We start from the raw sequence: 57,671 nt of genomic DNA, 5'->3' as shown, positions 1-57,671 counted from the left end.
GTTCCAGAGTGATCGATGTGCCTCTGTCCAGCAGCACGTACAGAGCATGTCTGACGGTCCAGGCACCCTCGTAGCGGTTGCCGAACTTGTCCGTCTCGCCCCCCGGCCGCGGTGCCACCCTTACTCCCCTCCACGCCCCAGAAGGCTGCGTCAGACGCGCGCCTGCGCCGGACGGTACCGCAGATACCGCGCATTGCAGGGGGCATTGGGCGCACTCACCCTCCCCCTCTCGGGCCAGCCCCGAACCTCTCGCTCGATCCTGGTCAGCGACCGAGCGCAACGGCCAGGAAGGCCGCGGTGATCGCCGGTAGCAGCATGACAATGGCGTGCCGCACGCAGCGGTTCTTGGCTCGGGCGATCCTGCTGGTCTCCCTCAGCGCACGGAGTAGCCGGGGCTGTGGATCTGAGCCGTCCCGCCTGAGCCCAGCCGACAAGTCGGCGCGTGTCTCTGCACGCACCACGTCTTCGTAGTACGCGAGGAGGCCGTGCCTCTCGCCGGCTCTCGCCCCACGGCGCGGGGCGAGAGCCAGGAGCAGGAAGACCAACGCCCCGGTCGTGGTGGCCGCTGCCGTCCACCACAAAAGGACGGCCCACAAGACATCGAGGGGACGCCGTACGAGAAGGAGCCCGAAGAGTGTTCCCCCAGTAGCCAGAAGGATGGCTGCCTTGCCGTCAGCCCGGCCGATCTCCAGATAGTTCTGTGCGATGAGTTCTCGCGACAGAACCACCACGTGGTCCGCGTCCGAGACATGGTGTTCGGGCCGGGTTCTCAAATGGGCGAGGTGAGACGGTAGAGCCCACATCACGGAGCCCCTCCGTGGAAGCCGTTCATGCCGCTGTGCGGTACACCTGCGCCACCTATCCTGCGCAAGACCTCATCGCCCTGGGGTACGCCAGCTTCGCTGAGGAGGCGCGCCAGGTTCACCCCGACGAAACCCCGGTCCTCCTTCGTCAGTCCCTGAAGCGTTGCCGCCAGCGTCCGCTCCCATCCGTCCCGTTCGGTGAGCAGTTCACCATGTGCGACCGTCCAGTCGAGCACCTCCCTGGCTTGGTCGGGATGGTAGAGCAGCCACAGCGCCGCCAGACCGACCGGCCCGCCGGCCACCACCTCGCGGTAGAACCGGTACGCCTCGCGGTGGGTCTCGCCGAAGCCCGGCGGAAGGAGGAGCTCGGCAGGATGGCTTGCAGCCGGGAGGAGGCCGCCTGGAGGGTCCAGGAACCAGTAGGTCAGGCCCGCCCCGTCGATGTTCCGCGGCTGACCGGGGGGCTCGACCTGAGCGGTCCCGTACAGGGTCGGCGGCTGTCGAAAGGGATCGGAAGCACCCGGCAATCCGGCACTTCCATGGATGGCCTGGTCGATCAGCCGGCACGCGGCGTCCTCCGTCAGGCCGCTGCGTGCCGCGACCACCGGATTGCTGACGTTCCAGGCTACTTCGTAGCGTGCTCGCGAAGGCGTTGATGTCGCAGGACCCCGGCGTGGCACCTCCACCACGGTCCGGCGCTCTGCCAGCGAGACCCACCCGATCGAGTCGAACTCCCGTCGGAAGGCCGCCCCGATCGACGGTCGGGGGTATCCCCAGATGTCTCCGCCCCGCGGCGGCTCGACGCGGTCCGCTTCCTGATCCGAGAGGAAGACGAGCGCGCGATCCGAAGACGATCCGAACCGTTGCCGCAGCAGCTGCCGAACTGGTGAAGAACTGACCGACGTAAACAGTGGCCTGCTCATGACGCACTCCTCCTTCGCGATGTGTTCGTGTGATCTCGGTGGCGCCCCAGTAGGAAGCGGATGACTCCCCGACGATGGCGAGCGGTACGGGAGAGCTCGCGCACCACGAGGTCGAAGGCCGTCCTCTGGAACATATCGGGGTCGGCTTCGACCCGCCCAAGCCCTTGGGCCACCGCTTCGTACGTGGCCGGGTCGTCAAGACCCAGCACGACGAGGGCGATACCCTGCGCGGGGTGGCGCTCCAGCGTCCGGGCCAGGCTCATCCGGACCGCACCCGGTGCGCCCGGCTGGGGGAACGTCGAGAGGGACATGGAGTGGATCACGTGCACCGCCAGCGTGTGACGGGGCGTTCCCCGGCCGGCTTCCAGCCACCTCGTCACCGTCTCCAGGACCTCAATGTGGTTCGCCTCCTCGGTGAGGAGGGCGCCCAGCGCGAAGGAGACGGCGGAACGCAGTTTCGCGTCCAATTCCGGAGAGGAGCCGTCGAGGACGGTGTCCAGAAGTTTGAGGGCCGCGGCCGGCCGGGCGAGACCGTAGCTACCCGCACAGGTCTCGGCGACCGTGCAGCGGAGAACGGCAGATGACCGGCTCCACCGGCGCATCTGCTCCTTGACCGCACCGGACACCAGGGGGTGCTGGACGATCTCTCCCAGCGCGACTGCCACCAGACGTCGGCGCCAGCGGTCGCCCGAAGAGGCGAAGCGGTGCAGCTGAGTCAGCGCACCGGGGCCGGTGGCATGTGCGAGCACCCGGCCGATCGCCTCTCCGGCGGCCACATCCAAGCCCGGCTGATAGCGCAACTGCTCCAGCGCTCCCCACAGCGCGTCTGGCATGCCCTCGAAATCCAGCCACAGATGGCGCAGGAGTGTCACGGAGCGGTGCCTGCCGGAGAAGACGATCGGCTGCACGGGGTAGCGGTACCGGTCGGTGGGCGAACTACGCGGTGCCAGCGGGCGGGCGCCGATGGCTTCGAGCCGGTCCTCGAACGAGGGGCCGAGGACATCCGGCGACTGTTCCTCCGGCGCCTCGTTCTGTCCTGTCTTGGTAGCACGCACACCGAGCAAGGGGCGCATTGCTGTGGCGAACTGCTCGATCACCGTGCGGTCCTGTCCCGGGAGCAGAGCGACGGCCGCCATCAAGGAGACCGCGTCGGCGCTGTGCCGGGCCTTTGCGAGCGCGGACCGGGCAGCGTCCTCAGTGCCGGTCAGGAGTTCCTCGAGCACGGACCCTGTCGGTGCCGAGGTCTCCGCACAGTGCCGCAACCCGTCCGATAGGTCGACTGCGTCGCCCGGCAGCGGATGCGTCGAGAGGTACTCGGTGAACTCGGGGGAGGCCAGGTGCCCCAGTGCGGACTCCAGTTGTGAGCTGTCGAGCCTCCCTTCAGCGGCCACGAGCCGCAGTCGCCTCTCCGCGACCTCGTGCGGTCCGGGCGCGGCATGCACCTCTTCCCACCGGCTCGTGTCTGACGGCAACCGGGCATCCTGCGCCATGGTGACTATCAGGTGCGCCCCGGCACCCTGCAAGGCCTCGGCCAGGCCCGCCAGCCGCACGCCGTCGAGAGAGCGGGCGGATGCCGCCGGCAAACCCTGTAGGAGGTACCCGCGGCCAGCCTTCGGTCGCCACACCGACAGATCCGCCATCGCGTCCAGGCCCGTGACACCGCCCTCGCCGTGCCTTTCGGCGAGAAGGGCGAACGCCGCCGTACGGGCGCCCGTTCCGACCCTTGCCCTGAGCAGCACGATCCGGCTGTCCAGCGCCTTCCGGCAGCGTGCATACGACGGCGGTTCAACGAATCCGTACAAACGGCCGCGCACCTCTTCCGCCGGATAAGGTCCCTCGCGCAGGCGCGGCTTGAGGATTCGCTCGGTGGCTTCATCGGTCCACGCACTGATGTTCAAGTACGTGAAGTCGCCGCCGACGTTCCCCATCAACGCGACCCCATTGTCCACCCGTTGGTTGCCCTCACGGAGAGAACTGTGCTGACCGGCCCCCAGGCCAACCGACGGAGCAGGCTGGTCGGTGTTCGGCTGGACGTCCGGCTCGGCGGCCGGGCCGGGTCCGGCGTTCACCGGCGGTCCCCGTCGCCGGTCCGCTTGTCACCCGCAACGTTGTCTCCGCTGCCCCAGTGCTGGTTGGTACCGCGGTACGTGGTCGCGGGCGCGGTATAGGTGAAGTCACGACCGACGTTGCCCATCACCGCGGCTCCTTCCCCGACGTGCTGGGAGTTTCCGCTGTACTCCGTACCTGAACCCTTGTCCGATGCCACGGCGGGCGCCGTCGGCACCGCAGCTACGGGTTCCTCACGCGGCCGGATGCCCGCCCGCACGAGGTTCCCGGAGGGTGAAGGAACATACAGCCAGGCCCGCTGCGAGAAGTTCTTGCCTTCGACGGTGGCCGACACTTCGACACACCGGTCGGGGTGGAGCCCCGTGTAGGCGCCCAACACGACGTCTTCGTAGACCCGTTCCGAGACGATTGCGGCGAGGTGGGTCACCTCCTCGCTCGCCGCGGCGAGGATGGCCTTGACCGGACGCGAATCCAGGAGCCGGTGCATGTCGTTGCGGGCTGTGCCGTTGCCGTCCCCGGGCTCTTCCCCGTCGGGCAGCGGGCCGACGTGGACGCTGGCCCGGAGCCTGATCCGCGGACCGACGGCCTGCCGGTTGTACGAACCGAGCACGTCATCCAGAACGCCCAGGAACGGCCAGAGCACGAATGGCAGGTGCACCGGATCGAACCCGAAGACGACGCCGTCCCCCGTATTGGCGGGAAAACGCTGGGCATCGCGCAACTGGTGCAGGCTGGCCCGCTCCAGGGCCTGGTCCACCAGCTGGGGGATGAGCTGGCTGACCGGGCCGTGTTGAGCGGCCGGCAGGCCAGTGAAGTCCTTCGCGTCAACGGCGAACAGGGCGCGGTAGGGCGGGAGCGGTCGGCTTTCGGCGTACGGGACAGGCACGGGTACAGACATGCGAGGTCTCCTCACGGATGGTCCGGTAAGTAGCCGTAGTCGGGCTGCTTCGAGGTTCCATCCGCGCCACTCCGCCGAGTGCACAGCGCTGGGCGCACGGGGTGTGTCCCGGCTCACAGGCTGCCGTCCTCAGTCGGCCGCCGCCCAGCGCTGCAAGGCTTCCACGTCCCTGATGACGATCACCCGCCGCGCCGTTTCGACCAGCCCGACGGCCCGCAGCTGCCCCAACCCGCTGATGACCGCATTGCGTGTCACGCCGATCGCCTGCGCGACCTCTTCCTGGTTCAGCCCCGTCAGCCGGACGGCGTTGCTCTCCGCCTTTTGATCGGTGAGCACGGCCAGCCTCAGCAGCGTGCGCGCCAGTCGCACGACCAGGGGCAAGGTCTGCAATTCGGCTCGGTGGATGTCGGACTCACGCATCCTGGCGAGTGCCTGGCGCATCAGGTGCATGACCAGTCCGCGCTCCTCGACGAACTGGACGAAGCGCTGTGCGTCCAGAACGACTGCAGCGCAAGGGGTCAGGGCAACGACGTCCGCTGTCCGTGAGGTTCCGTTGAAGACGGAGACTTCTCCCAGGAGGTCCCCCGGCCCTCGAAACGCGAGCCACGTCCTGGCGCCATTCGGTTCTCGGCAAACCACCTTGGCCAAACCGGAGGTGAGAGCAAGGAGGTGCGTCCCCGGGGATCCCTGCCGCAGCATCACGCTGCGCTCGGAGTACATCCTGGTCATGCCTTGACTGCGCAGGTCGCGCCAGACTTCATCGGACAGCACGCGTCGCCTTCCCATCACGCCCACATCGGTACACGTCGGCTTCCGAGTTGTACGCCGATATGGCGGGAGGCATCAGCGCATGGGTGATGTTGACCGGAAGTGGTCGTGCCACTTCGACTCAGCGGCAACCAGCACCGAAACACACCCGCCTGGGTAAAGTTCGGGGCCATCGGTCCACGACGTCGTCGGGTGGTGGGGTGGGAGGGCGATTCCCACGGACCCGGCCATCCGCGCGATGGTCGTCGCGGAGCTGTACCGGCACAGGTCCGCCGAGGGTCGGCCGGTGTGGAAGCTCCGAGCAGTCGGGCAGGGTTGGGCCGACGGACTCGATGGCTTGGCCAGAGCACACGGAGTAGATGTGGGGTAGCCCATCGTGTCGACGCTCACCAAAGGTGGAAGCCTTCCGCGACTTTCCCCCAGCCGCAGCAGACGACGTACGTGAACGCTCCGTAGCGCTCCCTGCGGCCCATGTCGCCCCGCTGGCCAGCGGTGAACCACCTTCGGAGGCACCCTCTGCTGGGGAGAATTTGGGGAGAATGAAGCCGCGTTGGGGAGCGGCTGGGGAGGATCGGACGCACAAATGGGCAATGCGGCGAAGGGTCTAGAAAGACAGATCGCCGCAGATAAATGGCCCCCTCCGGGAGATTCCCGCAGGTCAGCGGCACGAGGGCGACGACTTCAAGAAGATCTCCTCCTGGGCCGCCATCCTCTTCGCCCCGACCCTCGTCGGCACGATTTACGGCATGAACTTCGACACCATGCCGGAACTCCACTGGGCAGGCGGCTACCCCTTCGCGATCCTGCTGATGGCAGTGGTCTGCGTGAGCCTGTACGTCATCTTCAAGAAGCGCGACTGGCTGTAGACCGCACACCAGCGCCGTTGATCAACTTAACTCTCGCGAACGCCTAAAAGTGGCCCGCAGGGCCCCTGGGGGAGAATCTGGGGAGAATCCTCAGGCCGCCCATGGCGGGCACTCCCCGGCACCTTGGGGCTGGCCCTCCCGTGCCACCAACCATCTTCGACTGAAGGCGGTTGCGGAGGGTAACGACAACGTGCTCCAGGGCCTTCGCCCGGTTCGACCCCCAGTACCAGTCTCCGGGCCGCCCCGTCAGCCGCGATACCATCGCCCACGCGATGACTGTCCTAACGGAAATGGCAGCCATATGGGAGCAGCGCGATCTCCCGTGAGCTCCACGCGCCTGACCCCATAGCGCCCTCTGGGGGCAACACCGAAACGCGTTGGCCCCCAGAGGTGTTGTGCCTCGCCGGGCCCGGTCACGCCCGGCTGCGTCGGTGACGACCCCGGTTTCCGGCAATCGACCTGCCATCCCGGCCGCACTCTGGTCGTTGCCCAGGCTGGCCGGGGTTGTCGCGGAGCTGATAGGAGTCCCAGACTCGTTCTTGGAGCTCCTCGATGCAGGGACCGCAGGCGTACATCGGTGCCTGGGCTCCGGCGACGCTGACCGGACCGATCCACAGAGCGCGGGTCCGGCGCCGTCCGCAGTACAGCCAGCAGGTGCCGTCGACCCAGTGGTTGCCGTCGTCGGTGGCCGGCGGGATCGGCAGGCCACCGCGCGCGAACTCGGCGATGCCGGGGATCACCGGTTCGCACGGCAGGCCCAAGCCGGGCAGCACCAGCTCACGTCTCCTGTCCGCTGTCAGCGCCAGGGGCGGCCAGGCCCTCCGGAGCTCCGTCAACGGTGCCCGGCTCCAGGGCGTCGATCGGTGTCCACTCGTGCTCCAGGATCGAGTACGTGATCGAGTCCCGCCAGGCTCCGTGAACGAAGACGTGATCGCGGATCCGCCCGTCCTCGGTCATGCCTGCTCGTAGGAGGGTGCGCGCGGATGCCTCGTTGAGTGGCGAACGCGCAGCCCAGATGCGGTGCAGGCCCAGGCCCTTGAAGCCGAGCGCGCACAGCAGGTGGACGGTCTCCGTGCCGAGGCCCTTGCCCCACTCCGCGGGATTCAAGGCGAAGCCGATGGTGGCCGCCTGCTGAGGTTCGGTCGCCAGGCGCGCGTAGCCGATCAGCCGGTGTTCGCCGAGCGGGGCGATGGCGAGGCAGTACTCGGTTCGCGGGGTGTCTTTCGCGGAGGTGATGGACCGGTCGACGATCTCCTGGGCCTGATCGCGGGTGCGGGGCTCGAAGCTGAGGTGCCGGGTGGCCTCGGGGTCCCCATAGATGGCCAGGAGGTCAGCGGTGTCCTCGGGTTCGACTTCGCGCAGGGCCAGGCGGGGGCCGGCCAGGTTGACTGGGGTCATGCCTTCGGAGCCTACCTGCGGGGTCATCGGACGAGGACCGATGTCGGGGTGGCCGTGAAGGCTTCGATCTCCTCGCGCAGGCTTGCCGCCACGCCTCGGTTTCGCCGGCCCTCGGCCTGCAGTGCGGTGTGGACCCGCTGGGCGCTGCTGGTGATGCCGAAGTTCCGCTGCTCGATGGGGAGGTCGAGCACGGGCTGCACCGCCTCGACGGCGCCCTCGATTTCGCCTCGGGCGATGCGGGCGAGGGCGAGGTCGGTCTGCGCGCCGGCCTCGTCGCCGAAGGCCCATTCGTCCTCCGTGGCGCTGCGGTACGCGGCGACGGCGGCCTCCGCTTGGCTCTCGCCGAGTGCGGGGTCCTCGCCGAGGTGCACGGTGGCCTCGGCGACGTAGTACAGCTGGCGGGGCACCGGGAAGGTCATGATGCCGCCGAAGGCATCGAGGTCGTCGGGTTCGAGAATCGTGCGGGCCTCCTCGGCCTGCCGAATGGCCACGCGGGTGGCCTCGCCGTCGCCGAGGAGCGCGTGGGCGCGGGCGGAGAGGCAGGCCAGCCAGACGCCGGTGGTGCCGCGGACGCTCCCGGCGGCGCTCTGGCCGAGGGTGGCGTAGTCGGCCGCCTCGGATGGGCGACCGGCCCAGTAGGAGATGAGGGACTGCAGGGAGCGGACCCAGGCGCGCATGGCGTGATGGTCGGCGTTGTCCGCGCACACAAACGCGGTGCGGGCCTGCATCATCGCGGCGCTCGGGTTGCCCAGGTCGTGGCTGGCTTTGGCGAGCATGCCCGAGGTGATCCCGGCGAGCAGGTAGAGCTCGCGGGCCTGTAGTGGCTTGACCCGGCCGTGTTCCAGCAGCCGGAAGGTGAGGTCCTGTACCTCGACCAGATCACCGAGCAAGGTCGGCAGCGCCAGCTTCGGGTACGCGACGGTCAGCCGTCGCACCTCGTCCTGGATCTGGCCCAGGGTCTCCGGTCCGACACTGCTGCCCTCCGCCATCGCGGTGAACCGGAGCGCACGACGAGCCGCCATCGCAACCTGCCTTTCCAATTCTGTGGTGCCCGCCTCGAAGCGGGTCTCGCTGCTGAACGGACCGCCGGCAGGCAGTACCTGTGCCTGCTCGGACGGGAGGAGGACAGATTTAAGCCGTGGCGGTGGGGCGACGAGTGAGGACTCGACCGGGGTCGTCGGTGAGGCGGCGGACGTGGGCGCAGGCGCAGGTGAGAGGAGGAGATCGACGCCGACGCCGAACATGGCCTCCAGTACCCGGCACTGGTCCGGGTACGGGCGGGTCTTCACCGCGCCGCCGTACCAGCGCTCGAACTGCCGCTTGGACACGGACAGACCACCAAGCGACGGGTCGTTCTCGTCCAGTGCCAAGCGGTGGGCCGCTTCCTCGAACCGGAGCAGAAAGGTCTTGTAGACCTGCCAGTGCCTCCGCAGCGTCAAGACCCGTAAAAGCGTGGGAGTTTCAGCCACCGCAGATCCCCTCCGGTCCCTGTTCGTCTGGTCTGACGATAGCCCCGGCCGATCGGCGGGAAACCCCTTCCGGCGGCTCACCGAGCAGATGACGGCAGCCATGACGGTGGTGATGACGCACCACGACGTGGACCGGGCTTCAGGGCGGGGATGAGGACGGCCTCGCGACGGCAGTGGCGTCGTATCCATGCGTTCCGGCGCGTCGCCATGCTGAGCGGCACTTCGCTTTCCGTGTACTGCCGACAGCGAAGCGTGAGACCGGGAGCGCGGCTACAGCGCCACCCGAGCAACCCCCCATCCAGCACCACGTGCCCGCCGGCCCACGACTCGGGGCCGGCAACGGGAGGGAACTGATGGACAACACCGTGACCGCTCTGGCCGGGCAGATCGCCCAGCTGGACTCCGTCGATCTCGCTCAACTGGAACGGATGCGCCACGAGGCCCTGACCGTCCGGGCCCCCTGGAAGGCGGAGTACGGCGCCTACCAGTCGGGCGGCTGGTGGACGACCTCGCTGATGAACGCCTCCGGCGATGCCGCCGACGTGACGATCGGCGACTGCGCCGCCAAACCGACCGGGCTGCTGGCCCAGATGCCGGCTACCTCCGCGCTCCTGAACGAACTGGGCCTGAACTACATGTGGGTGCGGCTCGCGCGGCTGGAGCCCAACGCGTTCCTGTGGGAGCACCGTGACTACGACGACCTCGACGAGATCGAGCGGCACCGGCTTCACATCCCGCTGCACACGAACACGTCCGCGTTCCTGGTCACCGGCGGCACCAAGGTGCACATGACTGGAGGGCGGATCTGGCGGCTGACGCCGACGTACGCCCACGGGGTGTGCAACCTGCTCGGTCCCGACCGCATCCATCTGATCGCCGACGTGTACGCGGACGACACCTACCGGCGGCTGGCTCGGCACCCCTCGCTCCACCCCGACACCGCCGAGCTGCTGCCCTCCGCGGACCACGCGGTCCTCGCCGAGCGGCTGCAGGCCGCGCGGAACATGGCCGAGCTCGGCTGCACGGAAGCCGCCGAGCGGATGCTGTTGAGGCTCTTCTACACCTACGCCCTGCCCGAGGGCGCGGCCTACGACCTGATCGCCGAGCTGCACACCTCGCTCGGCGACATGGAGGCAGCGACGCGATGGACGGCGGCCAAGCAGCGCCTCCTCGCCCTCACCGCCTGATCGGCCGCACGGCCCCGTAAGTCCACCCCGCCGGAATCCGAACGGAGGACGCGCATGCCCACCTTGCAACTGGCTGAACTCACCCATGCCAACCGACCGGCCCAGCTCCCGCTCCTGGCGAGCCTCGCCGACATCCTGGCGACCTCGCGGGCCGTCACCCACCTGATGGTCCGGGGCTCGCTGGCCCACGGCACCGCCGACCGCCTCTCGGACGTCGACTTCGTCGTCGGCGTCCACGACGCCCAGCTGCCCGCATTCGTGAAGGCCCTGGACGATCTGATGTCCATCGAGGCCGGCGCCTTACTGCCCGGCTGGCGCGACACGATCGTCGCCGACCTCGGCGGCATCGGGATGGTCTTCCTCATCCCGGACGATGGCAGGCTGCACCAGATCGACCTCTACCTCGTGCCCGCCACACACATCCCGCGCCTGCGGGCGACCGTGGCCACCGCCTCGATCCTCGACCGCGAGATGGCACCCGCAGGCCCTGAGGCGGCCCTGGCCGCCGAGCGTTTTGCCGGAGAGTTCCTCGCCCAGCCGCGTACCTGCACCGAGCTGCTGATCGAACACCTGGTGCTGGCCGTATTGCTCCACAAGCGCATCAAGCGGGGCCAGCGGTTCGTCGCCTACTCGGAGTGGCACCGGCTCCACACCGCGACGAAGGACCTCATCAAGGCCGCCCTGGCCCCGGCATCCCGGTTCTGGGGCTGGTACCAGCTGCGCGAGGAGATCGCCGTCACCCCGATCGGCAGGGCCTGCCTGGCCGACCTGGACGCGGCGATCAGCGGGCCCGCCGTGCCGACGGCCCCCGACGTCGTCGCGGCCATCGAGCGGATGCTCGCCCTCGTCGATCGGGCATGCCCCGAGGCCCTCGGCGGCCTGGGCGACGCCATCGCCGCCTACCGCACCTACCAGGAGCTGGTGTGAACGCACTCCACCTCGCGGGCCCGGCCACCAGCTGGGCCCGCGAGGGCCTGACCGCCGTCTTCTTCGGCGGCGTCGTCCCTGCCTCGGCTGAGGAGGAGAAGCTGGCCGAGGAGGCCGGACGGGCCCTGGCCCGGGCCGGGTACTCGCTCCTGCACGGCGGCTACAACGGGTTGATGGAGGCCGCCGCCCGCGGAGCGAGCTCCGAGGGAGCCATGGTCACGGCGGTCACCCTGATCGACAAGCACGACGAGTGGGGACCGTTCAACCCGCACGCCACCAGCTCGGTCCACCTGCCCGACCTCGGCGCACGGATCAACCACTACCTGGCGCACGCGGATCTGATCGTCGCGATGGGCGGCGGCGTCGGCACCCTGCACGAACTGACCGCTGCCCTGTACTACGCGACCACCATCCGGCCCGTACCGATCTTCCTGGCGGGGTCGGCTGCCCTGCGCCTACTCGCGTTCCTGCGGCAGGAGAAGTGGCTGCACGAGACCCCGACGCGCCCACTCGGCTACCTCACCTCAGTCGAGTCCGCCGACGCCTTCCACGCCTGCCTCGCCACGCTCGACACAGCCCCGATCGGAGGAGCATGACCACCAGCCCGTCGCTGGCCGGCCTCACTGCCCGGCTCGCCGAAACCGCTTGCGTCACCGCCCCGTTCAGCCTTGCCGACGGTGTCCGGCTGGACGCCTACTTCGACGAGTACCGTCTGGCCGCCGACCCCGCGCTCCTGCACGACACCGCCGCCGCCCTGCCTGCCTCGTGCCCGGCGACGCCCGGCTGCTCGCGGGGATCGAGCTCGGCGGCGTCCCCCTCGTCGTCGCCCTGTCCGCTGCCACCGGCCTGCCCGCAGTGTTCCTGCGCCGCCGGCCCAAGGGCTACGGCTCCCACCGGCAGATCGAGGGCGCCCCACTCAACGGCCGCCGTACCATCCTGGTCGACGACGTGGTCCGCTCCGGTGGCCAGCTGCTCAAGATGGCCCGCACCTTGCGGATCGCCGGAGCTCCCGTCAGCCACGCGTTGTGTGTACTGGAGCGCCCGCTCGGAGGCCGCATGCTCTTGGCAGAGCACCGCGTCGCCCTGCACTCCCTACTCACCGAGGCCGACCTGCCGCCCACGCGGGGCGGTGATGCCGCGTGAAGCGGGCCGTACTCTTCGACCTCGACGGGGTCCTCCTCGACAGCCGCGCCGCCCAACTCGCCACCCTGGCGGGCTTCGCGACCTCTGCTCTCGACCATCGCGTCACCGCCGCCGACCTCCCCGCCGGAGCCCTGACCAGGCCACGCGCACAGGTACTCGCCGAACTCGGCCTGAGCGGGGTGATCAACGAGGACGGCTGGGATGCGGCCACCGCAACGGCCGGTCTCCACACCGAGGCCTTCCCGTTCGTCGGCGAGACCCTCACGGCCCTTCGGGCCGCCGGCGTCGCCACGGCCATCGTGACCCTGCGAAGCCGCCGCCGGGTCGGCTGGCTCCTGCCCCCGGAGACCCTCGACCTGATCGACACCATCGTCTGCTTCGAGGACGCGGCTCCCAAGCCCGCACCCGACGGGCTGCTGCTCGCCCTGCGACGGCTCGACGTCGTACCGAAGGACGCCGTGTTCGTCGGCGACACGGACATCGACATCCACGCCGCCCGAGCGGCAGGCATCAGGGTAGTCGGCGCCGGCTGGGGCTTCGCCGGCCCCGATGTCCTCACCCGGGCAGGCGCCGATCTCGTCCTGCCACACGCCGCGGCGCTCGCCGACGTACTCCTCCTCCTTCTGGCAGGAGCAGAGCCTTCTCACCAGAAGTCCAAGCGATCTTGATGCCGGACCCGCTACTCTGGGTGGTGCAACACGCACAGGACCGTCGGTCCGTGCGGGCTGCACCACCTGTGAGCAACGGATCTGGAGTCATGGTCTACACCGTGGGGGCGCGAGCTATCTGCGTCGAGCTGGAGAACTGAGAACCACTCAGTCCCCGTTCTCGGCCCGGCTCGGCGTGTGATCAACCCCCACCTCTCCACGACTCTTCCGTGAGGGCCATAACGCCATGCGCTCGACGCAGATCCGCTCCACCTTCCTGGACTACTTCACCTCCCGCGGCCACCGCCAGGTCCCGTCCAGCCCCCTCATCCCCTACGACCCGACCCTCCTGCTGGCCAATGCCGGCATGAACCAGTTCAAGCCTTACTTCCTGGGCGAGGTCACCCCGGAGAACCGCCGCGCCACCTCCATCCAGAAGTGCGCCCGCACCTCCGACATCGACAACGTCGGCCGCACCAACCGGCACGCCACGTTCTTCGAGATGATGGGCAACTTCTCCTTCGGCGACTACTTCAAGGCCGACGCCATCGCCTACGCCTGGGAACTCCTCACCGAGGGCTACGGCTTGGAGAAGGACCGGCTCTGGATCACCGTCTACGAGGACGACGACGAGGCCGAACAGCTCTGGCGCAAGATCGGCGTCCCCTCGGAGCGCATCCAGCGCCTCGGCATGGAGGACAACTACTGGTCCATGGGCGTCCCCGGCCCTTGCGGCCCCTGCTCGGAGGTCAACTACGACCGCGGGCCGGACTTCGGCCGCGAGGGTGGACCCGCCGTCGACGGTGAGCGCTACGTGGAGATCTGGAACCTCGTCTTCATGCAGTACCAGCGCGGCGAGGGCGACAAGAAGGGCAACTTCCCGATCCTGGGCGAGCTCGCCCAGCAGAGCATCGACACCGGTCTCGGTCTCGACCGCCTTGCCGCGATCCTCCAGGACGTCGAAAACGTCTGCACCACCGACCTGCTCATGCCCACCCTGAACACCGTCCAGGAGCTCGCCAGCCGCGCCTACCCCGGCAGCGCCGACGAGAAGGTCTCCTTCCAGGTCGTCACCGAGCACGCCCGCTCGATCGCCTACCTGATCGCCGATGGCGTCCTGCCCGCCAAGGACGGCCGGGGCTACGTCCTGCGCCGCCTCATGCGCCGCGCGATCCGGCACGCCCGCCTGCTCTGCATCGACCAGCCCGTCCTCGCCCCCACCACAGCCAGCGTGATCGCCAACCTCGGCGACGTCTGGCCCGAACTCACCGACCAGGCCAACCTCATCGAGCAGGTCGTCACCGCCGAGGAGGAGTCCTTCACCCGCACCCTCGCGCAGGGCACCCGGCTCCTGAACGCCGCGATCACCCGCACCCGGGAGAGCCGCTCCGGCTCACTGCAGGGCGAGACCGCCTTCGAACTCGCCGACACCTTCGGCTTCCCCCTGGAACTGACCGTCGAGGCCGCCCACGACGCCGGCCTGACCGTCGACGAAGACCGCTTCGCCACGCTGCTGGACGAGCAGAAGAAGCGCGCCAAGACCGGCGGCAAGGCCAAGACCGCCGACGCCCTACGCCGCCAGGACACCTACCGGGAGCTATCTGCACACCTACCGCGCACCGACTTCCTCGGCTACGAGCACCTCACCGCCGAGGTCACCGTGCTCGGACTGATCTCCGGCGGTACCGTCACCGCCAGCGCCCCCGAGGGCTCCGACATCGAATTCGTCCTCGACCGCTCGCCGTTCTACGCCGAAGCCGGCGGCCAGATCGGCGACACCGGCACCCTGCGCACCGACGACGGCACCCTGCTGCGGATCACGGACACCCGGTACGGGCTGGAGGGCTTCCGCGTCCACAGCGCCCGCGTCGTCGAAGGCGAGCTCCGCACCGGGGCGAGGGGCGAAGCCGCTGTCGACGCCGACCGCCGCAAGGGCCTCATGCGCTCCCACTCGGCCACCCACATCCTGCACGCCGTCGTACGCGCCACCCTCGGCGATCACGCCCGCCAGCAGGGCTCCCTCGTCGAATCCGACCGCCTGCGCTTCGACTTCGCCCACTTCTCCGCCGTCACCCCCGAGCAGCTCACCCGGATCGAAGCCGCCGTCAACGGCCACGTCCTCGACGACCCTGCCGTCCGTGCCTGGCACGCCGACCGCGCCGAGGCCGAGGCCGCCGGCGCCATCGCGCTTTTCGGAGAGAAGTACGGCGACACCGTCCGCATCGTCGACATCGGCGACTTCTCCCGCGAACTGTGCGGCGGCACCCATGTCGCCCACGGCTCCCAGGTCGGCGCCTTCCGCCTGCTCAGCGAGGGATCGATCGGCTCCAACCTCCGCCGCATCGAAGCCCTGACCGGCCACGGCGCGCTGCGCCACCACGACGTCGAGCGCCGCATCCTCGAAGAGGTCTCCAGCCTCCTCGGTACCCGCCCGAAGCAGGCCGCCGAGACCCTCCACAAGCGCCTCGGGTCCTTCGCCGCCGCGGAGAAGGAGGTCTCCCGCCGGCGCGAGGCCGACCTGCGGAGCCAGGCGCAACAACTCGCCTCCTCCTCCCGCCAGGTGCCCGGGGGACGGATCGTCTCGCAGCGGGTCCCAGGACTCGCCGCGAGCGACCTGCGCAGCCTCGCCACCAGCACCGCCGACCGCCTCAGCAACGACCGCGCCGTGGTCGTCCTCGGCACTGAACACGACGGCAAGGCCCTGCTCGTCGCCGCGATCACCCCCGGCGTCCTCGGCTCAGGAACCTCGGCCAGCCACATCCTCGCCTCGGCCGCCCGCACCGTCGGCGGCGGAGCAGGCGGCACTGGCCCCATCGCCAATGCCGGAGGCCGCCGCGTCGAAGCCCTCGACGAAGCCCTCAGCATCGCTGTCCAGGAAGCGACCCGGGCCCTCGACCAGTAGGTGACGCACGCGCGGGAGGCACACGGCAAGTGAACGCCCCAACCGGGGCCGCCGCTTGCCGCGCGCCTCCCGTCATCACGATCAGCGCGTCGCCAGGTCCTTCACGAGCACCACGCTGTCGTAGTTGGTCACATCCCACCGCCACGAACCCACCGGCACGTAGCCCCGTCGGCGGTACCAGCCGACGAGATCAGTCGCCTGGGACGACGTGTCGATGACGATCTGCGCGGCGCCACGAGCCGTGACCCTCGCTTCAGCAAGCGACAAAAGCCGCTGCCCTAGTCCAGTCCCCCGCTGGGACGGATCCACCGCCAGCTGCCAGAATGACCCCGCTCTAGCCGGCGCTGGGTACCCCTCCGGGGCCACGTACGGAGTCGCGACAGTGACCGTGCCCACCAGCGATTTCCCCTGGAACGCCAGCCAGCACTCACCGCTCCGCAGCCGGTGAGCAGTGTCCTGCGGAGATTGGTACGAGGCGAAAAACACCCGTCCGGCGGCAGCGTGATCGGCGTACGCCCGGTGCAGCAGACAGGTCAGCTCCTGCACGGAGTCTTCCTCAGTGAAGAGCCGGATCGCCACTTCGTCGGCCGCCGCCCCTTTCGTGGCCATCACGGGTTCACTCACGGCGACGACCTCCAAACCACGGATTCGCTGGAGCGGCCTCGACGTGGACACTCCATCCGCCTCGGGTAACCGTTTGCCAACCTCAGCTTGCGTCAACCGCCAGCGAAACGCCCGGTGAACCACCTCGGTCCCGCCTCTGCCGCCGCAAGAGGCCGGTACCACCGGACGATCGGCTCGCCCGTCCGATACGGGCAAGGCCGCGGCGCCGCCCGGCTTGAGGCGCCGGGGGAATGGCGGCGAGCAGCAGCTCGGGGGCAGCGAGGCCTACGGCGCCGAAGGTCTGGCCGGTGGTCAGGCCGTGCAGTGCGTGGCCGGCTGCAAACGCGACTCCATCGATGTGACCGCAGACCAAGCCTTCAGGAGCTGGAGCACATCGTTCAGTCGGCGGACGACGGGGACGTACGCGGCACCTTTGGGCGGGTCATTGATCCAGCGGATGGCCTGCTCCGTGAACCACTCCACGGCCCACATGTGATGCCAGCCCAGGGCCCGCGCCCCGGCGGACAGGCCGCTGGTGCGCCGGGGCAAGGATGTCGGGGATCCGGCCCGCGGGTTACGTACTGCTCCATGAATTCCAGCAGGCGGACCTCACGTAGGAGGGGCACGATGGCTCCTCGGTACGAAACGAGGTCGATCAGGCCGGGACCGGTGAAATCACGGGCGAAGTCGAGCAGGAGCCACTGCGTCTCTCCATATGGACGCTCGTGGGTGAACGCGGAGCGCCCCAGCCGAACGGGACGGTGCCGCCCCCTGGGAACGGGCTTCGCGGCGAGGAAGATCTTCCCCAGGGCGTCTCGATGTCGTCGCAGTCCAGCCAGCGGTTTGCCTCGCGCAGCATCTACCGGCGATCCAGGGGGCTACGGCCTCGGCGACATGGGCGTACAAGATGCCGATGGGAGACGAAGCGGGGTGCGGCCTCGATCGGAGCACCGGCTCAGCGAGTGGCTTGCCCTCCCACAGCGCGAGCCCTCCCGCAGAAAGAAGGCGTTGGGCACCATCGTGCCGCTCCGTACATGTATGCCCAGGCAGGCTTGCAGCCGTAGCTGCAGTCTCCTACCACTTCGCACGGTTGAATACACCGTCCAGCTGAGGATCTCTGCGTAGCCGGGGGAAGAAGCAGCGCCGGGGACCGGACCAACCTGCAGCGCGATCGACTGTGCGTTCACTCCTCCGCGGCCACGGACGCGCAGGGCGGACACTCCACGCTCCTCTAGCGTTCGTAAACTGAGTCAAGCAACACATGGCCACCCACAGGAGCCATCGATAGCTTGGCGGTGCCACGCCCACCGAAACTTCCGGAGAGTCTCATGTCCAAATCCAACGGGTCGACTGTCCTGGTGACCCTCGCAGAGATTGCCCGTCTCGCCGGCGTAGGTCGTGCCGCCGTCAGCAACTGGCGGCGACGCTACAAGAGCTTCCCGGCTGCGATGGGCGGTACTGACACGAGCCCTCAGTTCTCCCTTCCGGATATCGAGAAGTGGCTGCGTGACGAGAACAAGTTCAAGGTTCCCGAGCGGCCCTTGGAGCGCCTGTGGCCAGAGTTCGAAGCGCTCGGTGACCGCGATGCCATGGGACTGCTAGTGGCAGCCGTGGGCGCCCGCCTCAGTGCGACTCGGGTGGAGATTCCTTCGCCCGACCTCCCCAAGCTGGGAGAGGTCGAGACCCGGCTCTTGGAGCGGGCAGTCGCGGCGGCCCGCGGCGAGGGAGTCGAGCGGACATTCGACTTCTTGCTGGGCCGGTGGCTACGGACGCATGTGCGCCAGGTCACCGCCACTCCAGAGCCACTAGCAGCCCTCATGGCCTCCATCGCGTCTTTCGTTCATGACGGCGATGTACGTACCGCCCTCGATCCCGCGTGCGGAACGGGAACCTTGCTTCTGGCAGCGGGTCGGCTCGGGCGGGGGTCACAGGAGGTAAAGCTGTTGGGTCAGGACAACGAGCCCGTGCTCGCCGCCCTTACCTCGGCTCGACTGGCCATGGCCGGATATCTCCCAATCGTGACAGCCTCCGACACACTGCGTGCTGACGTCCACGCCGGTGTACGCGCGGACGTAGTGTTGTGTAATCCGCCGTCGAACGAACGCGACTGGGGACATGAGGAACTCGCCACCGACCCGCGTTGGGTGTACGGGCTCCCACCGCGGACCGAGCCTGAACTTGCCTGGGTGCAACACGCTGTCGCATCAATGGCGCCCGGCGGCGTCTGTGTACTGGTCCTGCCTCCCGCTGTCGCGGTCCGCCGCGCGGGGCGGCGTATCCGAGCGGGACTGCTGCGCGCAGGGGTACTCCAAGCCGTCATCGCGCTGCCGCCCGGCGCCGCACCACCACACTCTGTCGGCCTGCACCTCTGGGTACTAAGAGCGGCAGACACACGGAATCCTCGGACCGACCTGGTTTTGATGGACGCCGCCCATGGACTGGACGCCACAGCCGGGAAGGCCGGCATCGATTGGCCTCGGCTGCAGGCAGGGGTGTCGGCTACGCTTCGGGGCGAGCAATCCTCCGGAAGCGTAGCCATTCCAGTGATCGAGTTGCTCGACGAAAAGGTAGACCTCACACCGGCACGGCACATCCCGGGCGAAGACGCCGCCAGTGTGGCCGATCTGCGCCGGTCGTGGACCCGGTTCGGCGCACACCTCGACGAATTGCGCGACATCGCGGCGTCATTGTCCACTCTGCACCCTGCGGAGGGCCACGATCCCGTCAGTCGCACAACCGTCGCGGAACTGGAGCGCGCCGGCGCCGTCGAAATCTTCTCGGGCCAAGGCCTGCCCGACCAGATCGTTCAGCGCGGAGAACGGCCTGAGGACACCGTGCCTGTGCTGACGGTTCCCGGTCTCCTCCTGCCCGGAGGGACCGAACACTGGCTGCCCGCCAAGGAAGTACCACGCGGGATGGCCGACGGGACCGTCACCCTGACCGCATCGGAAGATGTGATCGTAGTGGGTGTGACCAGGTCATTCGATGCCCGGGTCGACGTCGGGGCTCCTTCGGTGCTCGGACCTCACCTCTACGCTCTCCGCGCGGATCCATCGCTCCTCGATCCATGGTTCCTGGCGGGCTGCCTGCGCGCCCCTTCCAACGTCCGGCAGGCGGGCACCCATGCCTCCACCTCATCCCGGGTGGACGTGCGACGGCTGCAGGTGCCCCGGCTCCCCCTGCACGAACAGCAGCGCTACGGGGAGATCTACCGGAAGATCGCTGCCTTCGAGCGGGAGCTGCATGGGATGAACTCCGTGAGCAGCGACCTGGGGCGGTCGCTGGGCGATCTTCTGGCCTCGGGCGGACTGCTCAGTGGCTGAGACTCACCACCGTGCCAGCTTCGCAACGAGCGGGGCAATGGCCGAGCCGCAACCGCGCTCATCGAGCTCCAGCGCGACCTCTCGGCATCGCGCCACAAGGCGATCAGGAGCGGCGGCGAACTCCAGCACATCGGTGACGGCCTCTTCCCAGGCCATCACCGCGCCCGGCAGATCGTCCTCCGGCACCTTGCACTCGGCAGCACCCACCCGGGCCTCCAGGGCCAAGGCGCGCAACACCGGGTCTGCGCGCCCGTGCAGGGCCACGGCAACCTGCTCGTACAACGATGCTGCCCGACGGTCGTTCCCCGCAAGGCGTGCCGAGTCGGCGCACATCAGCTGCGCCTCCGAGACCGCGAATTCGCGCAACCCCCAGTCAGCGACAGCCCCGTCGAGCGCAAGCGCCAGCTGCTCGCATCCGACACCCGGGGTCTCCGCTTCGAGCTCGGTCCGCGCCTGAAGCAGCAGACTGGCGAACTCCTGGCGGCCCAGCCAGGCCCCACGGCGCCGAACAGACCGTCGCGGCGAGGGCTTGGCACCCCCGAAGGCGGGAGCGAAGGCCGGCCCGGCCGGACATCGGTAGCGTGTGGTGGGGTCGGGATCCAGTTCGGGTTCTGGAGCCGGGTCTCCGGGTCTCGGCAGATGGTCGCGCAGGACGACCAGGATGTCTTCGATGTGGGCCGGCCGGTCGGCCGGGGTCTTCCCCAGGAGATCCCACACCAGATCGTCGAGATCCTGCGGGAGCCCGGCATTGATCTCCCGGATACGCGGCGGGAGATCCTCGACATGCTGTGTGTCCCGGTTGCGATCCGTTTTGTCTCTGAACGGCCCCTCGCCGGTGACCAATTCGAAGACCACGCAGCCGAGAGCGTAGAAGTCCACCGAGGCGGATACCTCCTGCTGGCCTCGCAGCTGCTCGGGCGCCATGTATCCAGCACTGCCCGGCGTCGCGCCGAGCGCGGTGTAACGGGTCGCGTCCGGGTCGGTGAGATAGGCGATGCCGAAGTCGAGCAGCTTGACCGCCCCGCCAACGGATGCAATGACTATGTTGCCGGGTTTGAGGTCCCGATGGACCACACCGCGGGAGTGGGCGTGGGCGAGGGCTTCGGTGATCTGTACAGCGATGGCACACGCCGCATCAAGCGGAAGAGGACGACGCAGATCGAGGAAGTCCCGCAGAGTGACGCCGTCGACGTACTCCATAACGAGATACGGTTCCTCGCGGAGATAGCCTCGGTGCAGCAGCCTCGGGATCGCGGAGTGGTCCAGCTCCCCGAGGATCACCCCTTCGCGCTCGAACCGCCTGAGCAGCTCAACCCTGCGGCGCGCCTGTTCCCGCGGACTGAAGCGGCCTTGTGTGTAGGCGTCGAGACGAAGCACCTTGACGGCGACCGTCAGTCCGGTTGCCGTCTCGGTCGCCTTCCAGATGCTGCCCATGCCGCCCTGGTCGAGAGACTCGTCGACCCGGAATCGGCCGTCGAGGACTTCCCCCGCTTCCACACCGCACCCCCGTTCGCCATGAACCGTGCCCCGCCAGCACACCATATCGTTTCACAGTCGACCCACATTGAATCGCTTGACTAAGTTCACAGACATACGCTTCTCTTGTTGAGGCTCTTCCGTCTCCCCAAGCAAGGGGTCCGTCATGACGCTTCAGCTGCCCCTCCCCCGCACGGACGGCGACATCAGACTCATCCGTACCTCCTTGCCGCTCTTGCGGGAGGATCCGCGGGACTGCCCACGCGGGACTGCCGTGCGGGCCAGACCGTTCATCGAACAGGTGCCGGAACGGCCACGCCGCAAGCCGGTCGAGGACTTCGCCCTCGCGCCGGTGATGAAAGCCCTCGACGCCATCGAGTACAACGGTGCAGACGTGGAGACAGCACTGCGGCAACTCGCCGGCAACCGTAGATACCATGCAGCGCACCTCCATTGGGCCTCTGAAGCCGTGCGCGGCTACCTGGCCGCGCGGAAGGCGGCCGAGGCAGAGCGTCAGGCACTCAAGAGGCTCGCAACCGTGCCCGTGCGGGAGCAGTGGGCCAGCATCAGGCAACTCGAACTCCCCGACAGCCGTGGGGCGACACTCTACGAGCGCACCGCCTGGGGTCGCCGCTACGCATCCGACGACGGTTCCGAGCGCGAGTTGTGGCTGCTCTCCGTCAATACCTTCAAGGAGAACCGCCCGCACGCCGAGATCGCCGAGGCGGCCTCCGTCGCCGCCACCGGGACCCCGTCCGACTCGGCGTTCCGGGACATCCACCGGCCCGCACCGGGCAGTACGACACACCCGGACCGGGTTCGGATCATCAGTGTCGGGTGCGGCGACGGCTCCTACGCGGTCCTCGCCGACTGGGACGCCGAGGAGACCGCACACCAGTACGCGACACACGCCAAGCCCGTACTGGGCCGCATTGTCGCGGACGACAGGCTGAATCCCGGCTCCAGCTGCGAGCGCTGCGAAGCCCTCGCCGGGTGCGCAAAGCCGGCCAGGACCCCCGGTCTGCTCGGCGTACCCGCCCCACACCTAACCCGCAAGCGACGCTCCGTCTCCGCCTCCGATCTGCGCACACATGCGCGTTGCCCGGCACTGTTCCATCTGACCCGGGTCCTGCACCTGAAGTCGTCCGAGCCGGAGAGCGAGCCGATCCGCAGGGGGCGTGCCGTAGATGCCTGGCTCAATCAGCAGCATAGTAAAGGGAGTTGTTACGGCGTATCCCTTCCCGAGTCCTTGCCCGGCCTGGCCACCGGCGAGCAGGCGCCCGCACTCGCCATGCTCGCTGAGCACCTGCGCGCCTGTCCGCTGGAAGGTCTCGGAACCGCTGAGCAGGTCGAGGTCCAGAAGCGGCTCACCACATACGACCCGGAACTCGATACGGTGATCGTCGCAGACCCAGATTTGCTGTACACCCGGTCCGGCGGATGGATCTGGCACGAGACCAAGACCGCGACCCGCCGCCCATGGGAGGGCCAGGAACTACTGGAAACCCACCCCCAGCTGGCATTGGCAGTCCTGCTGATGTCCGCCGGCGTACCGGGCGGCGACCCCCGCCGTTCCCTGATCGAGTTGGAGTTCCTGTACGAGGGCGGTTCGCGTTGCGAGGAGATCGACCCGGGTGATCCGGACACCCTTGCTGCCGCCCGCCGCATCGTCGCCCGGCTCGCCGGCCCGTGGGCCGTCGACGAGACGTACGAGCCGAAGACCGGCGAGCACTGCGGGAACTGCGAGATGCTGCGCCACTGTGCCGCCGGCCAGGCCCATGCGAAGGCTGAGTGACAGACGTGGAGACAGCCGGCACTCTGCCGCCGCACGCAGCCGACTGGTCGGCGCACGACGGCGTCCCGCTGATGCGCACTCTCGCTTCCGCGCTGACCGCTCTCGACGCCGTCACGGGGCTGAATGCCTTCACCCTGCCCTACCCACCCGAGGTCCAGCGCGCCTTGGACCGGACCGTGCTGGCCTGCTTGGAGCGGGGCGCGCAACCACCGATGAGCCTGCCCGACCTGCTGGCCTGGTGCCGGGAGCGCCCGATGGCGGACTGGCCCGTGGACCTGCCCGCCGATGCGGTCAACCCGGGTGACCTTCTGCTCGACCCCGTGTCCTCGCGGCCGACCGAGCTGTGTCATGAGTGGGCGGAGCAGTCGCGGGACAGCGCCCTCACTCACCGCGACCGCGAAATCATCCACTCCGCGCTCCGGCTGTGCCGAGAGCACGGCGAGGAGGACGCCTACACGGAGTTCCGTCGGCTGCTCGTCAACCGACCGGTACTGACCTCCGCCGAGGCTTTCGCGGTTTCCGTCGACCATGTACTCGACCCGGTCAAGGAGCTCGTCCGGCGCATCTACCAACCCGCCCCCGACAGCTACATACGTGCGGACACCTATTCGGTCTGCGGGCGCTGCCAAACCCTGCTCACTCCGGTCCGGGACGGCTCATGGTGGTGCGAGCGCGACCGCTGCCGCCGCCAGGGACCACCTCCGGTCGGGCGTCGCATCGCCGTGGACGAGGCTGGTGAACTGCTCCAGTTGGAGCGCCCGCTGCGGCAGTTCGTCACCGGTCCTGGGCGCGCCGAGGCAGACCTGGAAACGGCTCTGGTGAAGCTGGGCCTTCGCGTAAGAATGTGGCCCGCCTACGACGCCTACGACCTGCATGTCACCTTCCCCGACGGCTGGGTATGGGCGATCGACGTGAAGGACTGGGCCCATCCGGCGTTCCTGGGCCGTGCCGCGCGCCCTGTCCGCCAGGAGCCCCGCTATGACGAGGCCTTCTGGGTGGTACCCCGGAGCCGGGTCGAGGACCGCCCCGGCTACATCGCCTCCTACGAACGCAACCGGCCCGCGGGGGCCCGCACACTTCCGCTGCTGACCGACAGCGCGCTGACCGAACGTGCCCGTGCCCGACTGCGGGGGAACGAAGGAGGAAGCCTTGCGTGACCGTGACAGCTGGCACAAGCCGGTGATCAGGGAACTCGCCAGGCTGTGGAGCGAGCTTCCGGACGACCTGGCCGGAGTGAAGCCGACCCTGCTGTGCCAAGTCGAGCTGGCGCTCCGGCTGCTGATGCGCATCGCGCCGGAGGAATCCCCAGAGGGTGCGTACGTCCTGCTGGGCGGCTACCCCTTCACCCACGCACGAGGTCACGCGGTGACCGACGATCACGAGGTGATGCTCACCGCCGGCCGCCACCTGCTGTGGACAATGCGCCGCCGCCGTACCTGGCGGCAGGCCCTGGAGACGTACCGTGCGCTGCCGTCGCGGCTACGCGCGTACGAGGTACCCGCAGACGGCTCCCCGGCAGTGCCGGTCGATCCCGTCATCGCCTCGGACCGGTTCACGGTGTACGACGCCGCGCTGGGCGCATTGCCCCCACTCGCCCGCAAGGAACTGCCGCTGGCTCCGTCTGGCCGGTCCACCTTCCTCGCCTGGCGGCGCCCCACCTCTGTCACCCTTCCCGAACGCATGCGGCCGGAGCCCGTGCCTGGTCACCGGCCGGAGCGAGGGCGCCCCGGTGGAGGGAGGCCGCTCACCCTTACTCGGCACGAACTCGCCGACACGGCACGGTGGATGGATGGACAAGAGCGCGCGGCGGGGGTGGAGAGCCCTGGCCACTGGCAGAAGCGTCTGGAGGAATTGCGCATCGCCCCGCGCACGGCTGATGGCTTCGCCTTCAACGACTCCGAGACCATGCACCTGGACGGACTGCTACACCTGGCCGGCATGGTCGGCGCCGGAAAGTCGACCCTGATGACCGTCATCGCCGTGTGGGGCGCCCGCCGGGGTCTGCGGACGACGCTCGTCGTCGGCGACGTGGCCGAGCAGCTGCGGCTTAGTGCGCTGCTGCGCGACCTCGATCTGTCCGCGACTCCTGTACTGGGCCTCACCACCCGGCAGACACATGTGCAGCGCCTGCACCGCAGGCTCGCCGCCCGTGGCCTCGGAAACCTCCTCGATCACGACGCCCCCGGCTTCGACGACCTCAGCACGGTGTGCGTACTGGATGCCTTGCGCGGCACCGAGGCGGTAGAGCCGCTTCGGTACGCCGATGCCCCGTGCGCCTCTCTCTACCCGGAGAAGCAGAAGCGCGTCGAGGATCCCGGGGCCACGGCCCTTCCGGAGCCCTACCGCCCAGGCAGGCAGGAACACGCTACTCCGGACACCCGTCCGGCCGAGAAGAAGGGCACCGCGCACGGCTGTCCCGTGTGGCACGCGTGTCCGCGCCACCAATCGGCCCGGGATCTGGTGGACTCCCTGATCTGGGTGGCGAATCCGGCGAGCCTGGTGCAGTCCTCGGTTCCCCGCCACCTGGGTGATGAGCGATTGCGTCATCTTGAACTGGCCTGCCTGCGGAGCGACATCATCATCGTGGACGAGGCCGACTCGGTCCAGATGAAGCTGGACGAGATCTTCGCCCCGTCCGCGACGCTGGTCTCCCCCGGTATCGACTCCTGGCTGGACCAGGTGCAGACCCACCGCATCGAGGAGCTGTCCAAGCAGGGCAGGCTGCCGCTCACCGACCAGGAGATCGAACGCTGGTCAGCCTCGCTTACTGTGGCGCACTCGGCGACGGACCGGCTGTACAAGCTGCTGATCTCGGACGGCGAACTGCGCGAGTGGGCGGATATCGAGTACTTCAGCCCGTGGACCCTCCAGGAGAAGTTGTTCCGCGACTGGTTCCCGGCCGACGGCGCAGCGGGAGAGCCCGATGGCGTGCCGACCGAATCGGAGCTGTACGAGGCGTACGAGGACGACGTACCCGAGGCTGAATCGGCCGGCCGGGAGGCCAATGCCGTGCGCAAGGAACTGACGGGGCTCTTCGATGTCTTCCGCGACGATCCACTGGGGGGGCACGGCCCGTACCACGATGAGACCGACGACCTGATTCGGCTGGCCCACGACCTTCTAACCACGCTGTCCGCGTCGGAGACCCGTGGCCGAGTGCTGACGATGCTGCGTCCCCTGCTCGCCCGGACCCCCGCCGCAGCGCGGACATCGGATGCAACCTGGCTCGATCTGACGGCACGCCGCCTGGAGTTCATGCTGCTGCTGAGCGCGCTGAACCAGCGCCTCGACCGGCTGGTGTTCCTGTGGCCTCAGGTGGAGGCTGCCCTGCATCTCGACTCGACCGGCAATGAACTCTCCCGCCGCCCCCCACTCGACTATGCGCCGCTCGTCCCGGAGGCCCCGATGGGCAACGTCCTGGGATTCCAGTACCTGCCGGACGAGCGGGAGCGAGATGACGACGGCCGCCACAGTGGCACCCTGCGCTTCTTCCGTTGTGCGGGAATCGGCCGTGAGCTACTGCTCTCCCTGCACGAGGTGGGCGCCGATCCGGGTGCCGGGCAGCGGGGGCCGCACGTGGTTCTCATGTCGGGTACCAGCTGGGCGGGGACGTCCACCCGCGCTCATCTGCTCGCACCCGTGGGAGCGGTCCTCAAGCCCTCCGAGCGTTCACTGGAAGCGGTCGGAGAATCCGTTTTCACCACGCACTTCCTGTACGACGACGAGGGCCGGCCAATGAGCCTGTCCGGCACCGACCCCAAAGCCCGTCCGGCGGCGGCGCGAGCGCTCGTGAGCCGTCTCGCATCCCCGGGCCGTGGCGGCGCGCCGAGCCCACTGGAACAGGAGCTGGCGAAGGTGGCTGACGTCCGTCGCAGAAGGGCGATCCTGCTCGTCGGCAGCTACAAGGAAGCGAACACCGCGGCGGAGGTCCTGCACGGTATGGAGCGCTGGCACGGCCGAGTCCGCGTACTCGTGGCCGACGATGCCGACCTGGAACAGGCGGTACGCGGTTCAGGCCCGACAACGGAAGCCGGACCGGTCACCGTGCTGCGCCGCGGCGACCTCGCCTCGTTCGCCGAGGACCGCAGCGCGGAAATCCTGGTGGCTCCGCTGATGGCAGTCGAACGGGGCCACAACATCCTCAACGCACAACGCAACGCGGCCTTCGGTACCGCGCTGTTCCTCGCCCGCCCGCACCCCCGCCCGGACGACCTCTCACTCGCCGTGTTCGCGATCAACGACTGGGCGAGTCGCTTCGTACGGGACGAACCCGGACTGGAACAGGGCACGTTCGGCCAACTTGCAGGAGGCGCGGAGAACCTGGATGCGGCCGGTCTCGCCTTCCGTCATGTGGCACGAGCCGAGTGGCGCAGGCTGCTGGCCCGCCGCTACGTCTACTCGCAGCTGTCCGAGCGCGAGAGGCGGTCCTTCACCTGGGACCAGTTGGTGACCATCTGGCAGGTCATCGGCCGACTGGTACGTGGTGGCGTTCCCGCCCGGGTGGTATTTGTCGACGCGCGCTTCGCACCGCAGACCGCTCGGGCGCTCGCGCCCGGCGTACAAGCGCGGCAGCTACCCGTCGAGGACGGCCTGCTCACCGGCATGCGGGACATCCTCGCCCCGTACTTCGAAGCTGGAGCCTCTCTTCCCACCTGCCCCGATCCCGCCGACCCCGCTGTAGCTCGTCTGCTGTACGCACCGCTCTACACGGCGCTGCGAGACATCACCCACCACACCACTTGACTGGTACAAGGAGATCGTCATGGTCCATCGATACGACGCCATCCGAATCGCCTCCTGGCTGCCGTCCACCCCCGATGCCTCGGTCGTCGCGCGCTACCGCGCCCTGGCCTTTCCCGAAGCGTGGCGCGGGCCACTGCTCGCCCTGTGCAACGCGGGCCGTGAGAAGCAGTGGGAGACCGTCCCCACCTTCCGTATGGACCAGGTGCTCCAGACGCTCGCCCCGGACCTACTAGTGCGGCCCCGACCGTCGGGCCACCGGGGTGAAGGACCGGACTTCTGGCTGTACGCACCCGAGGGAGTGCCCGACCCCCTGCCCCCCGGCGCGCTCCAGGGGCTGCTCGGCGCCTGGCTGCGCGACCTGCGGCCGGAACCCGAGTATCGCGATCTGATGAAGGACACCCGGGCTCTGCTCCACGAGCAGCCGCCGCAGTGGCAGGACGATGTCGAAGTCGAGCTGCTGCGCTGCCCGGTGACCGACGGAGACACCGCAGCCCCGGACTCCCGGCAGTTCCAGCTGACGACCGACTGGCTGGCCCGGCGCATTCTCGACTTGGAGCCGTACGACTTCGGAGCGGGCAGGCTGCACTTCCGGGCCATGCCGCGGGGTCCGCGGGACCGCGGCGCCGAGCTGGTGTCGCAGGCTCTCCCCCATGAGGGGGCACGAGGCACCGAGTGGTTCTCCGTGGTCCTCAACATCACGCTCCAGACGGTGCCGTTCGACCCGCTGCCGCGGTTCCACCTACACACGCAGATCCGCCGGTACGCGACCCGGACAGGCGCCAAGTCGGGCCGACTGCACCTCCCGTACGGTCGCCGTACGACCGTGCTGCTGCGGCCGCCCGTACCGTGGCTCCCGGGAGCGCCGGCGAGCGACCGGTTCGCCGTGGCCCGGCTGGTGTGGGGTCCGAGCGGCTATGACTGGGTGGGCGGCGGCCCCGCCGGAATCCTGCGGAACATCTCCCTCAGCGAGCCTCTCCCGAGTGCCGAAGGGCTTCTGACCTCCCCGTCGGAGTGGATTCGGGACGGAATGCGCGCCGCCGTGGTGTACAGCACTGCGATGGGCTCGCACGAGGTGGGCGCCGGTCTGATGTCCGACCAGCGGTCCCGTATCACCGAGTGGGCCGAGAAGGCCCTGCCCGCCGAGCTGCGCCCGACGCCCGCGCTTGTACGCACCCGGCTCTCTCACAGCACTCCGGCCAACCCACGTCAGGAGCCGTCCGGGGCAGTGCAGAAGGCAACCGCGGAGCGCGAGAGGGCGGATGCCCGCAGGAAGGGAGCCGCCCTCGCGCTGCGCCACCTCTCACCGGACACCGTGAGTGGTGAACTGCCTGTCGTGGAAGCCCGGTTGCTGTGGCAGACACCGGTGCTGCGGGACACCGCGATCGCCGCGCTCGCCGCCCACCTCGATCTGAAGGGTGACGGCGGCGCTCCGGCCGCACCGGAAGGCTATGAGCACGGTCCGGCGGTGCTGGAGTGGCGGATGCCGGAACTGACGGTACGACTGCGCTGCCTCAAGCTGACCGGTTCGCTCGGCGGCGATCTTCCGCTGCCCGACGGGGCCCGGCACTCGCGGGAGGCGGTGTCGACCGCGGTGGCCACCCGCCGTCTCCAGGTAGCGGACTTCATCGCCAAGGACTGCCCGTCCACCGTCCCCGCATTGGCCCTGGTGGAGATCGACCGGGCCAAGGACTTCTCCTCCGCCGCCCACGATCCGAAGTTCGCGCTGCGGCTGGGCTGCGCGGATGCCGGGGTGCTGACCCAGTTCCTGGCCGTCCCTAAGAGGGTGAAGGGCTACAACAGCGAAAAGAACATCGGCTTCCGGGCCGCCAAGGCCTGGGACGACGGGCTGCGGCAGCTGGGGGTGCGCGTCCACCCCGAGCACAGCCTCGGCGAGAAGCTGCCCCGCGACCTGCGCTATCTGGCGGTGTGGATGGTCCGCAAGAACGCGCGCAGCCGCACGCGTTGGGCGGGGCACGTACCGGTCGCCGTGCTGGTCACACCGGACCCTGCCGGGGATGGCGGCGCCCGGGTGGAGGGCTGGGACGGCGATGCGAGGACCTGGGTGCCCTATCCGGTGATGCTGCTCCAGCTGACCCGCCGCGCAGAGGTCCCGAGGGCACCAGTGCCCGGCCCGCGGGCCGGCGACGCCCCTGTGGGCCGTCCGTCGTGGTGGGCGGACATGGCCCAGCAGCGCCGGGATGCCGAGGAGTGGCTGGAGAAGGTGCTGCGCTCGGTGCGGGGCAAGCCGACACTGCTGCTGGCGCACGCGCAGAACATGCGCTCGCACTGGGCGTGGCTGCAGGACGGCAAGGTGGTCGCTGACAAGTTTCGGGGCGGTCATGCCCCGGCCCGCCGGCTGGACCCGGACCTCCGGCTGGTGCGGGTACGGACGGCGCGTGGTCGCGAGACGGCTCAGTGGTGGGGTGTGAACCCGGACGGCGCGAACGGCCTTGCCGCCCATCTGTGGACCGGCCCGTCGGCCGATCCCGAGACGGCTCGTGTCTTCTGGTCGACGACTCCCAAGGCCCGCACGTTCAAGCTGTCGGTGGCCGCCGACAAGCTTGCCCCCCGGGTGAACACCAAAGGCAAGCTGACGATCGACACCGGTGAGGCGGCCTGGAACCCGGGGCTCGTGGAGCTGGCAGTGCTGGGCTGCCACATGCAGGACGGCGACGAGCCCGAGGCTCTGGCCCTGGCCGTCCACCAGCTGCGACAGGCCCCGGACCTGCCGGACGCCCTGAGCCTGCCTCTACCCCTCCACCTGGCGGGCCTGGCCCAGGAGTACGTCCTGCCGACCCGCAGCGAGGAGGTCACAGATACGGCCGCGGAGCCGGCGGCCGACGCGGACCCGGACACGGCGGCTGCCCCGGGCCTGGCGAACGAGCCGGAGCCCGAGGACGAGCAGATCCAGTTGTCGCTGTTCGACCCTTCGACGCCGGTAGCTGGGCAGTAGCCTGCTACGGCGCCCCGTCCGCCTCCTTGGCCCACTGGCGGACGGGCCGCGCGTCGGGTGCCATGGGGTGCCGGAATGGACGCCGCGGATCGACCTCGGCCCAGGGCGCGAGCGCCTGCGTCGGGTCCCCCGTGGCGGGAAGCCACGGGGCGAGCCGCCGGTACACCTCACCGACGTGCGGCGGCCTGGCGGCTGGGTCCTTGGCGAGCAGATCCAGGACCAGGGTCTCGAATTCCTCCGGCACGTCCGGCGCAAGCTCCCGCAGCGGCGTGGGCGCGGCCTCGCTGTGCAGACTGGGCACGAGGAGGGGCGAGTCGTCACTGAACACCGGCTCGCCTGTGACCATTTCGTGCAGCAAGCAGCCGAGCGCGTACAGATCGGTACGCCGGTCCACCGCGGCCCCCTTGACCTGTTCGGGCGCCATGTACTGCCAGGTTCCGAGCCGCTCTCCTGTGGTGGTGAGCTTCGCCGTGCCGGGGTCGAGCACCGCCGCCACCCCGAAGTCGAGGACCTTGACCACGCCGTCGGTGCGGATACGAATGTTCCCGGGCTTCAGGTCACGGTGCACGATGTGGCGTGCGTGGGCGGTGGCGAGAACGGAGCAGATCTGCACGGCGATGGCCGCCGCCTCCTCCACACTCAGCCGCTCCTGTTCGGCGATGTGATCCCCGAGGTCGGTGCCCTGCACGTATTGCATGACGAGATAGTGCGTACCCGCTTCGACGCCCATGTCGTACACGGCAGCGAGTCCGGTGTGATCGAGTCGCGCTACCGCCCGCGCCTCCCGCTCGAAGCGCGCCGCGTCGGCGTCGGCCTGCGCCGGTGTAAGCGAGGGTGAGGGAGTCATGGTCTTCACCGCGACATCACGTTTGAGGTGTTCATCCTGGGCCATCCACACCTGGCCCATCCCGCCACGGCCGAGTGCGCTCTTGATGCGGTAGCGCTTGGCAATGACCGTCCCGATGTCCATACCCCTCCCCCTCCGCACATACGCCGGCACGCAGGCCCGGCCGCACTCGCGTGATCACCGAGTGTGCCACTGGCGGCCACCGAGCGGAACCAGGCTGACTCGCATTCCCCGACTAGATGTGCGTTGACTGAGTTCACAACTTCTGATGTCATGAGGAGGTCGTCTGATCAAGGTCGACCCGCCTGCCTCAACCAGTACGGTGGCGAAACGCGGGTCAACGGGGAGCGAGTGAGGTTCTGTGGACGTCTTCAAGGTGCACCAGCAGTTGATCACGGACTATCAGGAATTCACTTCGGGTTCGGTCGTCATCAAGAACGACAAGATCAGGTCCGGTGTCGCCGACACCTTGAAGGCCGGCGCTCAATGGCCCGATCCCTGGCTGTCCCTCAATCCGAGCTTCGCCTCCGGTGGCACGGTCACCGAGTTGTCCCGTGAAGGCGGGCTCCTGCACCCCGAGTGCGACTTGATCTTCCGGACAGGTAAGAAGGAAGACTCCTTCGAGGGTCGTCCGGTCACCTTCCACCAGCACCAGCGTGACGCGATCGAGGCCGCCCGCTCCGGCGAGTCGTACGTGCTGACCACAGGCACCGGGTCCGGCAAGAGCATGGGCTACATCGTCCCCATCGTCGACCGAGTACTGCGCGGTCGCGAAGAGGGCGCGACCGGGGTGCAGGCGATCATCGTGTACCCGATGAACGCCCTGGCCAACAGCCAGAAGCTGGAACTGCAGAAGTTCCTGAGCCACGGCTACGGCGAGGGCCATGAGCCCGTGACCTTCGCCCGCTACACGGGCCAGGAGGACGAGGCCGAGCGCGCGAGGATCATGGACAACCCGCCGGACATCCTGCTCACCAATTACGTGATGCTGGAACTGATGCTCACCCGCCCCCGTGAACGCAAGGGACTCATCCGGGCAGCCAAGGGCCTGAAGTTCCTGGTCCTCGACGAACTCCACACCTACCGGGGCCGGCAGGGCGCGGACGTCGCCCTGCTGGTGCGCCGGGTGCGTGACGCCTGCCAGGCCCCGGCCCTACAGTGCGTCGGCACCTCCGCCACCATGGCATCCGGCGGCACCCTCGCCGACCAGCGGCGCGCGGTCGCCGAGGTGGCCACCACCCTGTTCGACACCACGGTCTCCCCGGACCGGGTGGTGGGAGAAACCCTCGTGCGGGCCACCGTCGCCGACGTCGCGTCGGACGAATTGCTGGCGGCTCGCGTGCACGACAACAAGCCGTCGACCGATCACACGGACCTTGCCTCCGACCCGCTCGCCGCCTGGATCGAAACCGAGTTCGGCCTGCACACCCTGCGTGGCGGAGCGGACGACGGCCGGCTCGTACGGGCCCGGCCCACCACTGTGGAACGCGCCGCCAAGAAGCTGTCCGACCGTACCCTCCAGCCGTACGAGGGATGTCTGACCGCCATCCGCGACACACTGCGGGCCGGCTCCCAGGCCAAGGACCCCGTCACGGGGCGGCCCTTGTTCGCCTTCCGGTTGCACCAGTTCCTCTCCAAGGGCGACACGGTGTACGTCTCCCTGGAAGACGAGGACACCCGTCACATCGGCCGCAGCTACCAGCAGCGGGTGCCCGGCCACCAGGACAAGGTCCTCCTCCCTCTGTCGTTCTGCCGCGAGTGCGGCCAGGAGTACCTGGCGGTGGCCCGAGAGTCTCGCGCCGACGGCAGCACGTTCTTCCGCGACCGCCGGGAGGGCGACGAGGACAACGGCTACCTCTACATCAGCTCGCTCTTCCCTTGGCCCGAGCAGTCCGGCAAGGCGATCGACGACCAGCGCTTCCCGGACAGCTGGCTGGCTCCCGACCCCAAGACCGGCGTGCCCTCCCTGATCGCCAGCCGCACCAAGCGCGCCCCGCAGCCCGTCTGGGTCACCGCCGACGGCCGGGCCGTGGACCGCGGACAGGGCCTGTACGCGGCGTTCCTGCCGATGCCGTTCATGTTCTGCGTCAGCGACGACTGCGGGGTCAGCTACGAGTCGGTGCGCGGCAGCGACTTCGGCAAGCTGCTCACTCTCGAACAGGAGGGCCGCTCCTCGGCCACCTCCATGATCAGCGCGAGCATCGTGCGCAGTCTGAAATCCGTGCCCGAGACGGAACTGGGCGCGGACGCACGCAAGTTGCTCACCTTCGTCGACAACCGGCAGGACGCCAGCCTGCAAGCCGGGCACTTCAACGACTTCGTCCAGGTGACCCAGTTGCGCGGAGCCCTGTACCGAGCGATGAGCGAGGCGCCGGACGGGCTGAGCCATGAGCAGGTCGCCGAGCGGGTCGTCCACCATCTCGGGCTGGCGCCCGCCGAGTACTCGGCCAACCCGCGCGAACTCACGAGTCAGGCCGCCCGTACCCTGCGCGCGCTGCGCGAGGTCGTCGCGTACCGCCTTTACCTGGACCTCGAACGCGGCTGGCGGATCACCATGCCCAACCTGGAGCAGACGGGCCTGCTCCGCATCGACTACGCGGACATGGACGAACTCTGCGTGCGTGACGACCTCTGGGAGCAGGCGGCGGGACCGCTGCGCGGCGCCTCCCCGGAAAAGCGCGCCGAACTGTGCCGGATCCTGCTGGACGAGCTGCGCCGGGTGCGTGCCATCGACGTGCCGTACTTCACGGTCGCCGGCTTCGACGAGATGCGCAAGCTCTCGCAGCTGCTGGTGGACCCGTGGGGGCTGGCCGAGACCGAGCGCACCCCTCCGCCCACCGGAATCGCCTTCCCGCGCGCCGGACGCCCCGGGCGCGCACGCGGTGAGTTGACGCTGACCGGCCGCGGCGGCTTCGGCCGGTTCCTGCGCCGGGTGGGCCAGTTCCCCGGCTGGGGTCATGAGATCGGGCTGGACGAATCACAGCAGATCATTCGCGACATGCTGACCGTGCTCAGCGACGCCGGGCTGCTCACCGAGGCGGTGGACGCCCGGGATGGCGGCGGCTTCCCCGGGTACCGCATCAACTCGACGACGTTCGTCTGGACCGCGAGGGACGACGAGTTCGGAGCACCTGACCGGTTGCGCCGCACGTTCGGCAAGGACACCGGTCCACGGGCCAACCCCTTCTTCAAGAAGTTGTACAAGGAGGTATCCGCCACCTTCGCCGGGATGATCGCCCGTGAGCACACCGCTCAGGTCCCGGCCCGGGTACGTGAGGAGCGGGAGGACGACTTCCGCAAGGGCGTGCCGCTGCCGCTGCTGTACTGCTCCCCCACGATGGAGCTGGGTGTCGACATCGCGAGCCTCAACGCGGTCGGCCTGCGCAATGTGCCGCCCACACCGGCGAATTACGCACAGCGCAGCGGCCGCGCGGGCCGATCGGGGCAGCCCGCGTTGGTCACCACGTACTGCGCGACCGGCAACAGCCACGACCAGTACTACTTCAAGCGCTCGGACGAGATGGTGTCGGGGTCGGTCGCGGCTCCTCGCCTCGACCTCGCCAACGAGGACCTCATCCGTTCCCATGTGCACGCCCTCTGGCTGGCCGAGACCGGGCTGCCGCTGGGACGCAGCATTCCCGAGCTGCTGGACGCCGACGGTGACGAGCCGTCCCTCCGGCTGCTGCCGACGGTCATCGAGCAGACCGGCGACGCAGGGGCCAAGGGACGTGCCCTGCGACGGGCCACCGCGGTCCTCGGGCACGCCGTGAAGGACTTCGAGGAGACCGCCTGGTGGGACGCGCACTGGCTGGAGCGGCAGGTCCAAGACGCGCCGAAGGCCTTCGACCGGGCGCTCGGCCGGTGGCGGAGTCTGTACGAGAAGGCGCTCCAGGAGCGGGCCGTACAGCACAAGCGCATTCTCGACCACACCCTGAACCGGGACGCGTCCGAGCAGGCCAAGCGGCGCCGCGCCCAGGCGGAGACACAGCTGAAACTGCTGAAGAACGAGGAGCGTGGCTCCGGCACGGTGCTCTCCGACTTCACCCCGTACCGCTACTTCGCCTCCGAGGGGTTCCTGCCCGGCTACTCCTTCCCCCGGCTTCCGCTGGCCGCCTTCATCCCGGGCACCGGACGCACTTCGCGCGGCGGGCGTGACGGCGACTTCCTCCAGCGCTCCCGCTTTATCGCAATCCGCGAGTTCGGCCCCGGCGCGCTGATCTACCACGAGGGCAGCCGCTACCAGGTGGACCGTATCCAGCTGCCCACCGATTCCACCGGCGACCTCAACACCGACGAGGCCGCGCGCTGCGGGCACTGCGGCTATCTGCATCTGCCCGAGGACCGCCGGGACGTCTGCCTGGTGTGCAACCAGGAGCTCGGCCCCAAGCGGCTCGGGCTGCTGCAACTGCACACGGTCTTCACCAAGCGCCGCGACCGGATCTCCTCGGATGAGGAGGAGCGACTGCGCGCCGGCTACGCCGTGGAGGTCTCGTACGCCTTCGCTGGTGATGCGGAGCGGCTGCGCCAGCTGACCGCCGAGGTCACCGATCCCGCTGGAGAGCTCGCCACCCTCGCATACGGCGACAGCGCCACCGTCCGGCTGACCAATCTCGGCTACCGACGCAGCGTCCGCAACCACGAGTACGGATTCTGGCTCGACACCGTCGAGGGCCGCTGGCTGGACGCGAAGAAGGGCGCCGACAAACCGGGCCGCGAGACCAGCGAGGAGCAGGACGGCCTCGACAAGGCGGAGGACGTGCCGCGCAAGCAGCGCGTCATCCCCTACGTCCAGGACAGCCGCAACATCCTGGTGCTGAAGCTCGCCGAGAGCGTCCCCGAGCAGGTGGCCGTCACCCTCCAGTACGCCCTGGAGCGCGGCATCGAGGCCACCTTCCAGCTGGAGGACTCCGAGCTGGACAGCGAGCAGTTGCCGCCGGAGGACGGTCCGCGCGACCGGATCCTGTTCTACGAGAGCGCGGAGGGCGGAGCGGGCGTGCTGCGCCGCCTCCAGGCCGAGCCGGACGCCTTGCGCCGTGCCGCCGCCAAGGCGCTGGAGATCGCCCACTTCGAGCCGGACGGCACGGATGCGAGCGCCGGCGGCGACCGCTGCGAACTGGGCTGCTACGACTGCCTGCTGTCGTTCGGCAACCAGCGGGTCCACAACCTGATCGACCGCCACCAGGTAAGGGACCTGCTGCTGCGCTTCGCATCGGCCGATGCGGTCGCAGCCCGCCCTGACGCAACCCGCGACGAGCACGCGGCGAAGCTGATGGAGGGCGCGGACTCGGAGCTGGAGAAGGGCCTCGTCGGTTTCCTCAAGGCACGCGGCCACCAGCTCCCCGACGCGGAACAGACCCTGGTGACCAGCGCCCACGCCCAGCCGGACTTCGTCTACCGGCTGAAGAACGGACCGGTGGCGGTCTTCGTGGACGGTCCGCACCACGACGACGCGCACCAGGCCACCCGCGACGAGGAGGCCGAGGAGCGCCTCTACGACGTCGGCTGGGACGTGATCCGGTTCCGGTACGACGACGACTGGGCCGAGATCGTGGCCCGCCACCCGGGTGTCTTCGGCCCCGGCCGCAGCTCCTGACTTCGCGCGCTCCACGCCCCGGCACAATGAACAGCGCACCCGCCCCATGTGTGATGGAAGGTCCCTCATGACGACGCATGCCCCTGCCGCCACCGGCCTCGGCCGGGCCGGCGCCCCGCACTATGCGGTGGGATCCCTGGTCCAAGCCCGTGGCAGGGAGTGGGTCGTCCTACCCGGGTCCACCTCCGAGCTGCTGGTGCTGCGTCCGCTGGGCGGCTCGGCCGACGATGTGGCCGGGGTGCTGCCCGCCCTGGAGACCGTGTGCCCGGCGAGCTTCGCCCCGCCGAGCCCGGACGACATCGGCGACCAGTCTGCGGCCCGGCTGCTGCGCAGCGCCCTGCGCATCGGCTTCCGTTCCTCCGCGGGCCCGTTCCGCTCACTGGCCGGAATCTCCGTGGAGCCTCGTCCGTACCAGCTGGTCCCCCTGCTGATGGCGCTCCGCCAGGAGACGGTGCGGCTGCTGATCGCGGACGATGTCGGCATCGGCAAGACCGTGGAGTCGGGCTTGATCGCGGCCGAGCTACTGGCCCAGGGCGAGGCCCGCGGCCTGGTGGTGCTGTGCAGCCCGGCGCTGGCGGAGCAGTGGCGGGGCGAGCTGCGTGGCAAGTTCGGCATCGACGCGGAACTGGTGCTGGCGTCGACGATCGGGCGGCTGGAGCGGGCTCAGCTGTACGGGCGCTCGGTGTTCCGCCCGGACCGCAACTACGTCGTCTCCACCGACTTCATCAAGTCTCCCCGCCACCGGGACGACTTCGTCAAGAACTGCCCCGACCTGGTGATCGTCGACGAGGCGCACACCTGTGTCTCCGACACCACGACCGGTGTGGGCAAGCGACAGCGTCAGCTCCGCTACGAGCTCCTGCGCCGCCTCGCGGACGACCCCACCCGGCATCTACTGCTGGTGACCGCGACCCCGCACAGCGGCAAAGAAGAGCCCTTCCGCAATCTGCTGGGCCTGCTGAACCCGAAGCTGGAGTCCATCAGCCTGGACCGCGACACGGGCCGCAAGGAACTGGCCCGCTACCTCGTGCAGCGCCGCCGGGCCGACATCCGGGACGACTTCCGCGACGACGCGATCTTCCCCCGCGACCGCGAATCCCTTGAGGTCTCCTACGCCCTCCACGAGGACTACCGGAAGCTGGTGGAGCGGGTCATCTCCTACGCCCGCGAGACCGTACGCGATTCCTCCGGCGGCCTGCAGCAGCGCATCCGCTGGTGGTCGGCGCTGGCACTGCTGCGCTCGCTGGCCTCCTCACCGCTCGCCGCCGCGCAGACCCTGCGTACCCGCGCGGCTAACCTGGACGCGGTCAGCGAGGAGGAGGCCGACGCGATCGGCCGGGCGGCGGTGATGGACGCGGCCGGCGACGAGACGATGGAGTCGGCGGACGCGGTACCGGGCGCTCTGCTCACCGCGCCCGTTCCCGAGGACGACAAGGGCCTCTCCGACGAGGACCTTTCCGACGCCGACGCGGACGGCAGCGAGAAGTCCGCCCGCCGCCGCCTGCTCGCCATGGCCCGGCAGGCCCAGGCGCTGGCCGGCCCGAAGGACGCCAAACTCGCCCAGCTGACGAAAACGGTCAAGGGGCTACTGAAGGACGGCTACAACCCGATCGTCTTCTGCCGGTTCATCCCCACCGCCGAGTACGTCGCCGACCATCTGAACGCCGTTCTCAACCCCAAGCGCGGCCAGAAGACCCACGCCGTCGAGGCCATCACCGGCACGCTCTCCCCCGACCAGCGCATCGCCCGCATCGCCGCGCTCACCGCCGAGGACCCGGACGGCAATCCGCCCCCGCCGCGCCGGGTCCTGGTCGCCACCGACTGCCTGTCCGAAGGTGTCAACCTCCAGGACAGCTTCGACGCGGTCCTCCACTACGACCTGGCCTGGAACCCCACCCGCCACGAACAGCGCGAGGGGCGTGTGGACCGGTTCGGCCAGCGCACCGACGTGGTGCGCGCGGTGACCCTGTACGGGGCGGACAACGGCATCGACGGCATCGTGCTGGACGTCCTGCTCCGCAAGCACGCCCGGATCCGCAAGGCCACCGGGGTCTCCGTCCCCGTGCCCGACGAGTCCGACAACGTCATGCAGGCCGTGCTGGAAGGCCTGTTGCTGCGCGGCGAGGGCATCCAGGGCGACCAGCTCACACTCGACTTCGGCACCGATTCGGGCCTCACCGGGCAGCGCGACGACCTGCACGCAAAGTGGCAGAGCGCGGCCGACCGGGAGAAGGCGTCCCGCTCCCGCTACGCCCAGCACTCGGTCAAGAAGGAGGACGTGGCGCGGGAGGTGGCCGAGGTGCGGGCCGCGCTCGGATCGGGAGAGGAGGTAGGGGAGTTCACCCGCGCCGCACTCCTCGCCCTGCGCGGCCAGGACGGCCCGCTGCCCGGTGAGCCGAACGGCTTCACCATGAGCACGGAGGGCCTGCCGCTGGCTGTGAAGGATGCCTTCCACACAGTGCTGGGGCCCAAGCACCCTCGCCCGGTGCCCTTCCACGACACTCCGGTCGCCCCGCGCGGAGAGGTGGCCCTGAGCCGTACCGACCCGGCGGTCGCCGCCCTCGCCCAGTTCGTGCTGGACGCGGCGCTCGACCCGAAGCTGCCCGGCTGGGAACGTCCGGCCCGCCGCTGCGGGGTCGTCCGCACGAACGCGGTGAAGAAACGGACCACCCTGCTGCTAGTCCGCTACCGCTTCCAGCTCGCGCTGCCGACCCGCACCGGCGAGACCCGTGACCAGATCGCGGAGGACGCCCGCCTACTCGCCTTCCGGGGCTCCCCGGCGCACCCCGAGTGGCTGAGCGAGGAGGAGTCCGCTGAACTGCTGCACGCGCGTGCCACCGGCAATACTGACCCGGACCGGGCCACTGCGCACGCCGACCGGATCATCTCCGGCCTCGACAGGATCAACGGCGCACTGGTCGCACGCGGCACCGAACTCGCCGAACGACTCCTGGATTCCCACCGCCGGGTGCGCGGCGCGGTGGGCGCGGCCCGCCGCGGCCTGAAGGTCACGCCCCAGGACCGGCCCGATGTCCTGGGCGTGTACGTATACCTGCCGGACGACGATGCCGAGACGGCCGCCCCGGCCGAGACCACTGAGGGTGCCCGCCGATGAGCCTCGCCAAGACCGCCGTCACCCCGTCCGTCGTCACGGTCGGCGGCCTGCTGCCGGCCGACATGCTGACCCGGATCTCCGACGGCAAAGAGCTGGTCGGCTCCAAGCCGGCCGACTACCGCCTCTTCGGCCCGCGCGACACGGTCCGTGACGCCGCCGAACGTTCCTGGTCCGCACTGCGCGGCAACTGGACCGCTCTCCAGGACGCCCTGGAGAAGGAGGGCGCCCATGACAACGCGGGCGTCCAGGCGACCGGAATCACGCGCCGCTTCTGGCTGCTGCCACTCTTCGAAGAACTGAAGTTCGGCCACCTGCCGGGCGTCGCCGCGGGCGGGCTGCCGTCCGTGGACGGCGAGAAGCACTTCCCGGTCAGCCACGCCCGGGAGCATGTCCCGGTCCATCTGCTGGGCTGGAACACCGCGCTGGACACCCGGACACAGGGTGTCACCGCGTCGGCGCCGCAGTCGATGATGCAGGAGTACCTCAACCGCAGCGGCCCCGGCACGCTCTGGGGCGTGCTGACCAACGGCCGGGTCCTGCGGCTGCTGCGCGACTCCAGCTCCCTGGTGGGCGCGTCGTACGTCGAGTTCGACCTCCAGGCCATCTTCGACGGCGACCGGTTCTCCGACTTCCAGCTGCTGTGGCGGCTGCTGCACCAGTCCCGCTTCGACGTCCAGGGCGGGGAGGGAAGCGAAGAGGCACCGAAACCGGCGAACTGCTGGCTGGAGCAGTGGCGTACAGAGGCGGTCGCCAGTGGGACGCGGGCACTGGAGCAGCTGCGCGAGGGCGTGGAGCGCGCACTCGTCACCCTGGGCACCGGCTTCATGAAGAACCCCGCCAACCGTGAACTCCGCGAGCTCCTCCACCAGCGCGAGGTGACCGTCGAGCAGCTGCACCGCGCCCTGCTGCGCCTCGCGTACCGCCTGCTCTTCCTGTTCGTCGCGGAGGACCGCGACGTCTTGATCCCGGCCGACACCGATCCGGACGCCCGTGACCGCTACGAGCGGTATTTCTCCTCCGCGAAGCTGCGCCGTCTGGCCGGCCGGAGGCGCGGCGGCCCGCACGGCGACCAGTGGCAGGCGCTGCGGCTGGTCCTGGACGGCCTGGGCCGGGAGGGCGGACTGCCACAGCTCGGTCTGCCGGCACTGGGCGGTCTGTTCGAGGAAACGGATACGGACCGAGTCCTGAACGACTGGGAGCTGTCCAACGAGAAGCTGTTCTCCGCGATCAGGTCGCTGTCGGTGGTCGACGACAAGAAGCTGGGCCGCCCCCGCCCGGTCGACTACCGCCACCTGGGCGCGGAGGAACTCGGCTCCATCTACGAGTCCCTGCTGGAGCTTGTCCCCCGGCGCGGCGACGACGACTCGTTCGTGCTGCGGACCCTGGCGGGCAACGAGCGCAAGACCACGGGTTCGTACTACACCCCCTCCTCGCTGATCGAGTCCCTGCTGGACTCGGCCCTCGACCCGGTGATAGACGAAGCGGTCAAGTCCGGTACGACCCGCGAGGAGCAGGAGGCGGCGCTGCTGGCCGTGACGGTCTGCGACCCGGCGTGCGGCTCGGGCCACTTCCTGGTGGCGGCGGCCCGCCGCGTCGCCAAGCGGCTGGCGGCGGTGCGTACGGACGACCCGGAGCCGCCGGTCGAGGAGGTCCGGCACGCCCTGCGGGATGTGATCGGGCGCTGCATCTACGGCGTCGACCTGAACCCGATGGCCGTGGAACTGGCGAAGGTCTCGCTGTGGATCGAGGCACTGGACCCGGGCAAGCCCCTGACGTTCCTGGACGCGCACATCCGGCACGGCAACGGGCTGCTGGGCACGACGCCGAAGCTGCTGGCGGGCGGGCTGCCGGACGAGGCGTTCAAGCCGATCGAGGGCGACGACAGGAAGTGGGTCTCGGCGCTCAAGAAGCGCAACAAGGAGGAGCGGGCGGCCTGGCTGGCGAACCTCAAGCACGGGGTGATGCAGGGCGAACTCTTCGGGGACGTACCGCTTCGCGCCTCCAACTCGGGCCTGGCGCGTAAGACGTCCGGCATCAGCGCGGCCCCGTCCGACACCCTGGAAGCAGTCCACGAGCAGCGCGACCGCTACGCCGAACTGACCACCTCCCCGGAGTACATCAAGGCACGTGAACTGGCCGACGCATGGTGCGCGGCGTTCGTCTGGACAAAAGCCCCTGGCGCGGTCTCCGCGATCACGACGAGGTCGCTGCTCGACCTGAGCGATGGCGCGACGGTGGTGGCGGACGGTGTGACCGACGAGATCGTGCGCCTCCAGGAGGCGTACGACTTCTTCCACTGGCACTTGGAGTTCCCCGAGATCTTCCGTGTGCCGGACGGGGAGGGCACGGAGTCTCTGGATGAGCGCACCGGGTGGGCCGGTGGGTTCTCGTGCATGCTGGGCAACCCTCCGTGGGAGCGGGTCAAGCTCCAGGAGCAGGAGTTCTTCGCCCAGCGCAGCGAGGGCATCGCAAAGGCCGCGAACAAAGCGGCCCGTGAGCGTCTCATCACGGCTCTGGCCACCAGCGAGGAGCCAGCCGAGCGCGAGCTAGCGGAGGATTTCGCCGCCGCCAAACGGCTGGCCGAGGGCACGAGCCACCTGCTGCGGGACTCGGGCCGCTTCCCGCTGGCCGGCGCAGGCGATGTGAACACGTACGCGGTGTTCGCCGAGAACGCCTCGCACGCGGTCGCCCCGCTCGGACGCCTCGGCCTGGTCCTGCCGACGGGCATCGCCACGGACGCCACGACGGCGCCGTTCTTCTCCGACCTCGTACGCACGTCACGCCTGGCAGCCTTCCTGGACTTCGAGAACGAGGCCTTCATCCTCAGCCGGGACGTTCACCACTCGGTCCGGTTCTGCCTGCTCACGGTGGGCGGCCGGGATGTGCGCGTACGGGAGGCTTCGTTCGCCTTCGGTACGCGGTACATGGAAGACCTGCCGGAGCGGCGGTTCGCGATGCCGCCGGAGGAGATTCTGCTCGTGAACCCCAACACAGGCACCCTGCCGGTGTTCCGCTCCCGCCGCGATGCGGAGATCACCCTCGGAATCTACCGCCGGGTCCCGGTCCTGATCAGGGAGGGCGACCCAAACGGCAATCCCTGGGGCCTGTCGTTCATGACGATGTTCCACATGTCTAACGACTCCCATCTGTTCCGCACCCACCAGCAGCTGACGGATGACAACTGGGAGCTCAAGGGCAACGTCTTCGAGCGCGGCGGGCAGCGGTACCTCCCGCTGTACGAGGCGAAGATGCTTCACCACTTCGACCACCGGCTGGGCACGTACGAGGGCCAGACTGAGGCACAGGCCAACATGGGGACGCTGCCGCGTCTGACGTCGGAGCAGCACGACGACCCGGACTTCATGCCGATGCCGAGGTACTGGGTGCCGGAGTGCGACGTGCCGACAGAGAAACGGGACAAGAAGGGTAACGTCATCCATGAGATGGGCGTCGCCTCGCGGCTCAGCGACCGGAATTGGCCACACCGCTGGCTACTCGGCTGGCGCAACATCGCACGCTCTTCGGACGAGCGAACGATGATTAGCTCAACGCCGCCCTATGTTGGGATTGGCCACAGCAACCCTCTCATTTTTCCCCGCCAAGCGGATTTTGCTCCAGTTATCCACGCAATCTTCTCTTCTCATATCTTCGACTACGTGATTCGACAGAAGATTGCAGGAACCAACCTGACGTTCGGCTACCTGTATCAACTTCCGGTGCCGCGCCCGGAGGAACTGGACACCGGGAGCCGAGACACCCAGTCGAACCAATGGACATGGGTCGCAAATCGCACAATTGAGCTCATCTACACGGCCTATGACTTGGCGGCGTTCGCTAAGGATCAAGGATTCTCTGGCCCCCCGTTCAGATGGGACAACGACCGCCGTGCCCTTCTTCGCGCTGAGCTCGACGCCGCCTTCTTCCACCTCTACGGCATCACCCGCGGCGACGTCGACCACGTGATGGAAACGTTCCCGATCGTCAAACGGAAAGACATCGCCGCCTACGGCACCTACCGCACCAAGGACCTCATCCTCGACGTCTACGACCGCATGGCCGAGGCCCAGAAGAGCGGCACCGCATACCAGACCATCCTCGACCCGCCCCCCGGCCGAGGACCCCGCCACCCCGTCAGGACCAACTCCACCTGACTCCGCAACCAACACGGCCCGCCATCCGTCCTCCGGATGGCGGGCCGTTGCACCGCGTCCCGCCCCGCTCCGAGCTCACCCGGGAAGCCCATGGAACCTCGCAGCTACCGCATGGTCATATCGACCACGCAGGATTACGTCGCCACCTCCGCCAACGCCGAGCGCCAGCTGTACGACTGGCTAGCCGACAAGCGTTACGACACATCCGCCCTCGACGAGGGCCGCAACGAAATCGGGCCCAACGTAACGCTGGACCACGACGTCGCTTCGGGCCGGGACGGCGCTTACACCCGATGGCGGTTGCGCGAGACCAGGCCCGGCAACGAGGGCACCTGGCAGTCCAGCCTGGTCGTCCGCGCCGACCATCGTGAAGACGACCGCCGGACATGGCTCCAGGTCGACATCGAGCACCGGCCCGCCTCCGCCGAGCTTCAGCCCAAGCGCGCCAACACACCCAACCTCGCCAAGCTCCTGCTCAACTCGCTCGATGCCCAGGACGGCATGGCAGCGGTCGACGCATCGCTTGCCTTCATCGAGCCGGACGATGTAGACGAGGTCATCGAGGAGCTGTGCGACGAAGATCGCCGCCTGCCGATCGTCGTCGCGACCATTCCGTATGGCCAGGACACCGCTGCCTGGACCGAAGGTGTCATCGAGAAGGCCTTCGCTTTCCTTCCCGGACTCGCGATCCTGTACGTGCTCACGCCCGAGGCGCAGTCGGCGTTCAACAGGGCGTTGGAATACCACCCGGTCTTCCTCGGCGGTATCCGCACCTACCTCCCGGGCATCGATCTTGCCTGGAAGCCCGACGCTCATCGTCACCCTGTGATGTCCCGGTCCACCGTCGAGGCGAACCCGCGGCGGGCTGCTTCCCTGCTCGCTTCACTACCCCAGCGCCTAGCCTTGCGCCAGCCCCTGCCCGCCGCACTCGATACCCTCCCGATTCAGCGCACCCGCCCTCGCCCTGCAACCCAGGGTTCGGAGGTCGAAAAGCTCCGAGCCGAGAATCAGACGCTCATCTCTATGCTCACCGAGGCTGAGCAGACGGAGACGGCGCATGCAGACGAGATCAGCGACCTGCGCAGCGAGCTGAAGGGGACTTCGGATCGCGAGTACGAGCTGATCCGCGAGAACGACGACCTGGATACTGAACTGCGTCGAGCGCGACGTGAGGTACGCGCCCTCCAAATTCGCCTGGAGCAGGCCGGACAGTACGAACTGGCTCATTCCCCCGCCGATGAACCCGCCAACCATCCGACTTCCTTTGAAGAGCTTCTCGGCAGGATGGCGGAGCTACCGGACCTGGTGTTCACGGGGAACGCAAAGATCACCAGCGAGCTGGACGACCAGTCCGTAGGCAACTGGGTCGAAACGGCCTGGGACGCGCTGCTGGCCCTGCAGGACTTTGCTGCGGCATCGGCCGACGGAACCGCTGGTGGCGACTTCCGCTCCTGGTGTACCAAGCCGCCGACCGGCGTATATCCCTTCTCGGCCGGCAAGGTGAAGATGAAGGAGTCGGACTCGGTGGGCAACCGTGGCAGCTGGCGCAAGCAGCGGACCTTCCCGGTTCCTACCACTGTTGACCCGTCCGGCCAGCTCTACATGGAGGCGCACCTACGCATCGGCGGCGGCAACACCGTCGCACCCCGCCTCTACTTCTACGACGACGGCCCGAACACGGGCCGCGTGTACGTGGGCTATATCGGCCCGCATCTCACGAATACCCGTACCTGACTGGTCCGCAGTCAGCTGCCCCCGTCCCGGACGGGGGCAGCACTGTCTGGGCCACCAGGGCGACTCAGGCGGCGAGGTCACCGTTCTTGACAGCAGCAACAAACGGCGTCGGCACCGACCATGACATCTGGAACTGACCGGCATGACCGAGCTGGCGCTGTACGCACTCGTCGACCAGCCGTCCCAGAGACTCGATGAGCTACGTGAGCGCGAGCGGTCTCAGCAGCGAAGAGGAGGCCACATCCAGGCTCGCTGCGTCAGCGCCAAGGACAAGCTGACCACCGCCGACAGAGTCCTTGGCCACCGTGCTCTACCTGCGCAAACTCGGCACCCGAGACATGATCGCCCAGCTATTCGGAGTCAACGGCAGCACCAGGGCCGTTCCCCGAGTCCAGCCCTCTTCGCCGAGAACGGCCACACCACCACCCTCGACAGCACAGTTCCGCACACCCGCCGACGTCGCCGCGTTCATCACCAACAGCCCCACAAGGATCAAGTCGGCATGGTGATTCTCGGCGAGCCCTTAGGGTCCAGAACATCATCAAGTGACTCTTGCCTGGTGGGGCTCCTTGAAGGGGCTCCACAGCACCGCCGTGTGTGGCCATGGGGGTGAGGATCACGCTGCGGCGGCCGTGTCCGATTCGTCTGCAGCCGATGGGTGCACGTGCCTACCGGGGTTGAATGGTGTGAACCAGGCGCCGAACGCCATGGGTGCGATGCCGAGGGCCGAGCCCACCGCACCCTCGTCGATCCCGTCCATCGAACCGTCGTACAGCCACTCGTGGTCCATGTCCTCGTAGACGTTGTCGGCGAACATCTCCAGGGCGGTCGAGACGCCGTCGTCGAGCAGCCCGAACAACTCCAGGTTGACGGTCGTCTGGTTCAAGAGCAGCCTCAAGGCCAGTTCCTCGGCAACACAACTCAGCTGGCCGAAACTCCGTCCGTGAAGCGGGTGGTCATGGCGATCACGGTCACCAGGAAGCGGCGGGCGAAGCGGGTGTCGTACTGAAGGACGTACCTGTCGGGCAGGTCCTCCAGGTGCCACAGCGGGCCGTCGCACTCTCCGACGTTGGTGTCCTCCTGTTCCAGGATGTGCACCTCGAACAGCTCGTCGATCAAAACCTCGGTGGCGTAGATCAGTGCGCCGGCGGCCAGCGTGGCGTCCTCGGGCGCGACTGCGAAGCCGTAGTCGTCGCCGTCCTCCTCCCCATGGTCGCCCTGCACACCGAACATCACTGGTGGAAAGGAACGCAGCTCATCCGCCAGCACGAGCATCCGGGCGCGCACTTCCTCGGCCTTCGCTCGCGCGTCGTACTCGCCTCCTTCGGCTGCTGCGGTCGGCTCGGCATGACGGGCTTTGCGGGCCGCGGGGTCGTCCGGCGGGCCGTCCGGGCCGTCGGCGGCGGCGAGGCTCTCCTGGGTGAGCTCAGGGTGCAGTTCGACTTCGCACCGCTCGACCGTCCAATCCACGAGCAGCTCGGAGCGTCGAAGCACTTCGCTCACGACGTCCCGGACGGCGCCCTCCGCGAATTCGAGCGCCTCGGCGTCGACGAACACCTTGAGCAGTGCCCCGCCCGGATACACGCCCACGATCGTGTCGAGGAGTTCGACCTCCATGCCGTCCGGCCCGTCGATGCCGTCGACCGAGGCGAAGCCGCTCTCGATCAGCGCGACGGCCCCGGCACGCTGCAGCGGGTCCATCTCCGGAGTTGCCTCCGAGATGCAGATGTCTACGGTCACTACGTACGTCACGTGTCCGAGCCTGGCAGACGGAACGGAGCCGAGGGGGAGAATCGAATTGGTTCGTCAAGCCGTCGCCCCGCGAAGGCGGCTGCCACCCCCGCTCCGACCCGCTTGCACTACGTTGCGTAGCTCGGCACGACGCTTGAATCAGGCCCTGGCCAGCGGCGATCCGTCCTCCCTGGCAGCAGCTTCTGGGGAGAATCTGGGGAGAATGAGGCCCGTTGGGGAGCGGCTGGGGAGGATCGGCCGTACAAACGGGCAGCAAGGTGAAAGGCTCGGAAAGACCGATCCCCGCAGGTCAGACCGCCTACACTGCCGGTTTTCGCAGGTCAGCGGTGTGAGGGTGACGACTTCAAGAAGATCTCCTCGTGGGCGGCCATCCTCTTCGCCCCGACCCTCGTTGGCACGATCTACGGCATGAACTTCGACACCATGCCGGAGCTCCACTGGGCAGGCGGCTACCCCTTAGCGATCCTCCTGATGGCGGTGGTCTGCGTAAGCCTGTACGTCATCTTCAAGAAGCGCGACTGGCTGTAGCCGGCACAGCGGGACAGAGATCCGGGCTGCTCCTGCACTCCGCATACCGTCGGGGCACCCCTCCCATGCCGTCGTTCGCCTCCAGCCGGGTGGTCAGGCAGGTGGCCCGCCCGACGCCCCGGACCGCATTGCGGAGCGGCATTCATCGGGTTGACGCCGCAGCCGTCAAGGGGACAGGCACGATGGACGCGCTCGCCGGGCTCGTGCTCTCGCATCGAGCCTGCCACCCCGAAACCCGCATGTTCATGGGCCTGCTCCCCCCTGTGACCGGCGAAGACCGGGCCGAGTACGAACGCACGGGCGTCCCGACCGCTCCGGATGGCGGCACCTATCTCCCCTACGAAGACTGCGGGCCGCGGAACAGCACCGTGCGACCGGAGGTCGGGTACCTCCCGCCCACCGGTCGCAGGCATTCCCCGACGCGAAAACCCGGCAGGCCGCGCCTATCGGTAGCCGCAGGATCAGTAGCAGGTGTCCCCTGCCACAACGAACGGAGCCAAGAGGCCGACTGCCTCTTGCCAGCGGAATCCGTCGGCGCCGCCGCCGGACTTCGGGCGGTGCGGCTCGTAGCTGCCGACCAGAACACCCATCTCGCGCAGCTCGGCGAGGCTGCGCCGGTACGCGCGGTGGGCGGCGAGCGCGGTGTTCACGTAGGGCAGGACGACGGTGGGGATACCCATGCCGGGAGCCTCGCAGAGGATGCCGAGGGCGAGGTTGTCCGCGAAGCCGGCCGCCCACTTGTTGACCGTGTTGAAGGTGGCCGGGGCTACGGCGATCACATCGGCGGGTGGGAAGGACCGTGCGTCGCCGGGCGCGCGCCAGGCGGAGCGGACGGGGTGACCGGTCCGCTCCTCGATCGCGGCAACGTCGAGGAAGGGAAGCCCCTGCAGGGTGGCGACGACGCCGACGTCCCAGCTCCGCTCGTGCGCGGCGTCGATCAGCTTGCCGACGTCGCCCGCGATCCCGGCCGCGCAGACGACGACGTACAGGAAGGGCTTGCGCTGCGGCTCGGTCACGCGGGTACTCCCAGTCGGCGGCTGAAGTGGTGGAGGTCTGGCAGCGTACGCCGACGGTCGCGCGCCGCCATGTCGGCGACCAGGTCCCGGACGGCTGGGCGTCGTACGTCCTGAGCTGCGCAGGTCTCCGCGATCCCCAGGGCCTGGTAGCCATAGGCGAGACGGCCCTGCTGCGCGTAGGCACGGGCGGCTTCCACCCATAGGGCGGCCCGGCGCTCGGGAACCGGGATGTGGCGGCGCATGAGCGGACGGGCGATGTCGATGGCGACGCCCGCGTCGCCGAAGGACACGGCCGCGCTGACCTCGTGGAGGGCCACGTTGGTGGGGCTGAAGTTGGCCCAGGCGTCGGGGTGGTCCAGGGCGACGTACTTCGCCACCTCCTTGGCCTCGGCCAGGAACTCTGCGGTGGCAGCACGGTCCCCGGCCCTGCTGGCAGCCGTGACTCCCCGCAGCAGCAACAACCCGAGCACGGAGAGGTGGTGGCGGGGCTGCCGGTCGTACGCACCGGTGAGTTGTGAGGCCGTGTGCTTGATCAGTGTGACGGCCTGGCCGGCGTGCTGTTCGCGGACCAGGACGTGTGCGTGGAGGCGGACGCTGGCGGCGAGGACGAGTGGATCACCTGAGCGTTCGGCCTCGGCCATCGCGCGCCCGACGGCGAGCCACGCCGTGCCGGGGTCTCCCTGCTTGAGCAGGAGGCTGGCCGAGGTCTGGTAGGCCGTGGCCAGGAGGCGAGGAAGCTCCTCGGCCTGCGGGGAGTCGGCGATGCAGCAGCGAAGATCGGCGATCAGGCCGGGAAGGGTCCGCTCCAACTCCGCGTAGTCGCACGTGCTCCAGAGGCGCCGGATGGCCGTGGCCCGGTTTCGTAGCTCCCCCGAATCCGCGCTTCCGTCGTCGGAGCCGTCGGCATCCCGGGCAGGAGCGCCTGGACGAGCGCGGGGTGCGCAGCCGTCGGCGCGACCGAGGCTGTGAGCGCGGTGACGCTGGCGGCAAGGAAGGTACGGCGGCGCAGCATTTCCTCTGTCGCCGGATCGTGGGGATCGGCTTCCGGGGCGGCCTCCGCCAGACCGAGTCGGGCCGGGGGAATGCGCAGGATGCGGGCGACGTCGCGCAGAACCCGGATGTCGTCCGTTCCGCGTCCGCCCTCCGGTCGGCTGATCTTCGACTGGTGGTATCCCAGCTGGCCCGCCACGTCCGCTTGTGAGCGGCCCTGTAAGACCCGAGCCCGGCGGATCAGTTCACCGATCCGGCGCACCTCGCCCTGCGTGTCGACCATCTCCGCCACGGCCCCTTCTGCCGAGACCGATCCTGCCTGCTCAACCGAGCCTAGCTGCAAGGTGAAGCGCGATCTGCTGCGACTGCTGGGCGTCGAACACGTCCTGGACTCGCGCCGACTGCACTTCGCCGAACAGGTCAAGGACCTCACCGGCGGCCAGGGCGTGGACGTGGTCCTCAACTCCCTCGCCGGCGAGGCACTTGTCCGCAGCCTCGGCGTGCTCAAACCACACGGCAGGTTCCTGGAGCTGGGCAGGCGCGACTTCCTGATGGACAGCCGGCTGCCGCTGGCCCCCTTCGCGCACAACCTCTCGTTCTTCGGCGTCGACCTGACGACCATGGTCGGAGGTACGTCAGCCGTCCTGGACACCGCCTTGGCGGCTCTCGCCGCCTCCGTGCACGACGGCACGTATCACCCGCTGCCCTTCCTCGCCTACCCGGCCCGGCGCATCGAGGAGGCGTTCACGAGCCTCCAGCACTCCCGGCACACCGGCAAGATCGTGATCACGTTCGAGGAGGGTGTACAGGTCCAGAGTCCGCTGACCGGGCCCGATCTGGATTCCACAGCCACGTACCTGGTCACCGGCGGCCTCGGCGGGTTCGGCGCCGCCACCGCACGCCACCTCGCCGCCCGCGGCGCCCGTCACCTCACCCTCCTCGGCCGGCGCGGCACCGAGGCCCCCGAAGCCGCATCGCTCCTGGCGGACCTCCGCAATGACGGGACCGACGTCACCGCCTACGCGGCGGATGTTACCGACGAAGCGGAGCTGCGACGCGTCCTCGACGACATCGACGCCTCCGGACGCCGATTGGCCGGTGTCGTCCACGCGGCCATGGTTCTCGACGACGCGCCGCTGGCCGGATCGTCCAACGAGCGCCTGCGTACGGTCCTGGGCCCCAAGATGACCGGTGGCCTGCTCCTGGACACACTCACCGTGTCGGACGGATCCCTCTGCGCGGGCCCGCCTCCGCCGATCCCGTTGACGGGGCGCTTCCCCGAACCGCCGCGACACCACGTTGGCCGTGACCCATCGGCTACCCGCTACGGCCACCACGGTCAGTCCGCACAGAGCGCCGGACCCCATGATCAGCGCCAGCGCCTGCAGGTAACTCAGGCCGCCCACCAGGTAGCCCGACGCGGCCCCCGACAGGATCTCGCGCCACATCGCGAGGTCGCCCGTCCGCCGCACATCAGACCCTGCCATGACCACGGCCAAGGTACCCGCGGCGAGTACGGAGCTCGCCCACACATACGGGGCCCGCGGCCGCGAGGTCTCCGGCCTCGGCGCCGAAGGGACGAGTAGCACCAGGGCCGTCAGGGCCAGGACGAGGGCGTGCGCGGTGAGGACGTCCGACGGCCTGTGCCACTTGGCCACGACCGTGAGCATCCCGAAGGACGTGGCCCACGAGACGGCGGGAACCGCGATCCAGCCGCGCCACTTGGCCGGGACGGCGAGGAGAAGGGCGGCGCACAGGCTCATCGCGAGGGTCGCGTGACCACTGGGCAGCGAATTGTGCAGCGACTGCGCCCAGGGGTCGAGAGCCGGGCGCGGCAGCACGTCGTGTTTCAGCACCTGTGACAGCACGGCGCTGCCGCCGATCACCACGAGCACCCTCGCCGCCATGGCGAGCCCGTGCCATATGAGGGCCAGGAGAGCGAGAGCGGTACCGCACACCAGGATGGAGGGAACGGTGAACGAACCCAGCGCGTCGCGCGCCGCGTCTCCGGCCGCCGAGCCGAAAGCCGGCGCAGCGTGAAGGACGGCGCCTTCCCATCGCTGCCCCGGAGAAGTGCGCACCGCCACCAGATAAACCAGGCAGAAAGCCGAGACAGACGCGATGAGAACCAGGACACGGTTCACGGTTCCCGTTGAAGTCATGGCTTTCACCCTCACCCCCTACTCCTTTCCCATCGAACCCCAGAGAAATGGACCACCGCATCAGACAGGGCCGCGCGAGGAACCCACATCGCATTCATCCTCCCGTACCCGACCTGACGATTCCCTGAAGATCCTCCGGGGACCTGGGCACGCGTTCGTGCGACTCCGAGCGGGGCTCGAGGGCGACCACGTTCAGGTACGGCTTCCGTTCCTGCCTCCGCGGCCCGACCGGAACGTTGCTCGGGCTGTTCCGGTCGGGCCGGTCGGGCCGGGTGGGCCGGGTGGGCCGGGTGGGCCGGGTGGGCCGGGTGGGCCGGTCAGGAGATCAGGAGGTTTTCGAGGTATCCGCGTACGTTGCGGCGTGTCTCGCCCACGCTGTCTCCGCCGAACTTCTCGGCCACCGCGTCCGCCAGCACCAGCGCCACCATGGCCTCCGCCACGATGCCCGCGGCCGGTACCGCGCAGACGTCGGACCGCTGATGGTGTGCCGGGGCCGCCTCGCCCGTCGACACGTCGATCGTCGCCAGCGCACGCGGAACCGTCGCGATCGGCTTCATCGCCGCCCGCACCCGCAGCAGCTCGCCCGTGGACATGCCGCCCTCGGTGCCGCCCGCACGGCCGGTCGTGCGCCGCACGCCGTCGGGGGTCCACACGATCTCGTCGTGCGCCTTCGACCCCGGTACCCGCGCCAGACCGAAACCGTCGCCGATCTCGACTCCCTTGATCGCCTGAATGCCCATCAGCGCACCCGCGAGCCGCGAGTCCAGCCGCCGGTCCCAGTGCGTGAACGAGCCAAGGCCCACCGGTAGGTCGTACGCGAGCACCTCGACCACACCGCCGAGGGTGTCGCCGTCCCGGTGGGCCTGGTCGATCTCCGCGACCATCGCCTTCGACGCCGCCGCGTCGAGGCAGCGCACCGGATCCTGGTCCAGTCCCGCCTGGTCGGAGGGCTTGGGCAGCACACCGTACGGAGCGCTGACCGAGGCCAGCTCCACCACGTGCGAAACGATTTCGACGCCGGTCGTCTGACGCAGGTACGACCTGGCCACCGTGCCCAGTGCCACCCGCGCCGCGGTCTCCCGCGCGCTGGCCCGCTCGAGGACGGGACGGGCCTCGTCCAGGGCGTACTTCTGCATTCCGGCGAGATCCGCGTGACCGGGGCGGGGACGGGTCAGCGGCGCGTTGCGCGCCAGCCGGGCGAGCTCCCGCGGGTCCACCGGATCGGCCGCCATCACCTTCTCCCACTTGGGCCATTCGGTGTTGCCCACCATGATCGCGACCGGGCCGCCCATCGTGAGGCCGTGCCGGACCCCGCCGAGGAAGGTGACCTCGTCCTCCTCGAACTTCATCCGGGCGCCGCGCCCGTGACCGAGCCGGCGTCTGGCCAGTGCGGCCGCCACGCTCTCGGTGGTGATCGGCACTCCGGAGGGAAGCCCCTCGAGCGTCGCGACGAGGGCGCGCCCGTGTGATTCCCCCGCGGTCAGCCAGCGCAGCCTGCTCACAGGGTCTCCTTCGTCAGGGCCCGCGCGCCGTACGGAGGGGTGTGCGCGGCCGCCGGCAGCGGGTTGCCCACCGGTGGGAGCGAGGAGTTCTCGTCGGCGGGCGTGCTGCCGGAGGCGACGCGGGTGGATATCACCGGGCCGGTCTCGACCGCAGGTTGCTCCTTCGGACGGACGGCCGACCGCTTGCCCGCGCGGATGCGGTCGAACTCGGCGGCACGGTCCGGGTTGGCGGTGCGCCACGCGGCGAAGGACCTCTCCCACGGGGTCCTGGCCGCCCGGGCACGACGGTCGAGGGCTCCACCGGTTGGGCCGTGCGTGGCCTCGTCGCTCCGCGCGTCGGTCGCCTCGGGCCAGGTGGGGTTCGAGCGCATCTCGATGAACGACGGGCGCTCGGTCTCGGCCTTGGCGGCCTCGATCGCCGCGTACAGGGCGGCCGGGTCGAGGTCGCCGTCCTTCCCGGGCCGTACGCGCTGGACGTGCCAGCCGTACGCCTCGTAGCGCTCGAGGGTGGACTCGGAGACCGGCGTGCCGGAGTCGCCCGCGGTCGACGGGCGGTGGTCGCCCCACAATAGGATGAGGTTGCCGAGCTGCTGGTGGCCGGCCGTCGACGACGCCTCGACGCAGGCGCCCTCCTCGAGGCACCCGTCCCCGGCGATGGCGTAGACGTAGTGGTCGAACGGCGAGGTGCCCGGGGCGGCCTCGGGGTCGAACATGCCGCGCTCGTAGCGGGCGGCCAAGGCCATGCCCACGGCATGCGCCACACCCCGGCCCAGCGGGAGGCCCGGGGTGGTCTCGACGCCGGTCGCGTGCCCGCGCGCGTCCCCGTTGCCGGGGTCGCGGTCGGGGTCGGGGTCGGGGTGCGCGGGCGTCTTCGCGCCCCGGGTGTGGAGGGCCTTGGGGTGGTCCGGCTCCAGGTCGAAGACGGCCGGGTACAACCGCATGCAGAGGGTCAGGGACGCCTGGCCCGCGGACAGGACGAGCCGGTCGCGCCCCGCCCAGTCGGGGTCCGCCGGGTCGTGGCGCATCACCTTGTGGAAGAGGGTGTACGCGGCCGGAGCGAGGCTCATCGCCGTACCGATCCCGGTACCGGGATCGCCGTCGCCGACCTCGTGTACGGTGCCGGCGGCCAGGAGGCGCACGGTCTCGACGGCCCGCCGGTCCTCTTCGGTCCACACGAACCGGGTGGGGACGGGAGTGAGCACGGGGCCCGTGCAGGTCATGAACGGGGCGGTGCGGGTCATGGGCAAAACGTCTCCCTAGCTCAGGATCGCGGACGCGGATCCCGCCCTACTGGTCCGCGGGGTGGGTGGGCAGACTCAGCCGACGGTGGATGTCGAGTGCTGCGGTGGACTGGTTGAGGGTGATGTAGTGCAGCCCCGGGGCGTCCTCGTCCAGGAGGTGTTGGGCCAGTGCGGTGGCGTGCTCGACGCCGACGCGGTGGGCCTCGTCGGGGTCGTGCCGCGCGGCGTGCAGACGGCGGGCGAGGTCGGGTGGGAACGTGGCGTCGCTCAGTTCGGCGAAGCGGCGGATCTGTTCGTACCGGGTGGCGGGCATGATCTCCGGGATGACCGGGGTGTCGCAGCCGGCGGCATCCAGCCGGTCGCGCAGCCGGAAGTAGTCCTCCGCGCGGAAGAACATCTGGGTGATGGCGTAGTCGGCGCCCGCCCGGCATTTGGCGACGAAGTGCCGGATGTCGCTGTCCCAGTCGGGTGAGCGGGGGTGGCGTTCGGGGAAGGCGGCGACGGCGATGCTGAAGTCGCCCAGCTCCCGGACCAGCCGGACCAGGTCCACCGCGTGGTCGAGACCGCCCGGGTGACGGGTCCACGGCCCCCGCGGATCACCGGGCGGATCACCGCGCAGGACGAGTACGTCGCGTACGCCCGCGTCGGCGTAGCGCCCGATGATCCGGCGGAGTTCGGCGACCGAGTGGCCGACCGAGGTGAGGTGGGCGACGGGGCGCAGGGTGGTGTGCTCCGCGATGCGCTGGGTGAGGTCGGTGGTCCGCTCGCGTGAGGACCCGCCCGCCCCGTACGTCACGGAGACGAAGGACGGGTCGACGGCCTCGACCCGGCGCAGGGCCTGCCACAGCACGCGTTCGCCCTGTCCCGTCTTGGGCGGGAAGAACTCGAAGGAGTACGAACGGCGGCCCGCCGCGATCAGAGCGGCCGGGCCAGGTCCCGGGCTCGTGCGGGGCGGCGTGAGGGTGCTCACCGCTGTGCCCCGCCGTCCGCGGGCCCCGCGGGCCGTGCGGCGGTCCCGGCCGCGATGCGGTCGTTGTCCGGCGTGTGCGGCACGCCGGCCGCGCCCTGCACCACGCCCGGCGCGGCCGGCGCGGCCGACGCGTACGCCCCGTAGGTGGTGCGGAGGAGATCCCCCACCGCCTCCGGCGTGGTGTCGTACGTCTGCGTGCCCACGGCCGACAGGGCGAGCGAGGCCATCACCGAACCCGTCTGCGCACAGCGCACGGGGGCGTGTCCTGCGGCGAGGGCGGCCAGGTAGCCGGCCCGGAAGGCGTCGCCGACGCCGGTCGGGTCGACGACGGCGTCCGTGGGGACGGCGGAGACGTCCACCGCCGGGCTGCCCGCCTGTTCTATGCGGCTGCCCTTCTCGCCGAGCGTGGTGATCCACGTGCCGATCCGCCGCAGCACCTCGGCGTGGGTCCAGCCGGTCTTGCGCAGGAGCAGTTCGTGCTCGTACTCGTTGGTGAACAACAAGTGCGCTCCGTCGGCGAGTTCGCGGATCTCCGGACCTTCGAGACGGGCCAGTTGCTGGGCCGGGTCGGCGGCGTAGGGAATCCCGAGGGCACGGCAGGCACGGGTGTGGCGGAGCATGGCCGCCGGGGCGTCGGCCCCGATCAGGACGAGGTCGGCTCTGCCGCACCGGTCCATCACGTCGACGAGGTCGATGTCGGCCGCCTCCGCCATCGCGCCCGCGTAGAAGGAGGCGAGTTGGTTGCCGTCGGGGTCGGTGGTGCACAGGAAGCGGGCCGTGTGGCGGGTGGCGGAGGCGTGCACCGCCGAAGTGCGCACGCCCAGTTCGGCGAGCCGCCGGCCGTAGTCGTGGAAGTCCTGGCCGACGGCCGCCACGAGCAGCGGTCGGTGGCCGAGCCGGGCCAGGCCGTAGGTGATGTTGGCGGCGACGCCGCCGTCCCGGATCTCCAAGGTGTCGACGAGGAAGGACAGGGAGACCCGGTCCAGCTTGTCGGCCAGGAGCTGGTCGCTGATGCGTCCGGGAAAGGTCATGAGGTGATCGGTGGCGACCGATCCTGTGACGGCTATGTGCACGTCACACCCCCGCGGTGGCGCGCAGGGCGTCGACGCGGTCGGTGCGTTCCCAGGTGAAGTCGGGGAGTTCGCGGCCGAAGTGGCCGTAGGCGGCGGTCTGGGCGTA

At 69.3% G+C, this 57,671-nt stretch carries 35 protein-coding genes and 6 pseudogenes (1 of these 41 running past the window's edge); 20 read left to right on the top strand and 21 right to left on the bottom strand.

The window, feature by feature from the left end; all coding sequences use genetic code 11:
- From ABZY44_RS12115 to ABZY44_RS12090, 6 genes are all read right to left on the bottom strand, one after another.
- On the bottom strand, nucleotides 1-37 hold the beginning of the coding sequence (locus ABZY44_RS12115; RefSeq protein WP_356652621.1) for a hypothetical protein. Its footprint begins 4,325 nt before the window's first position; the window shows 37 of its 4,362 coding nt (coding positions 1-37); it begins with the start codon at nucleotides 35-37; its stop codon lies beyond the left edge, outside the window.
- A gap of 226 nt (nucleotides 38-263) precedes the next feature.
- The gene (locus tag ABZY44_RS12110) at nucleotides 264-803 is read right to left on the bottom strand and encodes a Pycsar system effector family protein (protein ID WP_356652684.1); all 540 of its coding nucleotides are present in this window, start codon (nucleotides 801-803) and stop codon (nucleotides 264-266) included.
- Nucleotides 803-1,726, bottom strand: a complete 924-nt coding sequence (locus ABZY44_RS12105; protein ID WP_356652619.1) for a hypothetical protein — start codon at nucleotides 1,724-1,726, stop codon at nucleotides 803-805. The genes ABZY44_RS12110 and ABZY44_RS12105 overlap by 1 nt, the downstream gene beginning before the upstream one ends.
- Nucleotides 1,723-3,795 (bottom strand): hypothetical protein, encoded by a 2,073-nt coding sequence (locus ABZY44_RS12100; protein ID WP_356652617.1) that lies wholly within the window; start codon nucleotides 3,793-3,795, stop codon nucleotides 1,723-1,725. The genes ABZY44_RS12105 and ABZY44_RS12100 overlap by 4 nt, the downstream gene beginning before the upstream one ends.
- Nucleotides 3,792-4,691 carry a hypothetical protein gene (locus tag ABZY44_RS12095; RefSeq protein WP_356652615.1) on the bottom strand — a complete coding sequence of 300 codons (900 nt, stop codon included), beginning with the start codon at nucleotides 4,689-4,691 and terminating at the stop codon, nucleotides 3,792-3,794. The genes ABZY44_RS12100 and ABZY44_RS12095 overlap by 4 nt, the downstream gene beginning before the upstream one ends.
- 129 nt (nucleotides 4,692-4,820) lie before the next feature.
- On the bottom strand, nucleotides 4,821-5,462 hold the full coding sequence (locus ABZY44_RS12090; RefSeq protein ID WP_356652613.1) for a Crp/Fnr family transcriptional regulator: 642 nt from the start codon (nucleotides 5,460-5,462) through the stop codon (nucleotides 4,821-4,823).
- 235 nt (nucleotides 5,463-5,697) lie between these two features.
- Between ABZY44_RS12090 and ABZY44_RS12085 the strand changes: the two genes are divergently transcribed.
- Nucleotides 5,698-5,829: a TerD family protein gene (locus tag ABZY44_RS12085; protein ID WP_356652611.1), complete on the top strand. Its 132-nt coding sequence runs from the start codon at nucleotides 5,698-5,700 to the stop codon at nucleotides 5,827-5,829.
- Between the two features lie 304 nt (nucleotides 5,830-6,133).
- Nucleotides 6,134-6,325, top strand: a pseudogene (locus tag ABZY44_RS12080) (CorA family divalent cation transporter); the annotation flags it as partial.
- A 413-nt stretch (nucleotides 6,326-6,738) separates the two neighbouring features.
- On the opposite strand, the gene ABZY44_RS12075 reads toward ABZY44_RS12080, so the two are convergent.
- The 3 genes from ABZY44_RS12075 to ABZY44_RS12065 are packed head-to-tail and all read right to left on the bottom strand — an operon-like array spanning nucleotide 6,739 to nucleotide 9,162.
- Complete coding sequence (locus ABZY44_RS12075; protein ID WP_356652609.1) at nucleotides 6,739-7,098, bottom strand: hypothetical protein; 360 nt, start codon at nucleotides 7,096-7,098, stop codon at nucleotides 6,739-6,741.
- A gap of 4 nt (nucleotides 7,099-7,102) precedes the next feature.
- A complete protein-coding gene (locus ABZY44_RS12070; RefSeq protein WP_356652607.1) occupies nucleotides 7,103-7,723 on the bottom strand; it encodes a GNAT family protein in 621 nt (206 codons plus the stop codon).
- Nucleotides 7,724-7,746: 23 nt separating this feature from the next.
- Nucleotides 7,747-9,162 carry a hypothetical protein gene (locus ABZY44_RS12065; RefSeq protein WP_356652605.1) on the bottom strand — a complete coding sequence of 472 codons (1,416 nt, stop codon included), beginning with the start codon at nucleotides 9,160-9,162 and terminating at the stop codon, nucleotides 7,747-7,749.
- A 383-nt stretch (nucleotides 9,163-9,545) separates the two neighbouring features.
- Here ABZY44_RS12065 and ABZY44_RS12060 point away from each other — a divergent pair, with 383 nt between their 5' ends.
- The 6 genes from ABZY44_RS12060 to alaS all read left to right on the top strand — a co-directional run bounded on the left by ABZY44_RS12060 (nucleotide 9,546) and on the right by alaS (nucleotide 15,998).
- On the top strand, nucleotides 9,546-10,379 hold the full coding sequence (locus tag ABZY44_RS12060; RefSeq protein WP_356652603.1) for an aspartyl/asparaginyl beta-hydroxylase domain-containing protein: 834 nt from the start codon (nucleotides 9,546-9,548) through the stop codon (nucleotides 10,377-10,379).
- A 54-nt stretch (nucleotides 10,380-10,433) separates the two neighbouring features.
- A complete protein-coding gene (locus ABZY44_RS12055) occupies nucleotides 10,434-11,306 on the top strand; it encodes a hypothetical protein (RefSeq protein WP_356652601.1) in 873 nt (290 codons plus the stop codon).
- Complete coding sequence (locus ABZY44_RS12050; RefSeq protein WP_356652599.1) at nucleotides 11,303-11,902, top strand: LOG family protein; 600 nt, start codon at nucleotides 11,303-11,305, stop codon at nucleotides 11,900-11,902. Before ABZY44_RS12055 ends, ABZY44_RS12050 begins: the two co-directional genes overlap by 4 nt.
- A 169-nt stretch (nucleotides 11,903-12,071) precedes the next feature.
- Nucleotides 12,072-12,449: a phosphoribosyltransferase family protein gene (locus ABZY44_RS12045; RefSeq protein ID WP_356652597.1), complete on the top strand. Its 378-nt coding sequence runs from the start codon at nucleotides 12,072-12,074 to the stop codon at nucleotides 12,447-12,449.
- Nucleotides 12,446-13,117, top strand: a complete 672-nt coding sequence (locus tag ABZY44_RS12040) for an HAD family hydrolase (RefSeq protein WP_356652595.1) — start codon at nucleotides 12,446-12,448, stop codon at nucleotides 13,115-13,117. The genes ABZY44_RS12045 and ABZY44_RS12040 overlap by 4 nt, the downstream gene beginning before the upstream one ends.
- Before the next feature lie 226 nt (nucleotides 13,118-13,343).
- A complete protein-coding gene (gene alaS, locus ABZY44_RS12035; RefSeq protein WP_356652593.1) occupies nucleotides 13,344-15,998 on the top strand; it encodes an alanine--tRNA ligase in 2,655 nt (884 codons plus the stop codon).
- 81 nt (nucleotides 15,999-16,079) lie between these two features.
- Here alaS and ABZY44_RS12030 read toward each other — a convergent pair whose 3' ends face one another.
- Nucleotides 16,080-16,622, bottom strand: coding sequence for a GNAT family N-acetyltransferase (locus tag ABZY44_RS12030; protein WP_356652591.1), 543 nt, complete (start codon nucleotides 16,620-16,622; stop codon nucleotides 16,080-16,082).
- 1,307 nt (nucleotides 16,623-17,929) lie between these two features.
- Between ABZY44_RS12030 and ABZY44_RS12025 the strand changes: the two genes are divergently transcribed.
- Nucleotides 17,930-19,924 (top strand): N-6 DNA methylase, encoded by a 1,995-nt coding sequence (locus ABZY44_RS12025; RefSeq protein WP_356652589.1) that lies wholly within the window; start codon nucleotides 17,930-17,932, stop codon nucleotides 19,922-19,924.
- 3 nt (nucleotides 19,925-19,927) lie between these two features.
- On the opposite strand, the gene ABZY44_RS12020 is transcribed toward ABZY44_RS12025, so the two are convergent.
- Nucleotides 19,928-21,421 (bottom strand): serine/threonine-protein kinase, encoded by a 1,494-nt coding sequence (locus ABZY44_RS12020; protein WP_356652587.1) that lies wholly within the window; start codon nucleotides 21,419-21,421, stop codon nucleotides 19,928-19,930.
- Nucleotides 21,422-21,566: 145 nt separating this feature from the next.
- Here ABZY44_RS12020 and ABZY44_RS12015 point away from each other — a divergent pair, with 145 nt between their 5' ends.
- The 4 genes from ABZY44_RS12015 to ABZY44_RS12000 are packed head-to-tail and all read left to right on the top strand — an operon-like array spanning nucleotide 21,567 to nucleotide 30,891.
- Nucleotides 21,567-23,195 carry a PD-(D/E)XK nuclease family protein gene (locus tag ABZY44_RS12015; protein WP_356652585.1) on the top strand — a complete coding sequence of 543 codons (1,629 nt, stop codon included), beginning with the start codon at nucleotides 21,567-21,569 and terminating at the stop codon, nucleotides 23,193-23,195.
- A gap of 5 nt (nucleotides 23,196-23,200) precedes the next feature.
- Entirely contained in the window at nucleotides 23,201-24,352 is a 1,152-nt protein-coding gene (locus ABZY44_RS12010) for a hypothetical protein (RefSeq protein WP_356652583.1), read from the top strand.
- Complete coding sequence (locus tag ABZY44_RS12005) at nucleotides 24,345-27,938, top strand: hypothetical protein (RefSeq protein ID WP_356652581.1); 3,594 nt, start codon at nucleotides 24,345-24,347, stop codon at nucleotides 27,936-27,938. Before ABZY44_RS12010 ends, ABZY44_RS12005 begins: the two co-directional genes overlap by 8 nt.
- Before the next feature lie 19 nt (nucleotides 27,939-27,957).
- On the top strand, nucleotides 27,958-30,891 hold the full coding sequence (locus ABZY44_RS12000) for a DUF3962 domain-containing protein (RefSeq protein ID WP_356652579.1): 2,934 nt from the start codon (nucleotides 27,958-27,960) through the stop codon (nucleotides 30,889-30,891).
- Between the two features lie 4 nt (nucleotides 30,892-30,895).
- Here ABZY44_RS12000 and ABZY44_RS11995 read toward each other — a convergent pair whose 3' ends face one another.
- On the bottom strand, nucleotides 30,896-31,861 hold the full coding sequence (locus tag ABZY44_RS11995; protein ID WP_356652577.1) for a serine/threonine-protein kinase: 966 nt from the start codon (nucleotides 31,859-31,861) through the stop codon (nucleotides 30,896-30,898).
- A gap of 238 nt (nucleotides 31,862-32,099) precedes the next feature.
- On the opposite strand from ABZY44_RS11995, the gene ABZY44_RS11990 reads away from it, so the two are divergent.
- The 5 genes and pseudogenes from ABZY44_RS11990 to ABZY44_RS11970 all read left to right on the top strand — a co-directional run.
- Nucleotides 32,100-37,331 (top strand): DEAD/DEAH box helicase, encoded by a 5,232-nt coding sequence (locus tag ABZY44_RS11990; RefSeq protein ID WP_356652575.1) that lies wholly within the window; start codon nucleotides 32,100-32,102, stop codon nucleotides 37,329-37,331.
- Between the two features lie 67 nt (nucleotides 37,332-37,398).
- Nucleotides 37,399-40,446 carry a helicase-related protein gene (locus ABZY44_RS11985; protein WP_356652573.1) on the top strand — a complete coding sequence of 1,016 codons (3,048 nt, stop codon included), beginning with the start codon at nucleotides 37,399-37,401 and terminating at the stop codon, nucleotides 40,444-40,446.
- A complete protein-coding gene (locus ABZY44_RS11980) occupies nucleotides 40,443-44,597 on the top strand; it encodes an N-6 DNA methylase (RefSeq protein ID WP_356652571.1) in 4,155 nt (1,384 codons plus the stop codon). The genes ABZY44_RS11985 and ABZY44_RS11980 overlap by 4 nt, the downstream gene beginning before the upstream one ends.
- A gap of 90 nt (nucleotides 44,598-44,687) precedes the next feature.
- Nucleotides 44,688-46,331, top strand: coding sequence for a hypothetical protein (locus ABZY44_RS11975; RefSeq protein ID WP_356652569.1), 1,644 nt, complete (start codon nucleotides 44,688-44,690; stop codon nucleotides 46,329-46,331).
- Between the two features lie 124 nt (nucleotides 46,332-46,455).
- Nucleotides 46,456-46,840 (top strand): annotated as a pseudogene (locus tag ABZY44_RS11970) (ISAzo13 family transposase); the annotation flags it as partial.
- Nucleotides 46,841-46,947: 107 nt separating this feature from the next.
- On the opposite strand, the gene ABZY44_RS11965 reads toward ABZY44_RS11970, so the two are convergent.
- Together ABZY44_RS11965 and ABZY44_RS11960 are read right to left on the bottom strand one after the other, a co-directional pair.
- Nucleotides 46,948-47,229 carry a hypothetical protein gene (locus ABZY44_RS11965; RefSeq protein ID WP_356652567.1) on the bottom strand — a complete coding sequence of 94 codons (282 nt, stop codon included), beginning with the start codon at nucleotides 47,227-47,229 and terminating at the stop codon, nucleotides 46,948-46,950.
- Between the two features lie 23 nt (nucleotides 47,230-47,252).
- Nucleotides 47,253-48,083: a hypothetical protein gene (locus ABZY44_RS11960; RefSeq protein ID WP_356652565.1), complete on the bottom strand. Its 831-nt coding sequence runs from the start codon at nucleotides 48,081-48,083 to the stop codon at nucleotides 47,253-47,255.
- A 336-nt stretch (nucleotides 48,084-48,419) separates the two neighbouring features.
- Here ABZY44_RS11960 and ABZY44_RS11955 point away from each other — a divergent pair.
- A pseudogene (locus ABZY44_RS11955) lies at nucleotides 48,420-48,611 on the top strand (CorA family divalent cation transporter); the annotation flags it as partial.
- A 461-nt stretch (nucleotides 48,612-49,072) separates the two neighbouring features.
- Here the strand turns inward: ABZY44_RS11955 and ABZY44_RS11950 are convergent.
- Nucleotides 49,073-49,627, bottom strand: a complete 555-nt coding sequence (locus ABZY44_RS11950) for a flavoprotein (protein ID WP_356652563.1) — start codon at nucleotides 49,625-49,627, stop codon at nucleotides 49,073-49,075.
- Nucleotides 49,624-50,900, bottom strand: a pseudogene (locus ABZY44_RS11945) (helix-turn-helix transcriptional regulator). Before ABZY44_RS11945 ends, ABZY44_RS11950 begins: the two are co-directional and overlap by 4 nt.
- Nucleotides 50,901-50,961: 61 nt before the next feature.
- Here ABZY44_RS11945 and ABZY44_RS11940 point away from each other — a divergent pair.
- Nucleotides 50,962-52,203, top strand: a complete 1,242-nt coding sequence (locus tag ABZY44_RS11940; RefSeq protein ID WP_356652561.1) for an SDR family NAD(P)-dependent oxidoreductase — start codon at nucleotides 50,962-50,964, stop codon at nucleotides 52,201-52,203.
- Between the two features lie 51 nt (nucleotides 52,204-52,254).
- Here ABZY44_RS11940 and ABZY44_RS11935 read toward each other — a convergent pair.
- From ABZY44_RS11935 to ABZY44_RS11915, 5 genes and pseudogenes are all read right to left on the bottom strand, one after another.
- Nucleotides 52,255-52,524, bottom strand: a pseudogene (locus ABZY44_RS11935) (phosphatase PAP2 family protein); the annotation flags it as partial.
- A gap of 572 nt (nucleotides 52,525-53,096) precedes the next feature.
- Nucleotides 53,097-54,281, bottom strand: coding sequence for a chorismate synthase (gene aroC / locus ABZY44_RS11930; protein ID WP_356652559.1), 1,185 nt, complete (start codon nucleotides 54,279-54,281; stop codon nucleotides 53,097-53,099).
- A 47-nt stretch (nucleotides 54,282-54,328) separates the two neighbouring features.
- A pseudogene (locus ABZY44_RS11925) lies at nucleotides 54,329-55,501 on the bottom strand (transketolase); the annotation flags it as partial.
- 67 nt (nucleotides 55,502-55,568) lie between these two features.
- Nucleotides 55,569-56,441: a methylenetetrahydrofolate reductase [NAD(P)H] gene (metF, locus tag ABZY44_RS11920; protein WP_356652682.1), complete on the bottom strand. Its 873-nt coding sequence runs from the start codon at nucleotides 56,439-56,441 to the stop codon at nucleotides 55,569-55,571.
- Nucleotides 56,442-56,488: 47 nt separating this feature from the next.
- Complete coding sequence (locus tag ABZY44_RS11915) at nucleotides 56,489-57,523, bottom strand: carbohydrate kinase family protein (RefSeq protein WP_356652557.1); 1,035 nt, start codon at nucleotides 57,521-57,523, stop codon at nucleotides 56,489-56,491.
- Between the last annotated feature and the right edge of the window lie 148 nt (nucleotides 57,524-57,671).

The organism is Streptomyces sp. NPDC006544, from assembly GCF_040611715.1.
Classification (GTDB): domain Bacteria; phylum Actinomycetota; class Actinomycetes; order Streptomycetales; family Streptomycetaceae; genus Streptomyces.
The sequence above is the reverse complement of the archived record's forward strand: the minus strand, read 5'-3'. Positions and strand labels throughout refer to the sequence as shown.

Bases quoted from the DNA above. Each gene is read 5' to 3' on its own strand.
- ABZY44_RS12110 (WP_356652684.1), bottom strand. From the start codon at position 803: ATGTGGGCTCTACCGTCTCACCTCGCCCATTTGAGAACCCGGCCCGAA.
- ABZY44_RS12105 (WP_356652619.1), bottom strand. From the start codon at position 1,726: ATGAGCAGGCCACTGTTTACGTCGGTCAGTTCTTCACCAGTTCGGCAG.
- ABZY44_RS12095 (WP_356652615.1), bottom strand. From the start codon at position 4,691: ATGTCTGTACCCGTGCCTGTCCCGTACGCCGAAAGCCGACCGCTCCCG.
- ABZY44_RS12085 (WP_356652611.1), top strand. From the start codon at position 5,698: ATGGTCGTCGCGGAGCTGTACCGGCACAGGTCCGCCGAGGGTCGGCCG.
- ABZY44_RS12070 (WP_356652607.1), bottom strand. From the start codon at position 7,723: ATGACCCCAGTCAACCTGGCCGGCCCCCGCCTGGCCCTGCGCGAAGTC.
- ABZY44_RS12060 (WP_356652603.1), top strand. From the start codon at position 9,546: ATGGACAACACCGTGACCGCTCTGGCCGGGCAGATCGCCCAGCTGGAC.
- ABZY44_RS12055 (WP_356652601.1), top strand. From the start codon at position 10,434: ATGCCCACCTTGCAACTGGCTGAACTCACCCATGCCAACCGACCGGCC.
- alaS (WP_356652593.1), top strand. From the start codon at position 13,344: ATGCGCTCGACGCAGATCCGCTCCACCTTCCTGGACTACTTCACCTCC.
- ABZY44_RS12025 (WP_356652589.1), top strand. From the start codon at position 17,930: ATGTCCAAATCCAACGGGTCGACTGTCCTGGTGACCCTCGCAGAGATT.
- ABZY44_RS12015 (WP_356652585.1), top strand. From the start codon at position 21,567: ATGACGCTTCAGCTGCCCCTCCCCCGCACGGACGGCGACATCAGACTC.
- ABZY44_RS12000 (WP_356652579.1), top strand. From the start codon at position 27,958: ATGGTCCATCGATACGACGCCATCCGAATCGCCTCCTGGCTGCCGTCC.
- ABZY44_RS11995 (WP_356652577.1), bottom strand. From the start codon at position 31,861: ATGGACATCGGGACGGTCATTGCCAAGCGCTACCGCATCAAGAGCGCA.
- ABZY44_RS11985 (WP_356652573.1), top strand. From the start codon at position 37,399: ATGACGACGCATGCCCCTGCCGCCACCGGCCTCGGCCGGGCCGGCGCC.
- ABZY44_RS11980 (WP_356652571.1), top strand. From the start codon at position 40,443: ATGAGCCTCGCCAAGACCGCCGTCACCCCGTCCGTCGTCACGGTCGGC.
- ABZY44_RS11975 (WP_356652569.1), top strand. From the start codon at position 44,688: ATGGAACCTCGCAGCTACCGCATGGTCATATCGACCACGCAGGATTAC.
- ABZY44_RS11915 (WP_356652557.1), bottom strand. From the start codon at position 57,523: ATGACCTTTCCCGGACGCATCAGCGACCAGCTCCTGGCCGACAAGCTG.